57 protein-coding genes and 1 pseudogene are annotated in these 55,564 nt (G+C 72.7%); 42 read left to right on the top strand and 16 right to left on the bottom strand.

All coding sequences use genetic code 11. The features are described from left to right. Positions 1–88 precede the first annotated feature (88 nt). The 11 genes from AB0F04_RS03180 to AB0F04_RS03130 all read left to right on the top strand — a co-directional run bounded on the left by AB0F04_RS03180 (position 89) and on the right by AB0F04_RS03130 (position 15,458). Complete coding sequence (locus AB0F04_RS03180) at positions 89–532, top strand: SRPBCC family protein (protein ID WP_362037124.1); 444 nt, start codon at positions 89–91, stop codon at positions 530–532. Positions 533–688: 156 nt separating this feature from the next. Further along, positions 689–3,073 carry an MFS transporter gene (locus AB0F04_RS03175; RefSeq protein WP_362037121.1) on the top strand — a complete coding sequence of 795 codons (2,385 nt, stop codon included), beginning with the start codon at positions 689–691 and terminating at the stop codon, positions 3,071–3,073. A 166-nt stretch (positions 3,074–3,239) separates the two neighbouring features. Beyond that, complete coding sequence (locus AB0F04_RS03170; protein ID WP_362037118.1) at positions 3,240–5,660, top strand: SpoIIE family protein phosphatase; 2,421 nt, start codon at positions 3,240–3,242, stop codon at positions 5,658–5,660. 205 nt (positions 5,661–5,865) lie between these two features. Next, the gene (locus tag AB0F04_RS03165; RefSeq protein ID WP_362037115.1) at positions 5,866–6,591 is read left to right on the top strand and encodes a methyltransferase domain-containing protein; all 726 of its coding nucleotides are present in this window, start codon (positions 5,866–5,868) and stop codon (positions 6,589–6,591) included. Positions 6,592–6,711: 120 nt separating this feature from the next. Then, on the top strand, positions 6,712–7,803 hold the full coding sequence (locus AB0F04_RS03160) for a GDSL-type esterase/lipase family protein (protein WP_362037112.1): 1,092 nt from the start codon (positions 6,712–6,714) through the stop codon (positions 7,801–7,803). A 74-nt stretch (positions 7,804–7,877) separates the two neighbouring features. Next, complete coding sequence (locus tag AB0F04_RS03155; protein ID WP_362037109.1) at positions 7,878–8,711, top strand: M55 family metallopeptidase; 834 nt, start codon at positions 7,878–7,880, stop codon at positions 8,709–8,711. Further along, on the top strand, positions 8,704–10,017 hold the full coding sequence (locus tag AB0F04_RS03150; protein ID WP_362037106.1) for a M20/M25/M40 family metallo-hydrolase: 1,314 nt from the start codon (positions 8,704–8,706) through the stop codon (positions 10,015–10,017). Before AB0F04_RS03155 ends, AB0F04_RS03150 begins: the two co-directional genes overlap by 8 nt. A gap of 4 nt (positions 10,018–10,021) precedes the next feature. Further along, positions 10,022–11,986, top strand: a complete 1,965-nt coding sequence (locus tag AB0F04_RS03145; protein ID WP_362037103.1) for a prolyl oligopeptidase family serine peptidase — start codon at positions 10,022–10,024, stop codon at positions 11,984–11,986. Beyond that, positions 11,983–12,915 carry an LD-carboxypeptidase gene (locus AB0F04_RS03140; protein WP_362037100.1) on the top strand — a complete coding sequence of 311 codons (933 nt, stop codon included), beginning with the start codon at positions 11,983–11,985 and terminating at the stop codon, positions 12,913–12,915. Before AB0F04_RS03145 ends, AB0F04_RS03140 begins: the two co-directional genes overlap by 4 nt. Before the next feature lie 132 nt (positions 12,916–13,047). After that, positions 13,048–14,829 (top strand): CocE/NonD family hydrolase, encoded by a 1,782-nt coding sequence (locus AB0F04_RS03135; RefSeq protein WP_362037098.1) that lies wholly within the window; start codon positions 13,048–13,050, stop codon positions 14,827–14,829. Positions 14,830–14,873: 44 nt separating this feature from the next. After that, entirely contained in the window at positions 14,874–15,458 is a 585-nt protein-coding gene (locus AB0F04_RS03130) for a GNAT family protein (RefSeq protein ID WP_362037096.1), read from the top strand. Here AB0F04_RS03130 and AB0F04_RS03125 read toward each other — a convergent pair. Further along, a complete protein-coding gene (locus tag AB0F04_RS03125; protein WP_362037094.1) occupies positions 15,449–15,796 on the bottom strand; it encodes a VOC family protein in 348 nt (115 codons plus the stop codon). The two genes, AB0F04_RS03130 and AB0F04_RS03125, sit on opposite strands and share 10 nt — an antisense overlap. 48 nt (positions 15,797–15,844) lie before the next feature. Between AB0F04_RS03125 and AB0F04_RS03120 the strand changes: the two genes are divergently transcribed. After that, positions 15,845–16,324: a phage holin family protein gene (locus AB0F04_RS03120; RefSeq protein ID WP_362037091.1), complete on the top strand. Its 480-nt coding sequence runs from the start codon at positions 15,845–15,847 to the stop codon at positions 16,322–16,324. Between the two features lie 6 nt (positions 16,325–16,330). Then, positions 16,331–17,362 carry an SDR family oxidoreductase gene (locus tag AB0F04_RS03115; RefSeq protein WP_362037088.1) on the top strand — a complete coding sequence of 344 codons (1,032 nt, stop codon included), beginning with the start codon at positions 16,331–16,333 and terminating at the stop codon, positions 17,360–17,362. A 6-nt stretch (positions 17,363–17,368) separates the two neighbouring features. On the opposite strand, the gene AB0F04_RS03110 is transcribed toward AB0F04_RS03115, so the two are convergent. Further along, a complete protein-coding gene (locus AB0F04_RS03110) occupies positions 17,369–17,701 on the bottom strand; it encodes a hypothetical protein (RefSeq protein ID WP_362037344.1) in 333 nt (110 codons plus the stop codon). 82 nt (positions 17,702–17,783) lie between these two features. Continuing rightward, positions 17,784–18,746: a TIGR03557 family F420-dependent LLM class oxidoreductase gene (locus tag AB0F04_RS03105; protein WP_362037085.1), complete on the bottom strand. Its 963-nt coding sequence runs from the start codon at positions 18,744–18,746 to the stop codon at positions 17,784–17,786. Positions 18,747–18,918: 172 nt separating this feature from the next. Between AB0F04_RS03105 and AB0F04_RS03100 the strand changes: the two genes are divergently transcribed. The 13 genes from AB0F04_RS03100 (at position 18,919) to AB0F04_RS03040 (ending at position 28,910) form a co-directional block, all read left to right on the top strand. Next, positions 18,919–20,745: an FAD-dependent oxidoreductase gene (locus tag AB0F04_RS03100; RefSeq protein WP_362037083.1), complete on the top strand. Its 1,827-nt coding sequence runs from the start codon at positions 18,919–18,921 to the stop codon at positions 20,743–20,745. Next, positions 20,742–22,589, top strand: coding sequence for a transketolase (locus tag AB0F04_RS03095; protein WP_362037081.1), 1,848 nt, complete (start codon positions 20,742–20,744; stop codon positions 22,587–22,589). Before AB0F04_RS03100 ends, AB0F04_RS03095 begins: the two co-directional genes overlap by 4 nt. Further along, positions 22,586–23,515 (top strand): non-homologous end-joining DNA ligase, encoded by a 930-nt coding sequence (gene ligD, locus AB0F04_RS03090; protein ID WP_362037078.1) that lies wholly within the window; start codon positions 22,586–22,588, stop codon positions 23,513–23,515. The genes AB0F04_RS03095 and ligD overlap by 4 nt, the downstream gene beginning before the upstream one ends. Positions 23,516–23,618: 103 nt before the next feature. After that, a complete protein-coding gene (locus tag AB0F04_RS03085) occupies positions 23,619–23,990 on the top strand; it encodes a gas vesicle protein (RefSeq protein ID WP_362037076.1) in 372 nt (123 codons plus the stop codon). Positions 23,991–24,036: 46 nt separating this feature from the next. Further along, on the top strand, positions 24,037–24,462 hold the full coding sequence (locus AB0F04_RS03080; RefSeq protein ID WP_053673808.1) for a gas vesicle structural protein GvpA: 426 nt from the start codon (positions 24,037–24,039) through the stop codon (positions 24,460–24,462). After that, positions 24,459–25,232, top strand: a complete 774-nt coding sequence (locus AB0F04_RS03075) for a GvpL/GvpF family gas vesicle protein (RefSeq protein ID WP_362037075.1) — start codon at positions 24,459–24,461, stop codon at positions 25,230–25,232. Before AB0F04_RS03080 ends, AB0F04_RS03075 begins: the two co-directional genes overlap by 4 nt. Before the next feature lie 4 nt (positions 25,233–25,236). After that, positions 25,237–25,500 (top strand): gas vesicle protein GvpG, encoded by a 264-nt coding sequence (locus AB0F04_RS03070; protein WP_362037074.1) that lies wholly within the window; start codon positions 25,237–25,239, stop codon positions 25,498–25,500. Further along, the gene (locus AB0F04_RS03065) at positions 25,497–26,183 is read left to right on the top strand and encodes a DNA primase (RefSeq protein WP_362037072.1); all 687 of its coding nucleotides are present in this window, start codon (positions 25,497–25,499) and stop codon (positions 26,181–26,183) included. The genes AB0F04_RS03070 and AB0F04_RS03065 overlap by 4 nt, the downstream gene beginning before the upstream one ends. Then, positions 26,180–27,322: an SRPBCC family protein gene (locus AB0F04_RS03060; protein ID WP_362037070.1), complete on the top strand. Its 1,143-nt coding sequence runs from the start codon at positions 26,180–26,182 to the stop codon at positions 27,320–27,322. Before AB0F04_RS03065 ends, AB0F04_RS03060 begins: the two co-directional genes overlap by 4 nt. After that, positions 27,319–27,657: a gas vesicle protein gene (locus tag AB0F04_RS03055; RefSeq protein ID WP_053673813.1), complete on the top strand. Its 339-nt coding sequence runs from the start codon at positions 27,319–27,321 to the stop codon at positions 27,655–27,657. Before AB0F04_RS03060 ends, AB0F04_RS03055 begins: the two co-directional genes overlap by 4 nt. Beyond that, the gene (locus tag AB0F04_RS03050; RefSeq protein WP_362037069.1) at positions 27,654–28,409 is read left to right on the top strand and encodes a GvpL/GvpF family gas vesicle protein; all 756 of its coding nucleotides are present in this window, start codon (positions 27,654–27,656) and stop codon (positions 28,407–28,409) included. Before AB0F04_RS03055 ends, AB0F04_RS03050 begins: the two co-directional genes overlap by 4 nt. A 13-nt stretch (positions 28,410–28,422) precedes the next feature. Next, on the top strand, positions 28,423–28,611 hold the full coding sequence (locus tag AB0F04_RS03045; RefSeq protein ID WP_362037067.1) for a gas vesicle protein: 189 nt from the start codon (positions 28,423–28,425) through the stop codon (positions 28,609–28,611). Between the two features lie 35 nt (positions 28,612–28,646). Continuing rightward, a complete protein-coding gene (locus AB0F04_RS03040; RefSeq protein ID WP_031108664.1) occupies positions 28,647–28,910 on the top strand; it encodes a gas vesicle protein K in 264 nt (87 codons plus the stop codon). Positions 28,911–28,964: 54 nt separating this feature from the next. On the opposite strand, the gene AB0F04_RS03035 is transcribed toward AB0F04_RS03040, so the two are convergent. Together AB0F04_RS03035 and AB0F04_RS03030 are read right to left on the bottom strand one after the other, a co-directional pair. Further along, positions 28,965–29,135: a hydrophobic protein gene (locus AB0F04_RS03035; RefSeq protein WP_362037065.1), complete on the bottom strand. Its 171-nt coding sequence runs from the start codon at positions 29,133–29,135 to the stop codon at positions 28,965–28,967. Between the two features lie 42 nt (positions 29,136–29,177). Beyond that, on the bottom strand, positions 29,178–29,999 hold the full coding sequence (locus AB0F04_RS03030; protein WP_362037063.1) for a class I SAM-dependent methyltransferase: 822 nt from the start codon (positions 29,997–29,999) through the stop codon (positions 29,178–29,180). 185 nt (positions 30,000–30,184) lie between these two features. On the opposite strand from AB0F04_RS03030, the gene AB0F04_RS03025 reads away from it, so the two are divergent. Together AB0F04_RS03025 and AB0F04_RS03020 are read left to right on the top strand one after the other, a co-directional pair. Then, entirely contained in the window at positions 30,185–30,727 is a 543-nt protein-coding gene (locus AB0F04_RS03025; RefSeq protein ID WP_362037061.1) for an MOSC domain-containing protein, read from the top strand. Positions 30,728–30,788: 61 nt separating this feature from the next. Further along, complete coding sequence (locus AB0F04_RS03020) at positions 30,789–32,408, top strand: ATP-binding cassette domain-containing protein (protein WP_362037059.1); 1,620 nt, start codon at positions 30,789–30,791, stop codon at positions 32,406–32,408. A gap of 109 nt (positions 32,409–32,517) precedes the next feature. On the opposite strand, the gene AB0F04_RS03015 is transcribed toward AB0F04_RS03020, so the two are convergent. Further along, complete coding sequence (locus AB0F04_RS03015; RefSeq protein WP_362037057.1) at positions 32,518–33,618, bottom strand: Vms1/Ankzf1 family peptidyl-tRNA hydrolase; 1,101 nt, start codon at positions 33,616–33,618, stop codon at positions 32,518–32,520. Positions 33,619–33,712: 94 nt separating this feature from the next. Between AB0F04_RS03015 and AB0F04_RS03010 the strand changes: the two genes are divergently transcribed. After that, the gene (locus AB0F04_RS03010; RefSeq protein WP_362037341.1) at positions 33,713–33,970 is read left to right on the top strand and encodes a DUF6158 family protein; all 258 of its coding nucleotides are present in this window, start codon (positions 33,713–33,715) and stop codon (positions 33,968–33,970) included. A gap of 155 nt (positions 33,971–34,125) precedes the next feature. Here AB0F04_RS03010 and AB0F04_RS03005 read toward each other — a convergent pair. The 4 genes and pseudogenes from AB0F04_RS03005 to AB0F04_RS02990 form a co-directional block, all read right to left on the bottom strand. Further along, positions 34,126–34,326 (bottom strand): annotated as a pseudogene (locus AB0F04_RS03005) (catalase); the annotation flags it as partial. Then, entirely contained in the window at positions 34,326–34,868 is a 543-nt protein-coding gene (locus AB0F04_RS03000; protein ID WP_362037055.1) for a type 1 glutamine amidotransferase domain-containing protein, read from the bottom strand. The pseudogene AB0F04_RS03005 and the gene AB0F04_RS03000, both read right to left, overlap by 1 nt. 122 nt (positions 34,869–34,990) lie before the next feature. Further along, on the bottom strand, positions 34,991–35,422 hold the full coding sequence (locus tag AB0F04_RS02995) for a CBS domain-containing protein (protein ID WP_352101745.1): 432 nt from the start codon (positions 35,420–35,422) through the stop codon (positions 34,991–34,993). 75 nt (positions 35,423–35,497) lie between these two features. Next, the gene (locus tag AB0F04_RS02990) at positions 35,498–35,899 is read right to left on the bottom strand and encodes a DUF2795 domain-containing protein (RefSeq protein WP_362037053.1); all 402 of its coding nucleotides are present in this window, start codon (positions 35,897–35,899) and stop codon (positions 35,498–35,500) included. A gap of 160 nt (positions 35,900–36,059) precedes the next feature. Between AB0F04_RS02990 and AB0F04_RS02985 the strand changes: the two genes are divergently transcribed. The 5 genes from AB0F04_RS02985 to AB0F04_RS02965 all read left to right on the top strand — a co-directional run bounded on the left by AB0F04_RS02985 (position 36,060) and on the right by AB0F04_RS02965 (position 40,732). After that, on the top strand, positions 36,060–36,245 hold the full coding sequence (locus tag AB0F04_RS02985) for a hypothetical protein (RefSeq protein WP_362037051.1): 186 nt from the start codon (positions 36,060–36,062) through the stop codon (positions 36,243–36,245). A gap of 275 nt (positions 36,246–36,520) precedes the next feature. After that, the gene (locus tag AB0F04_RS02980) at positions 36,521–37,315 is read left to right on the top strand and encodes an RNA polymerase sigma factor SigF (protein WP_362037049.1); all 795 of its coding nucleotides are present in this window, start codon (positions 36,521–36,523) and stop codon (positions 37,313–37,315) included. A gap of 217 nt (positions 37,316–37,532) precedes the next feature. Then, positions 37,533–38,210 carry a hypothetical protein gene (locus tag AB0F04_RS02975; protein WP_362037047.1) on the top strand — a complete coding sequence of 226 codons (678 nt, stop codon included), beginning with the start codon at positions 37,533–37,535 and terminating at the stop codon, positions 38,208–38,210. 225 nt (positions 38,211–38,435) lie between these two features. Beyond that, complete coding sequence (locus AB0F04_RS02970) at positions 38,436–39,683, top strand: aminotransferase class I/II-fold pyridoxal phosphate-dependent enzyme (RefSeq protein ID WP_362037045.1); 1,248 nt, start codon at positions 38,436–38,438, stop codon at positions 39,681–39,683. Beyond that, complete coding sequence (locus AB0F04_RS02965) at positions 39,680–40,732, top strand: MBL fold metallo-hydrolase (protein WP_362037043.1); 1,053 nt, start codon at positions 39,680–39,682, stop codon at positions 40,730–40,732. The genes AB0F04_RS02970 and AB0F04_RS02965 overlap by 4 nt, the downstream gene beginning before the upstream one ends. A gap of 79 nt (positions 40,733–40,811) precedes the next feature. On the opposite strand, the gene AB0F04_RS02960 is transcribed toward AB0F04_RS02965, so the two are convergent. Both AB0F04_RS02960 and AB0F04_RS02955 read right to left on the bottom strand, forming a co-directional pair. Continuing rightward, positions 40,812–41,426, bottom strand: coding sequence for a VTT domain-containing protein (locus AB0F04_RS02960; protein ID WP_362037339.1), 615 nt, complete (start codon positions 41,424–41,426; stop codon positions 40,812–40,814). A gap of 29 nt (positions 41,427–41,455) precedes the next feature. Next, positions 41,456–42,229: an MBL fold metallo-hydrolase gene (locus tag AB0F04_RS02955; RefSeq protein WP_362037041.1), complete on the bottom strand. Its 774-nt coding sequence runs from the start codon at positions 42,227–42,229 to the stop codon at positions 41,456–41,458. 84 nt (positions 42,230–42,313) lie between these two features. Here AB0F04_RS02955 and AB0F04_RS02950 point away from each other — a divergent pair, with 84 nt between their 5' ends. The 5 genes from AB0F04_RS02950 (at position 42,314) to dnaK (ending at position 48,221) form a co-directional block, all read left to right on the top strand. After that, entirely contained in the window at positions 42,314–42,715 is a 402-nt protein-coding gene (locus tag AB0F04_RS02950) for a hypothetical protein (protein WP_355847889.1), read from the top strand. Between the two features lie 92 nt (positions 42,716–42,807). Further along, positions 42,808–44,904 (top strand): phage holin family protein, encoded by a 2,097-nt coding sequence (locus AB0F04_RS02945; RefSeq protein WP_362037337.1) that lies wholly within the window; start codon positions 42,808–42,810, stop codon positions 44,902–44,904. 142 nt (positions 44,905–45,046) lie between these two features. Further along, positions 45,047–45,475: an OsmC family peroxiredoxin gene (locus AB0F04_RS02940; RefSeq protein ID WP_362037038.1), complete on the top strand. Its 429-nt coding sequence runs from the start codon at positions 45,047–45,049 to the stop codon at positions 45,473–45,475. Between the two features lie 66 nt (positions 45,476–45,541). Further along, a complete protein-coding gene (locus tag AB0F04_RS02935) occupies positions 45,542–46,282 on the top strand; it encodes a glycerophosphodiester phosphodiesterase family protein (protein ID WP_362037035.1) in 741 nt (246 codons plus the stop codon). Between the two features lie 67 nt (positions 46,283–46,349). Beyond that, positions 46,350–48,221, top strand: coding sequence for a molecular chaperone DnaK (dnaK, locus tag AB0F04_RS02930; RefSeq protein ID WP_362037033.1), 1,872 nt, complete (start codon positions 46,350–46,352; stop codon positions 48,219–48,221). 82 nt (positions 48,222–48,303) lie between these two features. Here dnaK and AB0F04_RS02925 read toward each other — a convergent pair whose 3' ends face one another. Together AB0F04_RS02925 and AB0F04_RS02920 are read right to left on the bottom strand one after the other, a co-directional pair. Further along, positions 48,304–48,771 (bottom strand): molecular chaperone TorD family protein, encoded by a 468-nt coding sequence (locus AB0F04_RS02925; protein WP_362037031.1) that lies wholly within the window; start codon positions 48,769–48,771, stop codon positions 48,304–48,306. Positions 48,772–48,904: 133 nt separating this feature from the next. Then, entirely contained in the window at positions 48,905–49,768 is an 864-nt protein-coding gene (locus AB0F04_RS02920; RefSeq protein WP_362037028.1) for a helix-turn-helix transcriptional regulator, read from the bottom strand. Between the two features lie 241 nt (positions 49,769–50,009). Here AB0F04_RS02920 and AB0F04_RS02915 point away from each other — a divergent pair, with 241 nt between their 5' ends. Then, positions 50,010–50,435, top strand: coding sequence for a hypothetical protein (locus AB0F04_RS02915; protein WP_362037027.1), 426 nt, complete (start codon positions 50,010–50,012; stop codon positions 50,433–50,435). On the opposite strand, the gene AB0F04_RS02910 is transcribed toward AB0F04_RS02915, so the two are convergent. Then, entirely contained in the window at positions 50,417–51,223 is an 807-nt protein-coding gene (locus tag AB0F04_RS02910; protein WP_362037025.1) for a helix-turn-helix transcriptional regulator, read from the bottom strand. The two genes, AB0F04_RS02915 and AB0F04_RS02910, sit on opposite strands and share 19 nt — an antisense overlap. 127 nt (positions 51,224–51,350) lie before the next feature. Between AB0F04_RS02910 and AB0F04_RS02905 the strand changes: the two genes are divergently transcribed. Further along, on the top strand, positions 51,351–51,656 hold the full coding sequence (locus AB0F04_RS02905; protein WP_362037023.1) for a 4a-hydroxytetrahydrobiopterin dehydratase: 306 nt from the start codon (positions 51,351–51,353) through the stop codon (positions 51,654–51,656). Between the two features lie 4 nt (positions 51,657–51,660). Continuing rightward, a complete protein-coding gene (locus AB0F04_RS02900) occupies positions 51,661–52,404 on the top strand; it encodes a class I SAM-dependent methyltransferase (RefSeq protein ID WP_362037021.1) in 744 nt (247 codons plus the stop codon). Positions 52,405–52,769: 365 nt separating this feature from the next. On the opposite strand, the gene AB0F04_RS02895 is transcribed toward AB0F04_RS02900, so the two are convergent. After that, entirely contained in the window at positions 52,770–55,424 is a 2,655-nt protein-coding gene (locus tag AB0F04_RS02895) for a cellulose binding domain-containing protein (protein ID WP_362037019.1), read from the bottom strand. Positions 55,425–55,564 lie beyond the last annotated feature (140 nt).

Below are 55,564 nucleotides of genomic sequence, written 5' to 3'. Positions count from 1 at the left end.
CCGGTTCGGCCACCCCGATTTGGGAGGCCGGGCGGCGGGGTGATTGGCTTGCCCCGACCCTTGAGCAACCAGGTCCTGGAGGAATGCGATGGCGCAGGTCGAGGCCACTACGGAGCGGATCGTCGCGGCGGACGCGGAGACGGTGTTCGACGCCCTCGCCGACTACAGCGGCACGCGCGCGAAGCTGCTGCCCGAGCAGTTCAGCGAGTACGAAGTGCGCGAGGGCGGCGACGGCGAGGGCACCCTCGTCCACTGGAAGCTCCAGGCCACCAGCAAGCGGGTGCGCGACTGCCTCCTGGAGGTCACCGAACCCACCGACGGCGAGCTGGTCGAGAAGGACCGCAACTCCTCCATGGTCACCACCTGGCGGGTCACCCCGGCCGGGGAGGGCAAGTCCCGGGTCGTCGTGACCACCACCTGGACCGGCGCCGGCGGCATCGGTGGCTTCTTCGAGAAGACCTTCGCGCCCAAGGGCCTCGGCCGGATCTACGACGCGATGCTCGCCAGGCTCGCCGCCGAGGTCGAGAAGTAGTCCACCCAAGAGGCGCAAGTCCGAGGGGTGTTGCCGCCCCTCACCGGTTCGGGTGATCTCGGTGCCGTCCGCTCCTGTGCCGTAACTCGTCGCGCTTGCTCGTAGTTGTCGCTTTTACGCGGGAATTGCGCGGCAGCGCGACGAGGGGAGCGGTGAGTGGGCGGGATCACTCTGGCGCAGGACGAACCGGCGGTGGCGCCTCCCGACACCCCCGCACCGCCGCCGGATCAGGACGGCGGACCCAGCCCGCGGCGGGTGCGGCTGATCTTCTTCGCCCTGATGCTCGCCCTGCTCCTGGCCGCCCTGGAGCAGATGATCGTCGCCACCGCGCTCCCGAAGATCGTCGGTGAGCTGCACGGCCTGGACCGGATGTCCTGGGCGATCACCGCCTACCTGCTCACCGCCACCGTCGGCCTGCCGGTCTACGGCAAGCTCGGCGACATCCTCGGCCGCAAGGGCGTCTTCCAGTTCGCGATCGTCGTCTTCGTCGTCGGCTCCGCGCTCGCGGGCCGGGCGCAGACCATGGACCAGCTGATCGCCTTCCGCGCCCTGCAGGGCGTCGGCGCCGGCGGCCTCATGACCGGCGTCCAGGCGATCATCGCGGACATCGTGCCGCCCCGGCGGCGCGGCAGCTACCTGGGCCTGATCGGTGCGGCCTTCGGCCTCGCCTCCGTGGCCGGACCGCTGCTCGGCGGCTACTTCACGGACCACCTCTCCTGGCGCTGGTGCTTCTACGTCAACGTCCCCGTCGGCCTGGTCACCCTCGCCGTCGTCGCCGTCGCGCTGAAGCTCCCCAAGCCGGCCGCGAGGGCCCGTTTCGACGTCCTCGGCGCGCTGCTGCTGACCGCCGCCTCCACCTGCCTGGTCCTGCTGACCGGCTGGGGCGGCACCGAGCACGCCTGGGACTCCCGGATCATCCTCGTTCTCGCGGCCGGAGCGGCGGCGGCCACCGTCCTCTTCCTCGTCGTCGAGCACTTCGCCGTCGGACCCCTCATCCCGCTACGGCTGTTCAAGGACTCCGTCTTCAACGTCACGGGCCTGGTGGGCCTGGTGACCGGGGCCGGTCTGTTCAGCGCCGCCGGCTACCTGCCGACGTACCTGCAGATGGTCGAGGGCGCCTCCGCCACCGAGTCGGGACTGCTCATGCTGCCGATGATGGCCGGCATCGTCGGCGCCTCCGTGGTCGTCGGCCGGCTCATCCGCCACACCGGCCGCTACAGGGCCTATCCGATCCTCGGCGCAGCCCTCTCCGTCGCCGGCACGGTGCTGCTGTCGCGGCTGGAGGTCGGCACGCCCCGGCTGCACTACAGCATCTGGATGGCCGTCCTCGGCGCCGGCTTCGGCATGGTGATGCCGGTACTGATCCTCGCCGTGCAGAACTCCGTGCGCCCCGCCGACCTCGGCACCGCCACGAGCGCCAACAACTACTTCCGGCAGATCGGCGGGAGCGTCGGGGCCGCCGTCTTCGGCACCCTCTTCGCCGGCCGGCTCGCCGACGCCCTCGCCGAGCGCCTCCCCGCGGGCGGAGGCACCGCGCTGCCGGACCCCGAGTCCCTCACCCCGCAGCTCGTGCACGCGCTGCCCCCGGCCCTGCGCGACGACTACATCCGGGCGTACGCCGACGCCATGCCGCGGATCTTCCTCTACCTGGTGCCGGTGCTCGTCCTCGGACTGGTCATCGCCCTCTTCCTCAAGGAGAAACCCCTGGTGTCCCACCACACCTCCGTCACCGATCCGGCGCCGGGCACCGTCCCGGTCCCGCAGGCCCGCGCCGCGTACGCCGCCGGTGTGCCCGTGTGCGGCTCGGTACAGCACCACGACGGAACCGTCGTGCCCCGCGCGGCGCTCACGCTCATCGACGTCACCGGGCAGCAGACCGGGCGCGGCGCGAGCGGCGAGGACGGGCGCTACGCGCTGGCCACCCCGGGCCCGGGCTCGTACGTGCTGATCGCCGCGGCCGGCGGCCACCAGCCGCAGGCGGTCACCGTGACCGTCGGCGAGCGTCCCGTCGAGCTCGACATCGTCCTCGGCGGCGCCGGCAGCCTGATCGGCACCGTGGTCACCGCCGACGGCACGCCCGTACGGGACGCCACCGTCACCCTCACCAACGCGCACGGCGAGGTGGTGGCCACCACCCGCAGCGGCCGGGAGGGCGGCTACGTCATCACCGAGCTCGTCGCCGGCGAGTACACCCTCGCCGCCGGCGCACCCGCCTTCCGTCCGGCCGCGCTCCCCGTCACCGTCCAGGCCGCCCGCGAGACCCGCCGGGACATCGAACTGGCCGGCGGCGCCCTGCTGCGCGGAACCGTCCGGGCGGGCGGCGGCCGGCCCGTGGAGGACGCGCGGGTGACGCTGCTCGACGTGGCGGGCAACGTCGTCGACACCCTCACCACCGGCGCCGACGGCACGTTCCGCTTCGTCGACCTGTCCTCCGGCGAGTACACGGTCATCGCGGCCGGTTACCCGCCCGTCGCCACCGTGCTCCAGGTAGCCGGAGGAGGCCGCAGCGAGCGTGACCTCCAGCTGAGCCACGAGGACTGACCGAGCGCCGGGTTCGAGGAAGGAACGGCACCGGCGCGCGGGGGTCGTACGCCGGTGCGAGCCCCGCGCGGGCAATTCCCGCATTGCCTCACATGGCCGGCGGCGGTCGCCGTACGGTGGTGACGCCGGCACAGATCTTGCGTCCGTGGGGAGAGAGGGCCTGGCCATGGACCGTGGCATCGACAGGGCTGAGCAGGACGCGGGGAGGGAACCCGCCGAGCCCGGCCGCGTGCCCCTGGCCGTCGTCGTGGTCGACCGCGACGGCCTCGTCTCCCACTGGAGCCGCGGCGCGCGGCGCCTGTTCGGCGTCCCCAAGGAAGAGGCGATCGGACGAACCGCCCTCGACCTGCTCCCCGTCTCCGGCGCCCTGCCCGAGCAGCAGGACCCCCTCGGACCCGCGTCCGACGACGGCCTCGGCCCCGGTCTCGCCTCGTCCCTCGACGGTGGGCTCTCCTACCCGGCGGCGGGCCGCGCCCGGCTCACCGCGGCCGGGGACGGCCGGGTCGACGTCCTGTGGTGGGCCTACCCGCTGGTCGGGCCCGGGCCCGAGCGGCTGCTCGTACTGGCCGCCGGCACGGACGGTCTGGGCGCGGACGACGGGACGTGCCGGCGGATCGCGCCCGGCTTCGCCCTGCACACCGACTTCCCCGGGGCGCAGGAGCTCGCCCGCCGGCTCCCCGAGATCATGCCCAGCATGAGCGTCGGGGAGAGCGCCCGGATCGTCGCGCAGGTCCTCGAACTCGGCTACCCGATCCTGGAGTTCAGCCAGAACGACCGGGTGCCCGTCACGCCCGACTGGGGTGTGGCCCGGCGTGCCGAGCGCCGGGCGCGCCGGGAACGGGCCGCGCGGGCCCTGGCCGCCGGTGAACCGCCGCCGCAGGAGCTGCGGGACGAGGGCGAGGACCTCGAGTACGCCGCCGTCCGTGAGCGCCTGGAGTTCCTCAACGAGGTCAGCGGACGCATCGGCTCCTCCCTCGACCTGTCCCGCACCATCGTCGAGGTCAGCCGGGCCGTGGTGCCCCGCTTCACCGACGTCGCCGGGACCTATCTGCGCGAACAGGTCGTCGCCGGCGAGGGGTTCGAGGACGGTGTGCCCGACACGACCACGATGTGGCACCGGGTCGCCCTGGAGCACACCGACGAACCGGGCCGCTGGGACGACGTCGTCCCCGTCGGCGAGGCCATGCCGTTCCCGGCGCACACGCCGTTCTTCCAGTGCATGACCAGCGGCGAACCCGTTCTCGTGCCGCGCATCAGCGAGGAGATGGGGCACGCCATCGCCGCGCAGTTCGACAAGCGCGACATCCGGCCCCTCATCACCGGCCGCTCGATGCTGGTCGTGCCCCTCAAGGCGCGCAACGTCGTGCTCGGCTTCATGATCCTGCTGCGGCACCCCGAGCGGCCCGTCTTCAACGACATGGACCGCGTCACCGGAGCCGAACTCGCCGCCCGCGCGGGCCTGGTGCTGGACAACGCGCGCATGTACACCTTCCAGGAGAACGTCGCCGAGACGCTCCAGGACAGCATGCTGCCGCACATCCCGCCCCGCATGGCCGGCTGCGACATCGCCACCCGCTACCTGCCGGGTACGCTGCTCGGGCGGGTCGGCGGCGACTGGTTCGACGCGGTCAAACTGCACGGCGGACGCACGGCGCTCGTCGTCGGCGACGTCATGGGCCACGGCCTGAACTCGGCCGCGATGATGGGCCAGTTGCGGACGGCCGTGCAGACCATGGCCGCGCTCGACCTGCCGCCCGCGCAGCTGCTGCGCAACCTCGACGACCTCGCCCAGCGCCTGGGCGACGGCTACCTGGCGACCTGCCTCTACGCCGTCTACGACCCCATCGCGGGCGAACTGCACCTCGCCAACGCCGGGCACATCCCGCCCGTCCTGGTCCGGGCCGGCGACGGCCGCAGCGAACTGCTGGACCTCCCCACCGGCGCGCCCATCGGCATCGGGGGAGTGCCCTTCGAGGCGGTACGCGTGCGCGTCGAGCCCGGTGACCGGCTGGTGATGTGCACCGACGGGCTGGTGGAGGTGCGCGGCGAGGACATCGGGGTGGGCCTCGCGACGCTCTGCGAGTCGGCGGCGCACCCGGCCGCGTCCATGGACGACGCCTGCGACACCATCATCCGGGCGCTCAACACGCGGGGTGGCCGCAAGGACGACGTCGCCCTGCTGATGGCCCGCCTGGCCGGCATCGAGCCGGACGACGTGGCGGAATGGCGGCTCGCGCTGGACCCGGCCGAGGTGGGCCGGGCCCGAGCGGCGGTGCGCGAGCAACTGCACGACTGGGGATTGGCGAAGCTGGCCGCACCGGCCGAGCTGATGGCCGGCGAACTCGTGACCAACGCCGTACGGCACTCCCACGCCCGCCCTGTCGCACTGCGGCTGGTGCGCGGCGACACCCTGCTGTGCGAGGTGGACGACGACGACCACGAGCTGCCGACGCTGCTGCACGCGGGCCCGCTCGACGAGGCAGGACGCGGTCTGCGCGTCGTCAGCACGCTGTCCCGTGAGTGGGGGACCAGCCGGACCGAGGCCGGCAAGACGGTCTGGTTCGAGCTGACGCTGCCGCGCCGCTGAGCACCGCCCGTGCCGCTGCCGCAAGCGCCGGGCAGCACGGCGGCCGGGTTTCTTCGGCGCGTGGGCTCGCCGCCGGCCGGCGGTCCGGTTCCGGACGGACAGCGCGTGACGCCGGGCGCCCGTGTTCTTGTGGCCGCGGCCCGGGCGCGGTACACCGTACTCGCCCGTCGCACGGCGGGATCCGTTCGCACCCGGGGAGTGGGCCATGAGCGTGACGCGTAGGTACCGGGAAGCCTGGGAGGGGTTCTGGCGCGAGGTGTCCGCCGAGCCCGGGGCGGTGTTCTGGGACGCGGAACCGGTCCTGACGGTGGGCCCGCACCTCGCGCTGTTCGAACCGTACCTGGCCGATCCCGCGCTGCCGCTGGTGGATCTCGGCTGCGGCAACGGCACGCAGACGCGCTACCTCGCCGACCGTTTCCCCCATGTCCTGGGCGTCGACCTGTCCGCCGCGGCCCTCGACCACGCCCGGCGGGCCGACCCGGCGGGGCAGGCGGTCTACCGCCAACTGGACGCCGCCGCGAAGGAGGAGACGCAGGCGCTGCACGCGGAGCTCGGCGACACCAACGTCTACCTGCGGGGCGTCCTGCACCAGTGCGAGCCGGACGACCGGCAGTCCCTGGCCGACGGGATCGCCACGCTGGTGGGTGACCGCGGCCGCGCCTGTCTGGTGGAGCTCTCGGGCGCCGCCAAGCCGGTGCTGGCGGGCCTGGCGGGCGGTCCCGACGGTCCGCCGCCCAAGCTCGCGCCCGTGTTCCGGCACGGCATCGCGCCCGGAGAGGTGTCGGACGAGGCCGTGCCCGAGTATCTGCGCTCAGCCGGTCTGACCGTGCTGGCGAGTGGTCGACTGCCCTTGACGACCACGGAGTACCGCCCCGACGGCACGCGCGTCGAGCTGCCGTCCACCTGGCTGGTGGCGGGGCGTACGGCCTGAGACGGGCGGTCGGGAGAGCCGGGCGCGGATGCGGTCTTACGGCCGACAGATTTGTCGGTGTACGGTCACCCTGCCCCGGTCCGTGCACCTGCCTCGTCCCCACGGAGGACAGTCATGCCGATGCCCTGGTTACGGATGCTTGCCGCCTCAGCGGTGTCGACGGTACTGATCGGCGCGAGCGCCGTCACGACCGTCGCCGCACCGGACCCTCGCGGAGTACGCGACAGCGTGCACACCGCCGGGCGCGTCAAGGCCGCCGGGGACGTGCTCCAGTACAGCTGGCCCGGCGTCTACTTCGAGGGCCGGATCCGGGGCACCGGCGTGGGCGTCGTGCTCGACGACGCGGCCGCCGACTACGACGTCCAGGTCGACGGGGCCACCGTCGCGACCCTCGTCACGCCGGGCAGGACCACGCACTGGATCAGGGGCCTGCGCGACGCCGTGCACACCGTCCGGCTGGTCAAACGCAACGACACCCCGTGGAGCACCAGCTCCTTCGGTGGCTTCGTCGCCGCACCCGGCGGTGCCGTCCTGGCCCGGCCGGCCGCGCGCAGCCGCCAGATCGAGTTCATCGGCGATTCCCTCACCGTCGGCTACGGCAACCTCTCCACCTCCCGCGACTGCGACGGCGAGCAGCTCAGGCGCACCACCGATGCGGACGTGAGCTACGGCGCCCTCACCGCCCGGGGACTGGGGGCCGACTACCAGATCAACGCCTACTCGGGCCAGGGCATGGTGCGCAACTACAACGGAGGCTCCCCGGAGGTGAACTACCGCAGCTTCTACGACCGTGCGCTGCTGAACACACCCGGCGACGTCTGGCAGAACCCCGGCACCTGGCGGCCGCAGCTCGTCGTGGTCCACCTCGGCACCAACGACTTCTCGACCCCCCTCAACCCGGGCGAGCCGTGGACCGACGAGAGCCTCGCCGCCGCCTACCGCAGCGCCTACGGCGGCTTCCTCGCGAAACTGCGCCAGCGCTACGGGGCAGCCACCACCATCCTGGCCGCGGGGACGGGGCCGTTCGCCGGCCACGTCGAACACGTCGTCCGGGAACGCAACGGCGCGGGCGACCGCCGGGTCCGCTTCTGGGCCCTCGACACCACCGGCCTGGACCACGGGGGCTGCCACTGGCACTACTCGGCCCGCGACCACCGGCTCCTGGCCGGCCGCCTCACCGCGTTCCTCGCCGACCTGCCGATCCGTTGGTGACCGGTTCGTAGCCCGCTCCGCCCGTAGCGCGTAACGTGACGAACCATGAACATCTCCGCCCCGGACGGCTCGTCATGAGAGTCCTCATCAGCGCCGACATGGAGGGCGCCACCGGCGTCACCTGGCCCGACGACGTGGTGCCGGGCGCCTCCCAGTGGGAGCGCTGCCGCTCCCTGTTCACCTCCGACGTCAACGCCGCCGTCCTGGGATTCCACGACGGCGGCGCCGACGAGGTGATCATCAACGAGGCGCACTGGTCGATGCGCAACCTGCTGCTGGAGCAGCTCGACGACCGGGCGCAGCTGCTCACCGGCCGGCACAAGGCGCTGTCCATGGTGGAGGGCGTGCAGCACGGCGACATCGACGGCATCGCGTTCGTCGGCTACCACGCGGGCGCCGGCATGGAGGGCGTCCTCGCGCACACCTACCTCGCCAACTCCATCACCGGCGTGTGGCTGAACGACGTACGGGCCAGCGAAGGCCTCCTCAACGCCCACGTGGCCGCCGAGTACGGCGTACCGGTCGTGCTCGTCACCGGGGACGACGTCGCCTGCGAGGACGCGCTCGGGTACGCGCCCGAGGCGCTGAAGGTCGCGGTCAAGGACCACGTGTCGCGTTACGCGGCGGTGTGCCGGACGCCCGCCAGAACGGCGGCGGACATCCGGGCCGCCGCCAAGGAGGCCGCCGCGCTGGCGATGCGTCACGAACCCGTGCGGGGCGGCCCGTTCACCGTCGCCGTGGAGTTCGACGCCGAGCACCTGGCGATGGCCGCCACCGTCGTCCCGGGGGTGGAGCGGATAGCGGAGCGCAAGGTGGCGTACACGAGCGGGACCATGTACGAGGGCATCCGCGCCTTCAAGGCGGTCACCACGATCGTCTCGGCCGCGGTGGAGGAGCAGTATGGCTGAGCAGGTGGACGCGACCGCGCTGGACGAGGTCGTGACGTTCACGTCCGACCTCATCCGGATCGACACCACCAACCGGGGCGGGGGCGACTGCCGGGAACGGCCCGCCGCCGAGTACGCCGCCGCCCGGCTCGCCGACGCCGGGATCGAGCCGACGCTGCTGGAGCGCACCCGGGGGCGGACCAACGTCGTCGCCCGCGTCGAGGGCACCGACCCCTCGGCCGGTGCCCTGCTGCTCCACGGTCACCTGGACGTCGTGCCCGCGGCGGCCGGCGACTGGAGCGTGCACCCCTTCTCCGGGGAGATCCGCGACGGGGTCGTCTGGGGGCGCGGCGCCGTCGACATGAAGAACATGGACGCGATGATCCTGGCGGTCGTGCGCGGCTGGGCGCGCCAGGGCGTCCGGCCCCGCCGGGACGTCGTCATCGCCTTCACGGCCGACGAGGAGGCCAGCGCCGAGGACGGCTCCGGGTTCCTCGCCGACGAGCACCCCGCGCTGTTCGAGGGCTGCACCGAGGGCGTCAGCGAGTCGGGCGCCTTCACCTTCCACGACGGCGACGGCCGGCAGATCTACCCCATCGCGGCCGGGGAGCGCGGCACCGCGTGGCTGAAGCTCACCGCCCGCGGACGCGCCGGGCACGGCTCCAAGGTCAACCGGGACAACGCCGTGACCCGCCTCGCGGCCGCGATCGCCCGGATCGGCGCGCACGAGTGGCCGCTGCGGCTGACCCCGACCGTGCGCGCCGCGCTCACCGAACTCGCCGCGCTCTACGGCATCGAGACCGACCTCGGCGACGTGGACGCGCTGCTGGAGAAGCTCGGCCCGGCCGCCGCGCTCGTCGAGCCGACCCTGCGCAACAGCGCCAACCCGACCATGCTGAACGCCGGTTACAAGATCAACGTCATTCCGGGCGAGGCCGTGGCCCACGTGGACGGCCGGTACTTGCCCGGGGGCGAGGAGGAGTTCCGCGCCACCCTCGATTGGCTCACCGGGCCGGACGTGGACTGGGAGTTCCACCACCGCGAGGTCGCCCTCGAAGCGCCGGTGGACTCGGCGACGTTCGCGGGCATGCGCGCCGCCGTCGAGGAGTTCGCGCCCGAGGGCCACGTCGTGCCGTTCTGCATGTCCGGCGGCACCGACGCCAAGCAGTTCTCCCGCCTCGGCATCACCGGCTACGGCTTCACCCCGCTGAGGCTGCCGGACGGCTACGACTACGCGGCCATGTTCCACGGGGTCGACGAGCGGGTACCGGTCGAGGCGCTGCACTTCGGTGTCCGCGTACTCGACCGGTTCCTGCGGACGGCCTAGGAGAGTGGGGGAGACGGTGCGGACGCTGGCCTACGGGGCGTGGCCCTCGCCCATCGACGCGGCCATGACCGCCGCGCACGACGGGCACCCGGAGTACGTGGGCTGCGTCGGCGACGAGGTGTGGTGGACCGAGCCGCGCCCCGCCGAGGGCGGCCGGCGCACCCTGGTGAGGCGGCACGCCGACGGCCGGGAGGAGTCCCTGCTGCCCGCGCCGTGGAACGTGCGCAGCCGGGTCATCGAGTACGGCGGGCACCCGTGGGCCGCGCTCCCCGGTGAGGCCGGACCGCTGGTGGTGTTCGTGAACTTCGCCGACCAGCGGCTGTACCGCTGCCAGCCGGGCGGTGAACCCCGCCCGCTCACCCCCGTGTCCCCGGTGGGCGCGGGACTGCGCTGGGCCGAGCCGCTGCCGCTGCCCGAACGGGGTGAGGTGTGGTGCGTGCTGGAGGAGTTCACCGGCGACGGACCCAGCGACGTGCGCCGCGTCCTGGCCGCCGTCCCCCTGGACGGATCGGCGGCCGAGGACCGGGGCGCCGTACGCGAACTCACCGACGGCCGGCACCGGTTCGTGACCGGGCCGAAGCTCTCGCCCGACGGGCTCCGGGCCGCCTGGCTCGCCTGGGACCATCCGCGCATGCCCTGGGACGGCACCGAACTGCTCCTCGCCGACGTCACCCCCGACGGCACCCTGAGCGGCGCCCGGGCCGTGGCCGGCGGCCCCGGCGAGTCCATCGCCCAGGCCGACTGGACCCACGACGGCCGCCTGCTGCACGCGAGCGACCGCACCGGCTGGTGGAACCTCTACCTCGACGGGCAACCGCTGTGCCCGCGCGAGGAGGAGTTCGGCGGCGCGCTGTGGAAGCTGGGTTCGAGATGGTTCACCCCGCTCGACAGCGGTCTGATCGCCGTCGTGCACGGCCGGGGCGCCACCGCCCTCGGCGTGCTCGACCCCGAGACCGGCGAGGTCGTCGACGCCGCCGGACCCTGGACCGAGTTCGCCCCCACCCTCGCCGCCCACGGCGAACGGGTCGTCGCCGTCGGCGCCAGCCCGCGCAGCGCCTACGAGGTCGTCGAGCTGGACGCCCGCACCGGCCGGGCCCGGGTCGTCGGCGCCGAGCACGACGACGCCGTGGATCCCGCGTACTACCCCGAGCCGCAGATCCGCACCTTCACCGGCCCGGACGGGCGCGACATCCACGCCCACATCTACCCGCCGCACCACCCCGGCTGCGTGGCGCCCGGTGACGAACTGCCGCCCTACGTCGTCTGGGCGCACGGCGGGCCCACCGGCCGGGCCCCGCTCGTGCTCGACCTGGAGATCGCCTACTTCACCTCGCGCGGCATCGGCGTCGCCGAGGTCAACTACGGCGGCTCCACGGGGTACGGCCGCCCGTACCGGGAGCGGCTGCGCGAGCAGTGGGGCGTGGTGGACGTCGAGGACTGCGCCGCGGTCGCCCTGGCCCTCGCCGACGAGGGCACCGCCGACCGCCGCCGGCTCGCCGTCCGGGGCGGCAGTGCGGGCGGCTGGACCGCGGCCGCCTCGCTCACCACCACCGACGTCTACGCCTGCGGCACCATCAAGTACCCCATCCTGGATCTGGCCGGCTGGGGGACGGGCGATACCCACGACTTCGAGTCGCGGTACCTGGAGAGCCTGATCGGGCCGCTCGCCGACGTGCCCGCCCGGTACGCGGAGCGCTCGCCCGCCGCCCACGCCGACCGCCTCACCGTGCCGTTCCTGCTGCTCCAGGGCCTGGACGACGTGATCTGCCCGCCCGTGCAGTGCGAGCGGTTCCTGGCCCGGCTGGCGGGCCGGAGGGTGCCGCACGCCTATCTCACCTTCGCGGGGGAGGGGCACGGATTCCGCAGGGCGGAGACCATGGTGCGCGCTCTGGAGGCCGAACTCTCCCTCTACGCGCAGGTGTTCCGCCTGGACCCGCCCGGTGTCCCGACCCTGGGGCTCGCCGGGTGAACCCGCCCGCACGACCGCCCCGGCTCGCCCCCGGCGCCCGCGTCGCCGTCGTCGCGCCGAGCGGGCCCGTGCCCGAGGAGCGGCTCCAGGCCGGGCTCGACATCCTGCGCGGCTGGGACCTCGACCCCGTGGTGGCACCCCATGCGCTCGCCCGGCACGCAGCGCTGGGCTACCTGGCCGGCACGGACGAGCAGCGTGCCGCCGACTTCCAGGAGGCCTGGTGCGATCCGTCCGTGGCGGCCGTGCTGTGTGCCCGCGGCGGATACGGGGCGCAGCGCATGGTCGACCTGCTCGACTGGGAGGCGATGCGGGCGGCGGGCCCGAAGGTGTTCGCCGGGTTCAGTGACATCACCGTCCTGCACCAGGCCTTCGCCGGCCGTCTGGGCCTGGCCACCCTGTACGGGCCCGCGGCCGCCGGCGTGGACTTCCTCAAGAGCGCCCGGGCCCAGGACCACCTGAGGGCCACCCTCTTCGAGCCGGAGTCCGTGCAGGTCATCACGGCCGTCCCCCCGGGCGGCACCGCACTGGTGCCGGGCCGCGCCCGGGGCGTCACGCTCGGCGGCTGTCTCAGCCTGCTCGCGAGCGACCTCGGCACCCCGCACGCCCACCCCGGGGCGCGGGGCGGGCTGGTGCTGCTGGAGGACGTCGGCGAAAGCCCGTACCGCCTGGACCGCTGCCTGACCCAACTCCTGCGCAGCGGCTGGCTCGACGGCGTCGCCGGCATCGTCCTCGGTTCCTGGGCGGGATGCGGACCGTACGGGCAGGTGCGCGCGGTCCTCGCCGACCGGCTCGGCGGTCTGGGTGTCCCTGTCCTGGAGGAGTTCGGGTTCGGGCACGGCGTGGGCGCGCTGACCATGCCCCTCGGGGTGAGGGCCGAACTGGACGCCGCTTCGGGCACGTTGACCCTGGAGGAACCGGCCCTCGGCTGACGGCGGGCGCTGCTGAAATACCGTCAAGAACCCTCGTTTCGGTGATTGACGGCTCCTGACACGTGTCACACCATGACAAGCGGCCGGTACCTACTGGTCGGTATCCGGGTTGCCCTCACCGTGGAGGTCCGAGTGTCCCGACGCGCGCCCAGAACCCGCGCACTCCTCGCTCTCGCTCTGGGCGCCGCCCTGGCCGTGCCCCTCGCCCTCACCCCGCCGTCGGCCGCGGCCGACGCCTACACCGTCACGCCGCTGAAGTTCACCGTGCGGGCGGGCGGCCGCGCCTGCACGATCGACGCCGACCTCTACCGTCCCGCCGGCGTGGACCGCGACCACCCGGCGCCCGCCGTGCTCGGCACGAACGGCTTCGGCGGCGGCAAGACGGACGGCTCGACGGACGCCGTCGGCAAGGCCTTCGCCCGGCGCGGCTACGTCTCGCTCGTCTACTCCGGACTCGGCTTCGGCCGCAGCGGGTGTCTCATCTCCCTCGACGACCCGGACATCGACGGCGCCGCCGCCTCGCGGCTGGTCGACTTCCTGGGCGGCACCCGCGCCGCCGACGACGGCACCACCGCCGACTTCGTCACCCGTGACGCACCCGGCGACCCACGCGTCGGCATGATCGGCGGCTCCTACGGCGGGGCCGTCCAGCTCGCGACGGCCGCCGTCGACCACCGCCTCGACGCGCTCGTCCCGATGATCACCTGGAACGACCTGGCGTACGCGCTCGCTCCCAACAACGCCGTCGGCAGCCGGGACGTCCCCGGGGCCTTCAAGTGGCAGTGGACGAACGGCTTCTACCTCATCGGCGAGGGCCAGCCGCTGCTCCAGCCCGCTCTCGACCCCTCCCGCGTCAACTCCCTGGCCTGCCTGCACTTCGTCACCGAGGCCTGCCGGACCGTCCACACGCTCAACACCGGGCGCTTCCCGGCCGGCCGCACCGCCGAGCTGCTCGCCTACGCGCGCCGTGTGTCCCCGGTGTCCTACCTCGACCGCGTCGACACGCCGACCCTGCTGGTCCAGGGGCAGGCCGACACCCTGTTCAACCTCAACGAGGCGACGGCGACGTACCGGACGCTGAAGGCCCGGGGCACACCCGTCAAGATGATCTGGCAGTCCTGGGGGCACAGCAGCGGCCGCAGCGGCCCGGCCGCCGGAGAGCTCGACCTGACCAAGGGCAACCTGGAGACCAGCTACGTCGGCCGACGCGTCCTCGCCTGGTTCGAGCGGCACCTGCGCAACCGCCCCCACATCGACACGGGGCCGGCGTTCGCCTACCGCCGCGACTGGATCACCGACCCGGACCGCGCCTACGCCACCGCCGAACACCTCCCGCCCCTCAGCAGCACCCTGTACCTCTCCGGCGACGGCAAGCTCGTCGACGACCGCGGCAAGGTGGCCGGCGGCAGCCGCGGCTACACCAACCGGCTGATCCCCACCAGCCATTCGGACAACTCGATCGCCGCGATCATCGGGCTGCCGGACGTACCGCCGAGCGACACCGAAGGCACCTACCTCGGCTGGACGAGCGCGCCGCTGGAACGCCCCCTCGACGTCGTCGGCGCACCCCGGGCCACGCTCAAGGTCCTCTCCCCGAAGGCCGAGCGCACCCAGAACAGCTCCGACGCCGCCGACAAGCTCGTCCTGTTCGCCAAGCTCTACGACGTCGCCCCCGACGGCACCCGGACCCTGGTGCGCCGTCTGGCGGCACCGGTACGCGTCCCGGACGTCACCCGGAGCTTCACCGTCACCCTGCCCGGCATCGTGCACCGGTACGACAGAGGGCACCGGCTGCGGTTCGTGATCGCCGCGAGCGACGACGCGTACTTCGGCAACCGGGGCGTCAAGCCGGTGACCGTGGTCAGCGGGCCGCACGACACCGGGGTGCTGCGGCTTCCGGTCGCCGGCTCCTGACGCCCCGACTGGGGGCGCACGGGCAGCGCGGTTACTGTGGCGGGGTGCCGCACCACGCATCCCGCCACCTCGCCGAAGGCCCCCGGGTGGGCATACGCCCCTTCACCCACGAGGACGGCGCCGAGTTCACCGCCCGCGCCCGGGAGAGCAAGGACCTGCACCACCCGTGGCTCTTCCCGCCCACCACGGCACAGGCGTACACCGCCTACGCGGGCCGGCTGATCGAGGACCCCGCCAAGGCCGGCTTCCTGGTCTGCGCGAAGAACGACGGGGGCATCTGCGGCTTCATCAACATCAACAACATCGTCGAGGGCGGCTTCCAGTCCGGGGCGCTGGGCTACGGCGCCTTCGCGCACGCCGCCGGGCGGGGGCTGATGCGCGAAGGGCTGGACCTCGTCGTGGGCTACGCGTTCGGCCCGATGCGGCTGCACCGGCTGGAGATCAACGTCCAGCCGGGGAACGCCGCCTCGATCGCCCTGGCCCGGGGCTGCGGGTTCCGCCTGGAGGGCTTCTCGCCGAAGATGCTCTTCGTCGACGGGGCCTGGCGCGACCACGAACGCTGGGCGATCACCACCGAGATGATCACCGGGCCGGGGCGGCGCCGAGGCCCCGGCGGCGCTCAGACGTGACGGTCCACGTACTCGTAGACCGAGCCGTCCGGATGCAGGGCGATCAGGTTGCGGCCCGCCGGTGAGGCGATCGGCCCCGCGACGATCTGAGCACCCAGCTCGGTCAGCACCTTGTGGGTCTCGTCCACGTCCGTCACGGCGATCGTCGCGGCGACCTTGCGCAGCACCTCCAGTTCGGCAGGGGGACCGCTCATCAGCAGGAAGCAGCCGATCGCCGCGACCTGGACACCTCCCCGCTCGAAGCGCTGGGCTCTGCCGCCCGCCAGTCGCTCGTAGAAGGGGATCGCGGTCTCGAGGTCGTCGACGCAGACGCGCAGTGTGGCACCCAGAATCTCCATACGGCTGAGCCTAGTTACGCACAGGGGGCCGAGGGTACCCGGCCGGGCATGAAGCCGTTGGATCACCTGGAGCATCTGGACAAGCACCTCGTCGACGAGCTGGCACAGGTGGCGCGCGAGACGGTACGGGAGGAGCTGCGCGAGCAGACGCGCAAGCAGCGCCGCAAGGCCGCCCTGTACGCCGCGTCCGGCACGCTCGCCCTCTACGCGGGCGCGGCCCTCGCGCTCGCCGTGGGGCTGGCCCTCGCCCTCGCCCTGCCCGACTGGGCCGCCGCGCTGATCACCGCCGTGATCCTGGGCGCCCTCGCCTACGTGCTGCGCGGCATGGCGCGGCCGTCCGGCCCGGGTGCCGGGCACGCGGCCGGGACGGCGCCGGACCAGAACAGCGCCCGCCGGAGCGCGGCCGAAGCGGTCGGCGGCATGCCGTATCCGCCGGTGCCGCCCGCCCCGCCCGGCGGGACGGCCGCCCCGGGCCCCGTGCCCCCGCGGCCGGCGGGCGAGCCGGACGTACCCCACCGCGGGGTGTGATGCCGGGTGCGCACACCAGGGACATCGCACCGGCGCGGCCGCGTGGTGGTGGTGACCGGCGCCAGCGGAGGCGTCGGCCGGGCCACGGTCCGGGCCTTCGCCGCCCGCGGCGACAGGGTCGCCCTGCTCGCACGCGGGCGTGAGGGGCTCGCCGCCGCGGCGGACGACGTGGAACGCGCCGGAGGCGAGGCGCTCGTCGTCCCCGTGGACGTCTCCGACGCCAAGGCCGTCGAAGACGCGGCCCAGCAGGTCGTCGACGCGTACGGCCACATCGACGTCTGGGTCAACAACGCCTTCACCGGGGTGTTCGCACCGTTCACCGAGGTCGCCCCGGACGAGTTCCGGCGCGTGACCGAAGTGACGTACCTGGGCTACGTGTTCGGCACCCGGGCCGCCCTGCGCCACATGCTGCCGCGCGACCGCGGCACGATCGTGCAGGTCGGCTCCGCACTCGCCTACCGGGGCATTCCGCTGCAGTCGGCGTACTGCGGGGCCAAGCACGCGATCCAGGGGTTCAACGAGTCGGTGCGCTGCGAACTGCTGCACGCGCGCAGCGGGGTGCGGACCACGATGGTGCAGCTGCCGGGCCTCAACACCCCCCAGTTCGACTGGGTCCTGAACCGGATGCCCGGACGGGCCCGGCCGGTGGCGCCCGTGTACCAGCCGGAGGTCGCGGCCCGTGCCGTCGTGCACGCCTCGTCGCACGCACGGCGCCGCGAGTACTGGGTGGGCGGCTCCACCGCCGCCACGCTCCTCGCCAACGCGGTCGCCCCCGGGCTGCTCGACCGCTACCTCGCCCGCACCAACGTCGACGCGCAGCAGGAGGACGGCCCGCCCGAGGGCCCCGCGAACCTGTGGTCCCCGGCGGACGGGCCGCACGGGCGGGACTTCGGCGCCCACGGCCGCTTCGACGACGAATCCACGGACGACAGCTTCCAGCAGTGGCTGTCGAGGAACCGCGGGTGGATGGGCGCGGCCCTCACCACGGCGGCCGCGGCCCTGACCATGAGGAAGCTGGCAGGAGCAGCCCGGGGCTAGCGCCCTCTACGCGCCTTCCGCTCCGTCCCCGGGTTCGTCGAGGAACCGCAGCAGCACGGCCGCCTCCGCCCGCAGCCGTTCGGCACGATCCGCGTGGGCGGGGGCGGTCAAGTGTGCTGCCGCCTCCAGACGTTCCGCGGCCTCGCCGCGCACGACGTCGATCATCTCGCGCTCGCTGAGCTCGCGCCGGGCCGCCTCGGTGGCACCGGCCCCGACCGGCGAGGCCTCCAGAGCGGCCGCCCGGGGCACGGTGCCGTCCACGGGCACCGCCTCGGCGTTGTCCAGCGCGGCGAGCGTGCCACGCAGGGCACTCACCGCGGCCTTGTCCCGGGCCCGCATCGCTTCCGGCAGGGCGTCACGCATACGTAAACGAACAGACATGCGGGCGACTTTAGACGACACCGGCCCCGCCACACCCGCGTCAGACGGCCTGCTGGAGCTGCGGCAGCACCTTCGTGCGGTAGAAGTCGAAGAAGCCGCGCAGGTCCGGACCGATCTGGTTCACGTAGACCCGGTCGAAGCCCGCGTCGGCGAACTGCTTCAGCTCCGCCACGTGTTCGTCCACGTCGTCACCGCACACGCGGTTCTCCCGCACCATGTCCTCCGTGACGAGCTGCTGCGCCTGCTCGAAGTGCTTGGGGGAGGGCAGCACCTGGCCCAGTTCGCCCGGCAGCTGCTCGTTCGCCCAGAGCCGGTGGACGGTTCGGACGGCCTCTTCCTTGTCCGTGCCGTAGCAGACCTTGGTGCCGCCGCTGACCAGCTTTCCCCCGCCCCCGCCTTTGCGGTACTGCTCCACCATCGCCTCGTCCGGCATGACCGAGATGTAGCCGTCGCCGACGCGGGAGGCGAGCTGGGTCGCGGCGGGCCCGAAGCCGGAGATGTCGATCGGGATCGGCTCGTCCGGGACGGTGTACAGGCGGGCGTTCTCGACCGTGTAGTGCGGACCGTGGTGGTTGACCTCCTCGCCGGTGAACAGCCGGCGCATCACCTGGATGGCCTCCTCCAGCATGTCCAGCCGGACGTGCGCCGGGGGCCAGTGGTCGCCCAGGATGTGCTCGTTGAGCGCCTCACCGGAGCCCACCCCGAGCCGGAAGCGGTTGTTCGTCATCACCGCGCTGGTCGCCGCGGCATGCGCCACCACCGCCGGGTGCATGCGCACGGTCGGGCAGGTCACCGCCGTCTCGATCGGCAGGGACACCGCCTCGGACAGCGCGCCGATCACCGACCACACGAACGGGCTCTGGCCCTGCTCGTCGTTCCAGGGGTGGTAGTGGTCGGAGATCCACAGCGCCTGGAACCCGGCCTGCTCGGCCATCCGCGCCTGCTCGATGAGCTCGGCGGGTCCGTACTGCTCGCACGAGAGGAAGTATCCGTACTCGGGCATGGGGAGGTGCCTCCGCAACGTCGGCGGTCCGTATCCCGCACCGGGTTACCCGAGCCGGGGGCCGGAAACCGGCGTCGTCCGGGCGGGCGGGGCCCCGCCGACGTTTGGGTGCCCTGGCCAGGGGGACGCGGAAGGCTCCCGAGCTACGCGACAGCGCCGGAGGCGAGCGACCGTGAGTCGACCCCGCATCCTGATCGTCGGTGCCGGCTTCGCCGGGTACCGCACGGCCCGTACCCTGTCCCGGCTCACCCGGGGCCGGGCCCACATCACCATGCTCAACCCGACCGACTACTTCCTGTACCTGCCCCTGCTGCCCCAGGTCGCCGCCGGTGTCCTGGAGCCGCGCCGGGTCACGGTCTCCCTGTCCGACTCGCTGCCGCACGTACGGCTGGTGCTGGGCGAGGCCGACCGCATCGACCTCGACGACCGCACGCTGCACTACACCGGCCCCGAAGGGGAGGGCGGCACCCTCGCCTACGACCGGCTGGTGCTCGCCGCGGGCAGTGTCAACAAGCTGCTGCCCATCCCCGGCGTCGCCGAGCACGCGCACGGCTTCCGGGGGCTGCCCGAGGCGCTGTACCTGCGCGACCACGTGACCCGGCAGGTGGAGCTCGCGGCCTCCTCCGACGAACCGGAGACGTGCGCCGCGCGCTGCACCTTCGTCGTGGTCGGAGCGGGGTACACCGGCACCGAGGTCGCCGCGCACGGGCAGATGTTCACCGACGCGCAGGTCCGCAGGCATCCGCTGCGCCACGGCATGCGGCCGCGCTGGATGCTGCTGGACGTGGCGCCGCGGGTGCTGCCCGAGATGGACGAGAGGCTCTCCGCCACCGCCGACCGGGTGCTGCGGCAGCGGGGGGTCGACGTGCGGATGGGGACGTCCGTGAAGGAGGCCACGCACGAGGGGGTCGTGCTGACCGACGGCGAGTTCGTCGCGACCCGGACGCTGGTGTGGTGCGTGGGCGTACGGCCCGACCCGCTGGTCGAGTCCCTGGGGCTGCCCATGGAGAAGGGACGGCTGCTGGTCGACCCGCACCTGCGGGTGCCCGGGCGGCCGGAGCTGTTCGCGTGCGGTGACGTGGCCGCGGTACCCGATCTGGAGAACCCCGGGAGCTACACCCCGATGACCGCGCAGCACGCCTGGCGGCACGGCAAGGTCGCGGCGGAGAACGTCGCCGCGTCGCTCGGCCTCGGCGGTGCGCGCAAGCCCTATCGCCATCGCGACCTGGGGTTCGTCGTCGACCTGGGCGGGGCGAAGGCCGCCGCCAATCCGCTCGGCGTGCCCCTGTCCGGCGTACCGGCGGGCGCGGTGACGCGCGGCTACCATCTCGCCGCGATGCCCGGAAACCGCGTCCGGGTCGCGGCCGACTGGCTGCTGGACGCCGTACTGCCCCGCCAGGCCGTGCAGTTGGGCCTCGTACGGTCCTGGTCGGTGCCGCTCGACACCTCGTCGCCCGAGGTGGCACGGGTGGCGGGCGGGCCCGGGCAGCGGCAGGAGGCGAGCGCCCGGTCCGGGCCGGGAGCGGCGCTCGCGGCCGACACGGACGACGGGGGGACCGGCGAGGGCCGCTACCGGCCCCCCGATGAGCCCGCGAAGGGGCAGCCCGGATCCGGGGCGACGCAGGTGCGGCCCGGATCCGGGGCCGCGCGGCCGAACGCCCAGCCGCGCTCCGAGTCGGAGACGGCGAAGGGCCGCCCGACGGCGGAGGGCCCCGGCCCTGGGCCCGCACGGCCGCTCACCGAACCCGAGACGGCCAAGGGCCGCCCGGCTGCGGAGGCACCACGGGCCGCCGACGAGCCCGCGAGGAACCAGCCGGGTGGTGAGCCGGCCAGGAACCAGCCGGGTGGTGAGCCGGCCAGGAACCAGCCGGGTGGTGAGCCCGCGAAGAACCAGCCCGGACCCGGGCAGCCACCCCCGGCTCCCCACCCCGCGCCCGGCCCGGTCAAGCGAACCGACGTCCCGGACGACCCGGACGACACCACGAAAGGAGACTCATGAACACCGGTGAACTCACCGACCTCGGACAGCAGCTGCGGGTGGACAGTGTCCGTGCCGCCGCCGCGGCGGGCTCCGGGCACCCGACGTCCTCGATGTCCGCGGCCGACCTGATGGCCGTCCTGCTCGCGCACCATCTCCGCTACGACTTCGACCGCCCCGCCCACCCCGGCAACGACCGCTTCGTCCTCTCCAAGGGCCACGCCTCCCCGCTGCTGTACTCCGCGTACAAGGCGGCCGGAGCCATCGACGACGAAGAACTGCTCACCTTCCGCAAGCTGGGCAGCCGCCTCGAAGGGCACCCCACCCCGCAGCGCCTGCCCTGGGTCGAGACGGCCACCGGCTCGCTCGGGCAGGGCCTGCCCGTCGGGGTCGGCATCGCGCTGGCCGGCAAGCGGCTCGACCGCACCGGCTACCGCACCTGGGTGCTGTGCGGTGACAGCGAGCTCGCCGAGGGATCCGTGTGGGAGGCCGCCGAGCACGCCGGGTACGAGCACCTGGACAACCTCACCGTGATCGTCGACGTCAACCGGCTCGGCCAGCGCGGCCCCACCCGGCACGGCCACGACCTGGACGCCTACGCCCGGCGTTTCCAGGCCTTCGACTGGCACACCATCGAGGTCGACGGCCACGACGTCGACGCCGTCGACCGGGCCTACGCCGAAGCCGCCTCCACCAAGGGCCAGCCCACCGCGATCCTCGCCCGCACCCTCAAGGGCAAGGGCGTCGAGGGTGTCCAGGACCGCGAGGGCCTGCACGGCAAGCCGCTCCCCGAGGCCGAGGACGCGATCACCGAGCTCGGCGGCCCGCGCGACATCCGTGTCCGGGTGCAGGAGCCGCCCGCCGCCCGCATGCTGCACTCCGTGCACACCGGCGACTTCGACCTCCCGAGGTGGGACAAGGGCGAGGAGGTCGCCACCCGCAACGCCTTCGGCGAGGCGCTCGCCACCCTCGGCACCGGCCGCGGCGACATCGTCGCCCTGGACGGCGAGGTCGGCGACTCCACCCGCGCCGAGTTCTTCGCCAAGGAGCACCCCGACCGCTACTTCGAGTGCTACATCGCCGAGCAGCAGCTCGTCGCCTCGGCCGTCGGCCTCGCCTCCCGCGGCTGGGTGCCGTACGCCGCCACCTTCGCGGCCTTCCTCACGCGTGCGTACGACTTCATCAGGATGGCGTCCGTCAGCGGCTCCGGCATCAACCTCGTCGGCTCCCACGCGGGCGTCGCCATCGGCCAGGACGGCCCCAGCCAGATGGGCCTGGAGGACCTGGCGATGATGCGGGCGGTGCACGGCTCGACCGTGCTGTACCCGTGCGACGCCAACCAGACCGCGCGGCTCGTCGGGGAGATGGCCGGCCTGGAGGGCGTCCGCTACCTGCGCACCTCGCGCGGCGAGAGCCCGGTGATCTACGGCCCGGACGAGGAGTTCCCGGTCGGCGGCAGCAAGGTGCTGCGTTCCTCCGGCCAGGACCGGCTGACCCTCGTCGCGGCGGGCGTCACCGTGCACGAGGCGCTGGCCGCCGCCGAGGCCCTGGAGCAGGAGGGCATCGCCGTGCGGGTGATCGACCTGTACTCCGTGAAGCCCGTCGACCGGGCCACCCTGCATCAGGCCGCCGACGAGACCGGCTGCCTTGTGACCGTGGAGGACCACCATCCCGAGGGCGGCCTCGGGGACGCCGTCCTGGACGCCTTCACCGACGGGCGCCCCGTGCCGCGCCTGGTGCGGCTCGGCGTACGGACCATGCCCGGCTCGGCCTCCCCGGAGGAGCAGCTGCGGGCCTCGGGCATCGACGCGGAGTCCATCGCGGCGGCCGGACGGCTGCTGGTGGAGGAGGCGGTCGTGCGGTGAGCGGCGACGACGGCACGCGCAGGGTGCGGGCGGGCCGCCGCACGGTGGGGGTGCACCGGCCGGACAAGGTGCTCTTCCCGGGCGGCGGCGACGCCAAGGAGTACACCAAGGGCGACCTGGTGGACTACCACCGGGCCGTCGCGCCCTTCATGCTGCCGCACCTGCGCGGGCGCCCCCTGATGCTGGAGCGGCACCCGGACGGCATCGACGGCCCGACGTTCATGCAGAAGAACACCCCGGAGCACTACCCGGAGTGGATTTCCCGGGTCGAGGTGGCCAAGGAGGGCGGCACCGTCCGCCACGCCGTCTGCGACGACACGGCCACCCTGCTGTACCTGGTCGACCAGGCGAGCATCACCCTGCACCGCTGGCTGTCCCGCGCCGACGCCGTCGACCACCCCGACCGGCTGGTCTTCGACCTCGACCCCTCGGGGGACGACTTCGAGGCCGTGCGCGAGGCCGCCCGGCTCCTCGGGGAGCTGCTGGACGAGCTGGAGCTGCCCGCGGCCCTGATGACCACCGGCTCGCGCGGGCTGCACGTCATCGTGCCTCTGAACGGCCGGCACGACTTCGACGAGGTGCGCGCCTTCGCCCGGGACGTCGCCGAGACCCTCGTGGACGCGCACCCCGACCGGCTCACCACCGCAGCCCGCAAGAAGGAGCGCGGTGACCGGCTCTACCTCGACATCCAGCGCAACGCCTATGCCCAGACCGCCGTCGCGCCCTACACGGTCCGGCCCCGCCCGGGCGCGCCGGTGGCGACCCCCATCACCTGGGACCAGCTGGACGACCCGGAGCTGCACGCCCGCCGCTGGACCGTCGCCGACGCCGTCGAGCAGGCCCGCACCGACCCCTGGTCGGGCCTGTTGCACCGCGGCCGGGCGCTCGGACCGGCCCGACGGCGGCTGGACGCCCTGCGCGGCTGAGACCCCCAGGGAATCTCCCGGCGATCTCCCGGTGGGTGTCAGATGCATGCGCCTGTAGAGGTTTGGCGAACACTCTTGCGGCCACACGGAGGGGGAGGTGGCCATGTCGAACACAAAAAACACGCAAGAGTCACAGAGTTCACAGAAGTCTCAGGACTCGCAGAATTCCGGCAAGACGAACGACAACCACAAGGCCGACAGCCGGCCGAAGCCCATGGAAGTGCTGCGTCAGGCGCGCGGCCAGCTCGCGGAGCTCACCGGCATGGAGGCCGAGTCCGTGTCGTCCTTCGAGCAGACGGAGGACGGGTGGGCGCTGGAGGTCGAGGTCCTCGAACTCGAGCGCGTGCCCGACACGATGAGCCTGATGGCGAGCTACCAGGTGGAGCTCGACGCAGAGGGGCAGCTCACGGGTTACCGGCGTGTCCGCCGCTACGAACGCGGTCGGTCCGACGCGCGCAGGCCCGGCGGCCGCTAGGCCGCCCGACCGGACCCGCACCCATACACAAGGAGGAACATCCGGCATGACTGTCGTACCGGCACAGCAGTCCGGCGGCGGAGGCGGCAGCAGCGGTCTCTACGACGTGCTCGAACTCGTCCTGGACAGGGGGCTCGTGATCGACGCGTTCGTCCGTGTGTCCCTGGTCGGCATCGAGATTCTCAAGATCGACGTACGCGTCGTCGTCGCCAGCGTGGACACCTATCTGCGCTTCGCCGAGGCGTGCAACCGGCTCGACCTGGAGGCCGGGCCCCGCAAGGACCCGGGCCTGCCCGACCTGGTCGGCGAGATCACCGAGTCCGGTGCCCGCGGCAAGTCCAAGGGGGCGCTGTCCGGCGCCGCCGAGACCATTTCCGACGCCTTCAAGCAGGCCCGGAGCGAGAGTGAGACCGAGTCGCGTCCGCGGGCCCGCAAGAGCACGTCGTCCCGCCGTAAGGAGGAGCAGGAGTGAGCACCTACGTCTACGGCATCGCGGCGAGCTCGCACCCCGCCCTGCCCGAGGGCATGGGCGGCGTCGGGGACCCGCCCCGCGAGGTGCGCATTCTGCGGGAGGGCGACCTGGCGGCCGTCGTCAGCGAGGCGCCCGAGGGGCTGCGGCCCAAGCGCAAGGACCTGCTCGCCCACCAGAACGTGCTCAGTGAGGCCGGCGCGGCCGGCTGTGTGCTGCCCATGCGGTTCGGCAGCGTCGCCCCGGACGACAACGCCATCACGGCGGTGCTGGCCGAGCGCGCCGAGCACTACAAGGAGCGGCTGCAGGCCCTGGACAACCGGGTCGAGTACAACGTCAAGGCCAATCACGTAGAAGAGGCCGTCCTGCATCAAGTGATGGCCGAGAGCCCCGACATCCGCGGGCTCGCGGAGGCCAACCGGCAGGCGGGCGGCGGTAGTTACGACGACAAGATCAGGCTCGGCGAGCTGGTCGCGGCGGCGGTCAAGGCCAAGGAGGCCGACGACGGCGCCGCGGTGCAGCGCGCGCTGGAGACGGCCGCCGACGACGTGAGCACGGGCCCCGAGTCGACCGGCTGGCTGGCGAACGTGTCGTTCCTGGTCAACCGGGAGTCGGCGGACGCCTTCCTGGCCGCGGTCGAGCAGCTCCGCAAGGACATGCCGCACCTGGAGGTGCGGGTCAACGGACCGCTGCCGCCGTACAGCTTCGTCGAGCCCGGCCCGGCCGAGCCCGCGGGCACCGCGGTGAGTGGCACGGACACCGGAGCGGGGTGACGACGTGGGCCTGATCTCGGAGGTGCTGCTGCTGCCGTTCGCACCGGTACGCGGCAGCGCCTGGGCCGTCAGACAGGTACTCCAGGAGGCGGAGCGGATCTACTACGACCCCGCCACCGTCAGGGCTGAACTGGGCCGACTGGAGGAGCAGCTGGAGGCCGGAGAGATCACGGAAGAGGAGTTCGACCGCCTCGAGGACGAACTCCTCGACCGGCTGGAGATCGCTTCGCGCAGGAGCGCGGGAACAGGCAACGGGACGACACAATGAACCGAATGGGACTGGGCCTCGCGGTGGGGGCCGGATATCTCCTGGGACGCACCAAGAAGCTGAAGATGGCGGCCGCCGTCGGTGGCCTGGTCGCCGGGAAGAAGCTGAATCTGAGTCCGCGCATGGTCGCCGAGCTTCTCCAGCAGCAGCTGCGGAACAACCCGCAGTTCAAGGAGATCGGGGACCAGTTGCGCGAGGACCTGCGCGGCGTGGGCAAGGCGGCCTCCGGCGCCATGGTCGAGCGGCAGCTCGACGCCCTGTCCGAGCGGCTGCACGGCCGGACCGCCCAGATGCGCGACCAGCTCTCGGGCGCGGTGCCCGGCGGCCGCAAGGACGACGAGGCGGACGACGAGTACGAGGACGAGGAGCCCGAGGGCGACGAGGCGGACGAGTCCGGTGAGCCCAGGGACGAAGAGGAGTCCGAGGACTCCGCACCGCAGGAGGACGAGGAGGAGGACGAGGAGCCGGAGCCGGCGGCGAAGAAGGCACCGGCCAAGCGGCCGTCCGCGAAGAAGACGGCCAAGAAGACCGCGAAGAAGGCCCCCGCCAAGAAGGCCGCCGCGAAGAAGGCGCCGGCGAAGAGGACGGCGGCCAAGAAGAGTACGGCCGCCAAGAAGGCGACCTCCGGGAGCAGGGGCGGCAGCGCCCGGTCCCGGCAGTCGAAGGGAGGCGGTGAGGGATGAGCGAGACACTCGGATCGGCGAAGTCCGCCGCCAACGGAGCGGCGAAGAACCCGCTCACCGACCTGGCCCACAGCGAGGCCGCCGACCGGCTCAAGGCCGAGCTGCAGGAGTACCTCGCCGCCCAGGCCACCCGCATGCTGACGGGTGTCGGCCGCAAGCTCGGCGAGACCACCGGCAAGCTGAACGACATCGCCGAGGGCAACAGTCCCGGCTTCGCCAAACTCGCCCTCGACGGCGGTCGCAAGATAGCCGAGGGCAAGGGGCCGCTGCGCTCCGCACTGGAGATGGGCGGCTCGCACCTCAAGGACAAGGTCACCGGCGCCGTCAAGAACCTGGGCGGCGGCGGCAAGGGCAAGAAGGGCAAGGGCCGTTCCGGCAACAAGCCCACGGTCATCATCGAGCACATCGACGTCGGCGTGCCGCTGCGCACGGCGTACGACCAGTGGACGAAGTACCAGGACTTCAGCACCTTCGCCAAGGGCGTCAAGAGCGCGAGCCGCGACGACGACACCCACTCCGACTGGCAGGCGAAGATCTGGTGGTCCAACCGCAGCTGGAAGGCGAAGACGACCGAGCAGATCCCCGACGACCGCATCGCCTGGACCTCCGAGGGGGCCAAGGGCACCACGAAGGGCGTCGTCTCCTTCCACCGGCTCACCGAGAACCTCACCCGCGTCCTGCTCGTCATCGAGTACTACCCCTCCGGATTCTTCGAGAAGACCGGCAACATCTGGCGTGCCCAGGGCCGCCGGGCCCGGCTCGACCTCAAGAACTTCGTCCGCTTCATCACGATCAAGGGCGAGGCGGAGGACGGCTGGCGCGGTGAGATCCGCGACGGCGAGGTCGTCACCAGCCATGAGGACGCCCTCGCCGAGGAGGAGTCCGAGGAGGGCTCCGAGGAAGAGCGCCCCGAGGGTGAGGGCGAGGACGCCGAGGGCGAGTACGAGGACGAGGACGCCGAGGAGCCGGAAGAAGGGGACGAGGAGGAGCCCGAGGGCGAGTACGAGGACGACTCCGAGGCCGAGTACGACGATGAGGACGAGGAGGAGCCCGAGGACGAGGAGGAACCCGAAGGGGAGTACGAGGACGACGAGTACGAGGACGAGGACGAGGAAGTCGAGGCGGGGAGCCGGCGATGACGACGCCCAGCAGGATGCCCGAGCCCTACGGTCAGGGAAGCAGTGCCAACCTCGCCGACATCCTCGAACGGGTGCTGGACAAGGGCATCGTCATTGCGGGCGACATCCGGATCAATCTGCTCGACATCGAACTCCTCACCATCAAACTGCGGTTGATCGTCGCCTCGGTCGACAAGGCGAAGGAGATGGGAATCGACTGGTGGGAGACCGACCCGGCCCTGAGCTCACGGGCCCGCCGGGACGAACTGACCCGTGAGAACGCCGAGTTGCGCGAGAGGCTGGCCCGGTTGGAGGAACTGGAGCCCGGCCGCGCGGAGAAGAAGGAGGCACCGTGACCGGACTGCGGTACGTCTACGCCGTCTGCCGCCCCTTCGGCACACCCCTCCAGGCCCAGCTGACCGGGGTCGCGGGTGATCCACCCAGAGCACTGACTCACCACGGCCTGGTGGCCGTGGTGAGCCACGTGCCGGAGCGGGACTTCGCCGAAGAGCCGCTCCGGCGCCATCTGGAGGACCTGGACTGGCTGACCGAGACCGCCCGCGCCCACCAGGGCGTCATCGACGCGCTCACCACGGTCACCACCCCGCTGCCGCTGCGTCTCGGCACCGTCTTCCACGACGACAGCGGCGTGCGGATGATGATCGAGGCCCGCGAGGAGGACTTCCGGCGCACCCTGGACCGGCTGGAAGGCCGCGTGGAGTGGGGCGTCAAGGTCTACGCCGAGTCCGAACCGCAGGAGAGCGCCACGTCCGCGCAGAAACCCGCGTCGGGCCGGGACTACCTGCGGCAGCGGCGCATGCAGACCAGGTCCCACGAAGAAATGTGGCAGAAGGCCGAGGCTTTCTCGAACCGGCTGCACGAGGAGCTCTCCGCATTCGCGGAGGATTCCCGGTTGCATCCCCCCCAGAACCCCGCGCTTTCCAAGGCGACGGGGCGGAACGTGCTGAATGCCGCCTATCTCGTCCCGCGTGCGCATTCCGAGGAATTCGTGGAACTGGTGGACCGCACGAAGGGGGAGGCGCCTGGAATGCGCATCGAACTCACCGGCCCCTGGGCGGCCTATTCGTTCGCCGGGGAGGCCACGTGAACGGGGAGAATCCGTGACCATAGTGGAACGCCGTGAGGTCGCCCTCGTGGACCTGCTCGACCGGCTGCTCGCCGGCGGCGTCGTGATCACGGGGGACATCACCCTGCGCATCGCCGACGTCGACCTGGTCCGTATCGACCTCAACGCGCTCATCAGCTCGGTGAACGCCCAGGTGCCCTCACCGTTCGAGGAGTTGCTGTGACCGCCCCGGAGAACCCCCGGCCGCGCTCGAACCACATGGATCTGGAGCCCGACACCGTCGAGCGCGACCTGGTCAAACTCGTGCTGACGGTGGTGGAGCTGCTGCGCCAGCTCATGGAGCGCCAGGCGCTGCGCCGGTTCGACGTGGGGGATTTGAGCGAGGAGCAGGAGGAGCGGATCGGGCTCACGCTCATGCTGCTCGACGAGCGGATGACGGAACTGCGCGAGCGCTACGGACTGCGGCCCGAGGACCTCAACCTGGACCTCGGGCCGCTCGGGCCGCTGCTCCCGCGGGACTGACGCGCGCACCCGTCTCCCCGGGCCTGCCCCAGGCCCGGGGAGACGAGTGCTCATTCACCACCTGTACCAACGGCCCCTGCCGCCGGTTGCCGACGTGCCGCGGACGAAGAATCCCAGCAGCCACAGCACGAGAACCGCGAGTGCGATCCACCAGAGAACCTCTACTGCAAATCCGGCGCCGAACAGAACCAGGGCCAGAAGCAGCACCAGCAGGATGGGAACCATAATTCGAACCTCCTGCTTTCAGGGTGTCCCCGAAACGGTGCTTCAGGCTTCCTTGCGGCAGAGAATTTCTCCGTGCAGCACGCTGAACCATCCGTCCTCCCGCGGGCCCCACTCCCGCCAGGCCTCGGCCACCGCCCGCAGTTGTCCGTCGTCGGCGTGCCCGCCCAGCCGGGCCCGGTCCGCGTACGCGGAGGCCAGTGTGCGGTCCGCCCACAGACCGCTCCACCAGGCCCGCTCCTCGGGCGTGTCGAAGGTCCACGTGCCGGACGTCGCCGTGATGTCCGCGAACCCGGCCCGCAGCGCCCAGGCCTTCAGCCGGCGTCCGGCGTCCGGCTCGCCGCCGTTGGCCCGGGCGACCCGGCGGTAGAGGTCCAGCCAGGCGTCGAGCCCCTCGGACGCCGGGTACCAGGCCATGGCCGCGTAGTCCGCGTCCCGCACGGCGACGATCCCGCCGGGCCTGACGACCCGCTTCATCTCGCGCAGCGCCCGCACCGGGTCGCCCACGTGCTGGAGCACCTGGTGGGCGTGGACCACGCAGAACGTGTCGTCCGGGTAGTCCAGTGCGTGCACGTCGGCGACCGCGAAGTCGATGTTGGTCAGTCCGCGCCCGGCCGCTGTGGCGCGTGCCCGCTCCAGGATCTCCGGGACCCGGTCGACGCCGGTGACCTGTCCGTCGGGCACGAGCTCCGCCAGGTCGGCGGTGATCGTGCCCGGCCCGCAGCCGATGTCGAGGATCTTCATGTGAGGCCTGAGCGAAGGCACCAGATAGGCGGCGGAGTTGGCGGCGGTCCGCCAGGTGTGCGAGCGCAGGACGGACTCGTGGTGCCCGTGGGTGTAGACGGCGGTGTCCCGGGGTTCCGGCATGGCGGATCCCACCCCTTCCGGTCGGGTCGGCAGGAGATCACCGTACGCGGTATGGCCGCATGTTGAGACCAAGCGTCCTGCCATATGGACTGACGGTGTGTCAGTTCAGGAGGGCTGGACACATCGGCTTCCACCGGGCAGGCTCGCGACGATCACCAACGGCGACACAGGGGGGAAACCGACAGATGAACGCGCACGTGACAGCCGTCAGCAGCAACGGGGAGTACTCCTTCACCAAGCCGAACCGCGAGAGCATCACGCTGCTCACCGGGCTCGGGGTGGAAGGGGACGTGCACGCCGGGGTGACGGTCAAGCACCGCTCACGCGTCGCACAGGACCCCACCCTGCCGAACCTGCGCCAGGTCCACCTCATGCACGAAGAACTCTTCGCGGAGGTGGGCGAGGGCGGATTCGACGTGGCGCCCGGCCAACTCGGCGAGAACATCACCACGCGGGGCATCGACCTGCTCGGACTGCCGACCGGCACGCTGCTGCACATCGGCGACGGCGCGGTCCTCGAGGTCACCGGGCTGCGCAACCCCTGCCTGCAGATCGATCATTTCCAGGACGGTCTGCTCAAGCAGGTCGTCGGACGCGACGAGGCGGGGAACATCGTGCGCAAGGCGGGGATCATGAGCGTGGTGCGGGAGGGGGGCGTGGTGCGCCCCGGAGACCCGATCGATGTGGAGCTCCCGAGCGAGCCGCACCGGCCGCTGGAAGCCGTCTGACCGGCACCCCGCGCCGAAACCCGTTTGCCCCCCGGACCCGGGCCCGCCCAGAATCGCGCCCATGGGACACCTCGAAGCCGCGCACCTGGAGTACTACCTGCCCGATGGAAGGGCGCTGCTGGGTGATGTCTCCTTCCGGGTGGGGGAGGGGGCCGTCGTGGCCCTCGTCGGGCCCAACGGCGCCGGGAAGACCACCCTGCTGCGGATGCTCGCCGGTGAGCTCAAGCCGCACGGCGGCTCCGTGGTCGTCGGCGGCGGGCTCGGCGTCATGCGGCAGTTCGTGGGCTCCGTACGCGACGAGACCACCGTGCGGGACCTGCTCGTGTCCGTCGCCACGCCCCGCATCCGCGAGGCGGCGAAGGCCGTCGACAAGGCCGAGCACGCCATCATGACCGTCGACGACGAGGCCGCCCAGCTGGCGTACGCGCAGGCCCTCGCCGACTGGGCGGAGGTCCGCGGCTACGAGGCCGAGACGCTGTGGGACATGTGCACCACGGCCGCGCTCGGGGTGCCCTACGACAAGGCGCAGTTCCGGGAGGTCCGCACCCTCTCCGGCGGCGAGCAGAAGCGGCTCGTCCTGGAGGCGCTGCTGCGCGGCACGGACGAGGTGCTGCTCCTCGACGAGCCCGACAACTACCTCGACGTCCCCGGCAAGCGGTGGCTGGAGGAACGGCTGAAGGAGACCCGCAAGACGGTTCTGTTCGTCTCCCACGACCGAGAACTCCTCGCCCGAGCCGCCCAGCGGATCATCTCCCTGGAACCCGGCCCCGCCGGGGCCGACGCCTGGGTGCACGGCGGCGGTTTCGCCACCTTCCACGAGGCCCGGCGCGAGCGCTTCGCCCGCTTCGAGGAGCTGCGCAGGCGCTGGGACGAGAAGCACGCGCAGCTGAAGAAGCTCGTGCTGACACTGCGTCAGGCCGCCGCGATCAGCCATGAGATGGCCTCCCGCTACGCCGCCGCGCAGACCCGGCTGCGCAAGTTCGAGGAGGCCGGCCCGCCGCCGGAGCCACCGCGCGAGCAGGACATCAGGATGCGCATCAAGGGCGGCCGTACCGGCGTCCGGGCGGTCACCTGCGCGAACCTGGAGCTCACCGGCCTGATGAAACCCTTCGACCTGGAGGTCTTCTACGGCGAACGCGTCGCCGTCCTCGGTTCCAACGGCTCCGGCAAGTCCCACTTCCTGCGCCTGCTGGCCGGTGACGACGTGGCGCACACAGGGCACTGGAAGCTGGGCGCACGCGTCGTGCCCGGCCACTTCGCGCAGACGCACGCACACCCGGAGCTGGAGAGTCGCACGCTCCTCGACATCCTGTGGAAGGAACACGCACAGGACCGCGGCGCCGCGTCCTCGCGACTGCGCCGCTACGAGCTCACCCAGCAGGCGGAGCAGACGTTCGAACGCCTCTCCGGAGGCCAGCAGGCACGCTTCCAGATCCTGCTGCTCGAGCTCCAGGGCGTGACGGCGCTGCTGCTGGACGAGCCGACCGACAACCTGGACCTGGAGTCCGCCGAGGCGCTCCAGGAGGGCCTGGAGGCCTTCGACGGCACGGTTCTCGCCGTCACCCACGACCGCTGGTTCGCCCGCTCCTTCGACCGCTTCCTGGTCTTCGGCAGCGACGGCCGGGTCCGGGAGACCCCGGACCCGGTCTGGGACGAACGACGGGTGGAACGGGCGCGCTAGGGAGCGCGCCCCCTCAGGGGGTGCGGGGAACTGCGCGACCGGCCACGATGTGCCCGCACACGCGACGTGTGCAGCAGCGCCACGGAGGCCGGGCGCACAGCAACCCCGGTCACTTCCAGCGCAGCAGCGCTCCGAGGCCCCCCACCGGGACCTCCTCCTGGGAAACCGCCAGCGCGGGCGCGTCCGTGGCCACCGCGGAGCGGATCAGCGCGTCGTCGGCGCGGGCCGGCCACGAGTGCTGCTCGCCGAGGACCTTCAGGTCCGTGCGGCGCACGGCGAGCTGGTCGGGGTCCTCCCCGATCCACACCTCGCGGTGCGCGTCGGGCCCGTCCACCCTGACCAGCAGCTCGTCGATGCGGTGCTCCCGCGCCGCCTCGACCAGCGCCGGCACGCCTTCGACGGCTCCGGCCCGGCCCTCGTCATCCGGGGTGCGGGAGGCGCGGAAGCGCTCCAGTTCCGCCTCGGCCCGCCGCCCCACGTGCTCCGCCCGGGCCCGCTCCACGTCCTCGTCGAGCAGCCGGCTGCCCGTGCCGTGCGGCGCCTCCACCACCAGGTCGTGCAGCCGCTTGGGCAGCCGCTCGTGCACGGACCGCCGCTCACGGTCGTCGCCGACGAGAATCAGCAGGTCGGCTTTGGTCTCCTCCTGGCACACCGCGAGCGCGTCGGCGATCTCCGCGGCGTTGTGCTCCCAGGTGTTCTCCACCCGCAGCTGGAAGTGCCGCTCGGACCAGTCCGCGGAGCTCGTCCGGTGCACCGGCCACTGCCGCCCGGTGACGCTTCCGGCGTCCTCCCGGCCCAGCGCGTTGCGCAGCTCGAAGTCCGCGCCCTTGCGGTCGACGTACGCCACCACGCACACCGGGTCCTCCCCGGCCAGCTCCAGCAGCGGCGCGACCCGCGGCAGCGGTGCCCATTCGGCCCAGTCACCGCCCCGCGGGGGACGGACCAGCGGCGGGTCGAGGACGACCTCGCCGGCGCGGGCGAAGAAGGCCCGGCCGTGTGGCTCGGAGGAGTGCTTCAGATCCTCGATCGCGCTGCGCACGGCCTGGCACGTCGCCTCGTCCGCTCCCTGTTCGGCCAGCTGCCCGGCCATCGCCTGGGCGGTCAGCTCCCGCTCGTGGGGAGTGCCCTCCGTGTGCCGTGAGGTGTCGACGTACACGGAGGCCCAGGGCCCGGAGTGTTCGTACAGTGGGTGCAGAAAGGCGAGATCCATGGTTCCTCCCGGATGCCGCTCGGGGGTAGTGCTCAGTTGCTCCGGGGGCGGGTACCCGGACGGCGGAGACGAACACGACGAGCGGGGCGAGACGATGACCGGAGTGGATCCTGACCGGCTGGACGACCAGCAGCTCATGAAAGAGCTGGAGACCATCCACCGCACACGCCACGACACACTGCTCTACGGCTCGAACGACGCGCTGCGCGCCCACAACGAGCGCATGGCACAGCTCGAGGGCGAGTACCTGCGCCGCAACCCGAGCCGCCCGGTGGCCGCGGGCCGCACACGCGAAGGGGCCCGGGAGCGGGGGAGCGGGGAGTCGACGACCCCCACGACCCCCGGCACCTGAGCCCCTCCGAGGGAACGACCGGGAACAGCACCGGCACGGACGCCCGGACCGGGGCGGAGACCACCGGCCCGAGCCCGCGGCTCAGCGCCCCATCACCGGCCTCACCCCGTGGCGATGTCCCGCGACCGCCGCCAACGCGTCCCAGAACTCCTCGGGAGGAAAGCCGCGCGGGTGAACTCCGCGCAGGACTCGTACGGTTCGACATAGCCGTACGCACCCGCGCCCCGCGCGTGCACCACCCTGTCGTCGGTTGTGGTCCACCTCGACGCCCTGACCGGTGGTGAACGGACCGGCGGTGGGGGCGTCCGACCGGACGCCTCGCGCTGTGCCTGTCCGCGGTCGGCGGGGGACGCGATCAGGCGGCCTCCTGCGCGAAGACGTCCAGGAAGGTCTCGCAGAACGCCTTCAGATCGTCCGGCTTGCGGCTGGTGATCAGCTTGTTCGCACCGTGGTCGCAGACCTGCACCTGCTGGTCGACCCAGGTGCCGCCCGCGTTGCGGATGTCCGTCCGCAGGCTCGGCCAGGAGGTGAGTACCCGGCCGCGTACCACGTCCGCCTCGACCAGCGTCCACGGCGCGTGGCAGATCGCGGCCACGGGGCGGCCGTGCTCGAAGAAGTCCCGGACGAAGGCGACGGCCTTGTCGTCCATCCGCAGGAAGTCCGGGTTGGCGACACCGCCCGGCAGCACGAGGGCACCGAAGGAGTCCGGTGCGGCGTCGCCCACGACCTCGTCCACGGGGAACGTGTCCGCCTTGTCGAGGTGGTTGAAGGCCTGGATCTCACCCTGCTGCGTGGACACCAGCACGGGCTCGTGGCCGGCGTCCTTCACGGCCTGCCACGGGTCGGTCAGCTCGACCTGCTCGACGCCCTCGGGCGCGACCAGAAACGCGATACGCATGATGTCAGCGTCCTTTCCGGGAGCGGACGGCGCTCCGGCGCGCCGCACGGCTCCCTGCACGGTTCTCGTGGTTCTCGTTCTTCGTGGCGCCGGTGGCACCGTTCCGCCGGGCCGGTCGGGGCTCACGCATCGCCCCGGGCGTCCGGGGCGGCCCGGCTGATGTCGGCGAGTGCCGACGCCGGGTCCTCGGCCTCGGCGACGTCACCGAGGCTCACGATCCCGACCGGCAGGCCGTGCTCCACCACGGGCAGCCGGCGTACCGCGTGCTCGCGCATCAGCTCCACCGCGGTCGCCACCCGGTCGTCCGGCGTCACCGTCACCGGATTCCTGGTGCACACGGTCTGCGCGCTGACCGTCATCGGGTCGGCGCCGTCCGCGACGGCCCGTACGGTGATGTCACGGTCGGTCAGCACGCCGATCACGTCCTGCCCCTCGGCCACCACCACGTCGCCGATGTTCTGCGTCCGCATCAGCTGCGCCGCCTCGACGAGCGAGGCGTCCGGGCGCACGGCGACCACACCCGCTGTCATCACGTCCTTGACGTACTCGGCCATCACTGGGCCTTCCCTCCGTTTCCCAGCCCGGCGGGGGGCACCGCGGCAGGGCCGCGGTGCCCCCCGCCGCGGTCCCTACGCGTACTCCTGCGGACCCGTCTCCCGGGCCCGGACGAGGGCCTGGGCCAGCTCCTGGACATTGCCGTAGCGCTCCTGGCGCGGCAGCCCCTCCAAGGCCTCGACGAGGGCGTCGGGCGCCTGGTGGCCGCGCAGCTCGCGTGCCAGCTCCCGCGGGCTCGCGGGGAACGCCTTGCGGCCCAGCATCCGCGCCAGTTCCAGCCGCACCGACTCCAATGACGTCGGCGCACGGCTCGGCGTCACCGGCCCGCGGGCGACCTCGGGGTCGTCCTCGGCGGCCGGCTCCGGGTCGTGCCACTCCTCACTGCGCGTGGGGTGCCCGGACCTGAGCAGACCCTGCAGTTCGTGTTTCATCTCGTCGTCCCGGTGGACGCTCAGCCGGTCGCTGCCTCGCTGCATGTCTCCCTCCAGACGTTCGGGGGCCCGCACCGCGTACCCGAACACCGGAGGGCGACACGGATTCCGTCGGCCCGATCGCCGCCGTCCGCACCGGTTTGCGCCACGCCTCGCGGGAGACCCGGATCGTCCCCCCCCACACCTCCCTGGGGAAGGACACGCCATGGCGTTGCTCGCTGTGCTCATACCGGTGCTCATGCTCGGAGTCGTGCTGGTGCTGGGCCGTTACGAGGAGCTGCTGCTGCCGCAGGACGACGCCGACCGGCGTGAACCGGCCGCCGCGCCGCCCGCCGCCGCGGCGGTCGTCTCTTCTCCCGCCTCGTCGGGGACTCCCGCACCCGCGCCGTGAAGCCCTGCCTGACCGGCGGCTTCCGGTCCCCGGCACCCTGGGCGAGGAGGCGGCGGACGACGACGGGAGCCGGCGGCGCGAGTCACACTGCGCGACAGCCGAAAAGCTCTCCGGGTTTGCGGGTGGGGGCCGGGGGCAGGCGCCCTTGAGTGCTTCGGACAGGAGGCACGCCCGTGGGAGCGGCGTCGCGCCGCACCCGAGGCCCTGTCCCACAGCGGATGCGCTTCCACGGTGACCGTCCGGCCCACTGCACTTCCAAGGGATTGCGACGCATCATGCCGACCCGAATCCGCGCGCAGAAGCACCCCCACGACGACGCCCCCGACACCGCAGAGGCCTTCCGCAGGCTCACCTCGATGCCCGCCGGCCCGGAGCGCGACGCCCTCCGCGACGAGATCGTCGAAGCCTGGCTGCCCATGGCCGACCGCCTCGCCGGACGCTTCCGCAGCCGCGGCGAGAACTACGAGGATCTGCGCCAGGTCGCGGCCCTCGGCCTGGTCAAGGCCGTCGACCGGTACGACCCCGACCGCGGCCACGCCTTCGAGAGCTACGCCGTACCCACCATCACCGGAGAGATCAAGCGGCACTTCAGGGACCACATGTGGACCCTGCACGTGCCCCGCCGCGTCCAGGATCTGCGCAACCGGGTGCGGGCCGCCGGCCAGGACCTGTCCCAGAGCATCGCCGGCCGGCAGCCCACCGTGGCCGAGCTCGCCGCACACGCCGACATGAGCGAGGAGGACGTCCGGGCCGGCCTGGAGGCGCTGGAGAGCTTCACGGCGCTGTCCCTGGACGCGGAGCTGCCCGGCAGCGAGGACGGGTACTCCCTGGGCAACGCGCTGGGCTCCACCGACCCCGCCCTCGACACGGTCGTCGACCGCGAATCCGTCAAGGCGCGGCTGGCCGCCCTGCCCGAGCGGGAGCGGGCGATCCTGTACATGAGGTTCTTTGACGACATGACGCAGAGCCGGATCGCCGAGGAGCTGGGCATCTCGCAGATGCACGTGTCCCGGCTGATCAGCCGGTGCTGCGGGCGGGTACGGGAGCAGGTCATGCGGGACGTCGCCTAGGGCCGCAGGGGTTGACGTGGTCGTGCGGGTGCGGTGCCGTGATGGCTCGTCACACCGACGCGGCGGAGCCGCACACGCCACCGTCCCGGGTCCCCGGGGCGCTCCGTATTCACCCGTTTGAATGGCACTGTCCCGCCAATGGGGCCTCGCCGCGCGCAACGACACGGAGGCCTGGCTGTCATGGCAGAGGGGTAACACCACCGAAGGAGTCCCCTCGATGCGCCGCAGCCTGTACGCCCTGTCCGTCTCCGTCCTGGCGGGCTCAGCCCTGGTGGGCTTCGCACCGGCCGAGTTCTCCGAACCGGCCGTCGAGGTCAGTCCCGCCGCCGTCCAGCCCGGAGGCACGCTCACCGTCTCGGTCGGCTGCGACCCGACCGAAGGGCCGCCGCCCGACAGCATCGACGCCACCTCGCAGGCCTTCGAGGAGGGCACGGTGCCGCTGCAACTCGTCTCCGGCAACGACGACGAGGTGTCCGGCCCGGCCTACCGCGGCACGGCTCTGATCGCCTCGGCGGAGAGCTTCGAGGGTGATCCGGACGCCCAGGGTGAGGACTCGGCGTGGACCGTCGACGGCACCTGCCCGGCCGCTCCCGGCGGCGAGGGCACACCGTGGAGCGCCACGTTCACCGTGACCCACGACTCCCCGCCCCACAAGCCGTCGCACCGGCCCGCGGACCCACCCGCCCACAAACCCTGCCCCGAGCCCCCGCACCACCACGAACCGCAGCACACCGACTGCGAACCGGCAGCCGTCCAGCGTGGAGTGCGGGCCGGTGACGGCGGCGCCTTCACCGACTCCGTGCCCGCCCTGGTGGCGGGCGGGGTTCTGATCGCGGGCGCGTTCGGCGCCGCCGTGCACCGGCTGCGCAACCGTGGAAGCGACCCCCACCGCTGACCTCCGGGGCCCGGTCCGCCGCCCCGGACGGCAGCGGCTTCCCCGGCCGGGCCCGCTCATGCTGTGACCCTCACGACCCGGCCGGCGCCCATGAGGCGGCGGCACGCGGGGTACTCGGTGGCCGAGGGCACGAGCCGCGCCGTACGGACCACCCGGCAGCGAACGGCGCACGCGCCGGGGCGGCACGACACGGCGGCACCAGGCACTGGCACTGCGGAGGTACGGATGCGGCGGACGGCCCCCGAAGGTCACGGCCCCGTCCGGTTCGGGCCACCGCTCCCCGAGGACGGGCTGCCGGTCCTGCCGGAGCTGTCCGCGGTGCTCGCCGCCGCGGCGTCCCGGGGCGGCCACGAGCCGGTCGGCGGCAACCGGACCCTGCGCGAGGCCGCCTGCGGTTACTGGGACCGGCGCGGACTGCGCTGCGACCCGGACCGGGTGGCGTCCGCACCCGGCGCGCCCGCCCTGCTGCTCGCGCTGACCGCCGCCCTCGGCGGCGACGTCCTCGTACCGAGACCCTGCGCCGCCTGGTGGGCGCCGTACGCGCGTCTGCTGGGGCGCCCCGCCTTCCATGTGCCGACCCCGCCCGAGAGCGGCGGGGTTCCCGACCCGTACGCCCTGCTGGAGACCGTGCGCCGGGTCCGTGCCGAGGGCGGCGACCCACGACTGCTCGTGCTGTCCGTCGCCGACGACCCCACCGCGACCGTCGCCCCTCCCGAACTGCTCCACGAGACCGTCGAGGCCGCACAGGGGGAGGGCCTGCACCTGGTCAGCGACGAGACCTGGCGCGACACCCTGCACGATCCGCACGAAACGGTGCTGCTCAGTCCCGCCGAGATGATGCCCGACCGGGTCACCGTCGTCACCGACCTGGCCGGAGCCCTGCTCCCGGCCGGCTGGCCCGCCGCCGTGGCCCGTTTCCCGGCCGGGGAGGACGGGGCCGCCCTCCACGCGCGCGTCCTCGACGTGCTCACCGCCCTCGACGCCCGCGTGGCCGCGCCCGTCGCCGCGGCGGCCGGGTACGCCCTCGGGGAGCCGGACGCCGTCACCGCGCGCGTGGCGGCCGCCGTGCGCCTGCACGCGCTCCTGGCCGCCGCGGCGCACACCGCCGTCGTCGCGGCGGGCGCCCTCGCCCGGCCCCCGCGGTCGGGCCGCCACCTGTACGTGGACCTGGCCCCGCTGAGCCCCGCGCTGGCCGCGCACGGCATCGGCGACGCACAGGAACTGGAAGACTTCCTCACCGCACGCCTCGGCATGTCCGCGCCGGGCGGGCACCGCTTCGGCGACGACCTCGAAGCCCCGCGCGTGCGGCTTTCCACCGGCGCACTGGTGGCCGGTTCCGAGGCGGAACGCGCGGAATGCCTCACCTCACCCACACCGTTGGAACTGCCGCACGTGCACCACGCGTTGATCCAGCTGAAGTCGGTCTTCGACGATCTCCGCGACGACGCTGAGCGATGGGAGTCTCCTCGATGACGCAGCAGTCAGAGTCGATCACCGGCGCGGTCCCTCGGGCAGTCGACGAGCCCGTGCTCCCCTCGCCCCTCGCACCCCCGTCTCCGCCCCTGGCCGAACCCCGGCCCCTGGCCGAGCGGCGGGTGTGGCCACGCACCTTCCACGACCGGCTGACCGCGCCGCTCCCGGGGTTGAAGGCCATGGCCCGCTTCGCCCGCGAGGGAGCGGTGAGACCCGACCCGCAGGGCCTGGCCGACATCCCCCGGCTGCCCTACGCCCCGGCCCCGCTGCCCCGTGTCGACGCCCGCACCGTCGCCGTCACCTGGGCGGGCCACGCCAGTTGGGTGCTGAGCATCGGCGGACTGACGGTCCTCACCGACCCGGTCTGGTCCCGCCGCATCCTCGGCACGCCCGCGCGCATCACCCCCGTCGGCGTCCCCTGGGAGGACCTGCCGCGCGTCGACGCCGTCGTCATCAGCCACAACCACTACGACCACCTCGACGCCCCCACCCTGCGCCGACTCCCGCGCGACACCCCGGTGTTCGTCCCGGCCGGGCTCGCCCGCTGGTTCCACCGCCGCCGCTTCACGCGCGTGACGGAGCTCGACTGGTGGGAGGCGGCCGAACTGGACGGCGTCCGCTTCGACTTCGTCCCGTCCCACCACTGGTCCAAGCGCAGCCTCACCGACACCTGCCACAGCCTGTGGGGCGGTTGGGTCCTCACCGACCGGGACGGACAACGCGTCTACTTCGCCGGCGACACGGGCTACGGCCACTGGTTCTCCCGCATCGGCCGCCGCTACCCGGGAATCGACCTGGCCCTCCTGCCCATCGGCGCCTACGACCCCCGCTGGTGGCTCCGTGACGTCCACTGCGACCCCGAAGAAGCGGTCCTCGCGGCCCAGGACCTGGGCGCGGCCAGGATGGCCCCCATGCACTGGGCGACGTTCGTCCTGTCGGCCGAGCCGGTCATGGAGCCCCTGACGCGGGTGCGGGCGGCCTGGGAGAAGGCGGGCCTGCCCCGGGAAGACCTGTGGGACATGCCCATCGGCGCGTCAAAGGTGCTGTAGGTGTCCAAGGGGCGCGGGGAACTGCGCGATCAACCCCGCACCACCCGCACCCCGAGGACAACCGCGAACCACCACGGCGCTACCGGACCCGCCGCACCACCGCCGGCACCGCACTGACCAGCACGGTCAGCGCGATCGCCGCCAGCACGCCCTGCCACGGCTCGTCGAACAGCGACCCCCCGAGAATCCCGATCAACTGATACGTCACGGTCCACGCCAGACACGCCGGGAAATTCCCCCGGGCGAACCTCCGCATCGGCCACTGGGCCAGCAGACACGCCAGCATCACCGGAATCCGCCCGGCCGGCACCAGCCGGGACAACACCAGCACGGCGACCCCGTGCGCGGCGAGCTTCTCCTGCGCCTGCTCCAGCCGGTCCTCCGGCGCCCGCGACCGGATCGCCTCCAGCCACCGCGACCCGTTCTTCGACTTCAGTCCGCGCCGCCCCAGCCAGTACAGCGCCGCATCACCCAGGAACGCCGCCAGCGACGCCGTCACGAACACCATCGCCAGCGAGAACGGCGCCGTCCGGTGCACGGCGACCACCGCCGCCGAACTCACCAGCGCGCCGGTCGGAATCACCGGCACCAGCGCCCCGGCCAGCACCAGCACGAAGAGCGTCGGATAGCCGATCGCCTGCTGCGTGGACGCCGGCACCACGGACGCCGGGGTGACGGCCGATGCCGCGAGCAGGGGCGTGAGCGCGGCAGGCGCGGACCAGTTCACCGCGCGGCCTCCAGGCGCACGCTCTCCCCGTGCCCGAGCCGGTGCACCGAAACCGCGGGCGCGTGCCGGGCCGCGAGCCGGACGAACTCGTCCCCGGGCGCGTGGAACTCGTGGGGGCGCACGGCGTCCATGCCGATCGGCCAGTACGTGCCGTAGTGCACCGGCACCGCACTGCGCGGCGCCAGCCGCGCCAGCGCCTGCGCCGCCCGGCCCGCGTCCAGGTGCCCCTCGCCCAGGTACGGTCCCCAGCCGCCCACCGGCAGCAACGCCACCTCGACCGGCCCGACCTCCTTGGCCATGTCGTCGAACAGGCCCGTGTCCCCGGCGAAGTAGGTCCGGGCCTCGCCGGATATGACATAGCCGAGCGCGGGGGAACGGTGCGGCCCGAACGGGAGCCGCCGCCCGTCGTGCCGCGCGGGCACGGCCCGTACGACGATGTCGCCGACCGGCGTCTCGTCGCCTGGCGCCACCTCGCGCACCCGCAGGTGCGTGAGCCGGCGCAGACCCGGCACAGCCCGGCGCGCACCCCGGGGCACGAGCAGGCGCGTGCCCTCGGCGAGCCGCATCAGCGACGGCACGTGCAGGTGGTCGGCGTGCAGATGCGACACCAGCGCCACGTCCGCGTGCGGGGCGCCCGGGGGCGGCAGCGCGCCGCGCCGGCGCCGCAGGTGTGCGAGCCGGCGTGCGAACAGGGGATCCGTGAGCACGCGCACGTTCGAATCCTCGACGGTGCAAGTGGCGTGACCCCACCAGGTGATCTCCACCGGCACTTCTTTGCCTCCTTCGCGCGACTCCCCCGAAGCCTACGTGCAGGAGTAGGGTCGGCGGCGAAACCGGAGGTGAGGGGGGACGCCATGGTGCCGGTGCGGGTCACGGCGATCGCGAGTCTGACGCCGCTGGAGGAACTGGACGACGATCCGTTCCTCGTCGACTCCCGCAGTCAGCACGCCATGTGCGCCCGCTGGGCCGCCGAGCGGGGCTACGTGATCAGCCGGGAGTTATTGGTCCGGGGGCTGCGGCCCGACCACGGCGCCCTGTGGGACGGCGTCCGGCCCGGCCTCGACCTCTTCGTGGCGCCCAGCCGGCGGGTCCTGGAGAGCGCGCTCGCCTCCGTCGAGGAGTTCACCGCCGAATGCGCCCGGCGCGGTGTACGGGTGGAGACGGTGGGGCATGCGGAGCCTGCGTACGACGCGGCGATGAAGGCGTGCGTGCACCGGCGGCTGTCGATGCCGACGGCCGGCTACGACGGGCGCTGACGCCGTCCCCTCACCGGTGTGCGGCCCGGGGACGAAACCGCCCGGCCGGACGTTGAGACACTGTGGGGGAGGGCTCGCCGCGGCTGCGGGCCATGGACGTGAGGTGGCTGGGCGTGCGGGGCGTGCGATGGCGGCGGGCCGCCAGTCAGGTGGGGCGGAGCGTCGCCGTGTGGGCGGTTTCCACCGTCACCATGCTCGTACTCGCCGGGATCCTCCCCGACTTCCGGCTCCGCGCGGAGAACGGCGACAGCGCGACGGACATAGCCGTCACGGCGGCCTTCGGGGCCGGTGCCTTCGGTCTGCTGTCGGCCCTGGTGTGGCCGCTGCTCGTCCGGCTGCTGCTGCTCGTACCGGCACTGGTGCTGGGACTGCTGGTCTTCTTCCTCAACGGCGCCCTGCTGCTGCTCGCCCTGCACCTGAACCCGGCCGAGCGCGGTGCCGCGGCGCCGGAGACCGCCGTCGTGGTCGCCGCCGTGATGTCCGCGGTGGCGTCCGCGACCGGCGCGGCCCTGGCCGTGCGGGACGACGACGCCTACCGCCGCAGGCTCTACCGCCTCTCCGACCGCCGCCGCCGGTCCGGACCGCCCGCACCGGCCGGCCCCGGCACGGTCTTCGTGCAGCTCGACGGCGTCGGCCACGACACCCTGCTCGACGCCGTCGGCAGGGGCCTGATGCCCACCGTCGCCCGCTGGCTCGACATCGGCGACGGCGGCCGCCCCACCCACCGGCTCACCCCCTGGCGCACCGACTGGTCCAGCCAGACCGGCGCCAGCCAGCTCGGCATCCTGCACGGCAGCAACCACGACGTCCCCGCCTTCCGCTGGTACGAGAAGGACACCCGGGAGGTGGTCGTCTGCAACCGTCCGACCAGCGCCGCCGAACTCCAGCGCCGCGCCGTCGAGCACGCGGGGCACGGCGGGCTGCTCGCCGTCGACGGTGCCAGCCGCGGCAACCTGTTCAGCGGCGGTGCCGAACAGCAGGCCCTCGTGCTGTCCATAGCGGCCCGCCGCCGCAGCCGGGAGAACCGTTCCCGCGCGGGCTACTTCGCCTACTTCTCCGACCCGGCCAACGCCGTGCGCACGGCGCTGTCCTTCATCGCCGAGGTGGGCCGCGAGATCGGCCAGTCCACCCGCGCGAGCCTGCGCAAGCAACGCCCGCGCGTCTCCCGCGGCGGCCTCTACCCCCTCGTCCGGGCCTTCGCGACGGTCGTCGAGCGGGACGTCGTCGTGGCCGCCGTGACCGGCGACATGCTCGTCGGCCGCACGGCCGTCTTCGCCGACCTGGTGGCCTACGACGAGGTCGCCCACCACTCCGGCCCGGCGAGCCGGGACGCGCAGAAGGTCCTCGAACGCCTCGACCGCTCGCTCGCCCTGATCGAGAACGTGGCCGAGCACGCCCCGCGCCCGTACCGGATCGTCGTGCTGTCCGACCACGGCCAGAGCCCGGGCGAGACCTTCCGCTCCCGCTACGGCCTCACGCTCGGCGACCTGGTGCGGGCCGGCTGCGGCATGCCCGTACCGCGCAAGGCCGAGCGCACCCGCAGCGGCGCGGAGGCCCGCGCCGCCGTGCGCGCCGCGCTGCGCTTCCCCGTCGCGGAGACCGGCGAGCAGCACCGGCCCGCCCGTGACTCCGAGCCGATCGTGCTGGCCTCCGGCAACCTCGGCCTGGTCTCCTTCCCGGACGTCCCGCACCGGATGAGCAAGGAGGAGATCGACGCCCGCCACCCCGCGCTGCTGCCGACCCTCGCCAACCACCCCGGCATCGGCTTCCTGCTGGTCCGCAGCGAGGAGCACGGCGGTGTCGTCCTCGGCGCGTACGGCGCCGAGATCCCGCTGGCCGCCCTCGACGACGACCCGGGGCCGCTCGCCCCCTTCGGTCCGGGCGCGGCCGACGCGATACGCCGCACGCACTCCTTCCCGCACACCGCCGACATCATGGTCAATTCCTTCCACGACCCGGCCGACGGCGAAGTCCTCGCCTTCGAGGAGCAGATCGGCTCCCACGGCGGCCTCGGCGGCGCCCAGGGCAGACCCTTCCTGATGTCCCCGCTCGGCGTCTCCGCACCGGTCGGCGAGGGCGAGGAACTCGTCGGCGCCGAGCACGTGCACCGGGTCCTGCGGCGCTGGCTGCGCGAGGCGAACGGACCGCAGGTGCCGCTGGAGGCCACCGAGGAGGAGCACGCCGCCTGACGTCCGGCAGCGCACCCCTGGCCGCACGCACACCCCCAGAGGGCAGGTCCTCCGCGTGAGTTGAGCCGTAGTGTGATCGGATGGGGGACACGGGGCCCGGCGACGGGCCCGCACGCGAGTCCGCACGCGAAAGGAAGAACTCGTGGCTACCACGCGCTCCGCACACACCGTCTGGGAAGGCAACCTGCTCGAGGGCAGCGGTGTCGTCACCTTCGACTCCTCCGGTGCCATCGGCGAGCAGCCGGTCACGTGGGCCTCGCGCGCCCAGGAGGCGAACGGCAGGACCAGCCCCGAGGAGCTGATCGCGGCCGCCCACTCCAGCTGCTTCTCCATGGCCTTCTCCAACATCCTCAACAAGGCCGGGACGCCGCCCACCAAGCTCATCACCTCGGCCGACGTCTCCTTCCAGCCCGGTGAGGGCATCACCGGCATCCACCTCACCGTCGAGGGCACCGTCCCCGGCATCGACGAGGCGGCCTTCCAGGCCGCCGCCGACGAGGCCAAGGTCGGCTGCCCGGTCAGCCAGGCCCTCAAGGCGACGCCCATCACGCTGACCGCCAAGCTCGCCTGAGCTGTCGCATCCCCGCCGCGCGGGCCCGCCCACCGGGGCGGCCCGCGCGACGTCGAAACGACGACCATGACGCCACACCCCGCCGTCTGCGCCCACCGGGGCGGCAGCGAGCGAGCCGGTCCCGCCACCTGGGGGGCGTACGAGGACGCCATCGCGTCCGGTGCGGAGTACGCCGAGTTCGACGTCCGCCGCACCGGGGACGGAGTCCTCGTCGTCCACCACGACCCCCGGGTCGGCCCCGCCGGGCCGCCGCTGTCCGCGCTCACGTACGCCGAGCTGTGCGAGCGGGCCGGATACGCCGTGCCCGTGGTGGACGACGTCATGGCGCTGATCGCGGGAAGACTCGTGGCCCACCTCGACCTCAAGGAGGCCGGCTACGAGCAGGAGGTGATGGACCGGGCGGTCGCCCTGCTCGGCGTGGACGGGCTCGTCGTGACCACGCTGCAGGACCGTTCCGTCGCCGCCGTCACCCAGGGCTTCCCCGGCGTGCGAACCGCCCTGTCCCTGGGGCGGGACCGCCGGGAACTCGCCCTGTCGCGGCTGCCCGGCACCCGGCTGAGCGAGCTGTTCCCGGCCCGCCGCATCCGGGCCTGCGGGGCGCACGGCGTCGCCGTGCACCAGCGGCTCGCCAGGACCAACGTGCTGCGCGAGGCGACCCGGCACGGCCTGTTCACCATGGTCTGGACCGTCAACGACGACACCCTCATGCGGGCCTTCCTCGCTCACCCGCGCGTCGACGTGCTCGTCACCGACCGGCCCCGGCGGGCCGTGACGCTGCGCGGCCCGATCACCCCATCGCGGCATTGACAACAGCGCACTCAAGTTTTGTGCTGGAGTGTGTGGAGAGTCGTCGCCCTGGCGGAAGGGGACAGCGATGGGACGAGCGGTCGGAGTCGACCTCGGAACCACGAACTCGGTGGTCGCCGTACTGGAAGGCGGCGAGTCCACCGTCATCGCCAACGCGGAGGGGGCGCGCACCACACCCTCGGTCGTGGCGTTCGCCAAGAACGGCGAGGTGCTGGTCGGAGAGGTGGCCAAACGGCAGGCCGTGACGAACGTGGAGCGCACCGCCCGCTCGGTGAAGCGGCACATGGGCGACGCGCACTGGCGCTTCCCCGCCGAGGGCGATGTGGACGGCACCCGCTACCGGGCGCAGGAGCTGTCCGCGCGGGTGCTGCAGAAGCTCAAGCGGGACGCGGAGTCCTACCTCGGCGAGGACGTCACCGACGCCGTGATCACCGTCCCCGCCTACTTCGACGACACCCAGCGGCAGGCCACCAAGGAGGCCGGTGAGATCGCGGGCCTGAAGGTGCTGCGCATCATCAACGAGCCGACGGCCGCGGCCCTCGCCTACGGCCTGGACAAGGAGAACGACCAGACGGTCCTCGTCTTCGACCTCGGCGGCGGCACCTTCGACGTGTCGCTGCTGGAGATGGGCGAGGGCGTCATCGAGGTGAAGGCCACCAACGGTGACACGCATCTCGGCGGCGACGACTGGGACCAGCGGATCGTCGAGTACCTGATCAAGCGCTTCAAGGGCCAGAACGGCGTCGACCTCGCGGGCGACAAGATGGCGGTGCAGCGGCTGCGCGAGGGCGCCGAGCGGGCCAAGATCGAACTGTCCAGCTCGACCGAGACGACGATCAACCTGCCCTACATCACGGCCTCCGCCGAGGGGCCCCTGCATCTCGACGAGAAGCTGACCCGGGCCCAGTTCCAGGAGCTCACCGCCGATCTGCTCGACCGCTGCAAGGCCCCGTTCCACCAGGCGGTCAAGGACGCCGGGGTGAAGCTCTCGGCGATCGACCACGTGATCCTCGTCGGCGGCTCGACCCGGATGCCCGCGGTGACCGACCTGGTCAAGGAACTGACCGGGAAGGACCCGCACAAGGGCGTCAACCCCGACGAGGTCGTGGCCGTGGGGGCGGCGCTCCAGGCGGGCGTCATCCGCGGCGACGTCAAGGACGTGCTGCTGCTCGACGTCACCCCGCTGTCCCTGGGCATCGAGACCAAGGGCGGCATCATGACCAAGCTCATCGAGCGCAACACGACCATCCCGACCCGGCGTTCGGAGATCTTCACGACGGCCGCCGACAACCAGCCCTCGGTCGGCATCCAGGTCTACCAGGGCGAACGGGAGATCGCGGCGTACAACAAGAAGCTCGGTGTCTTCGACCTGACGGGCCTGCCGCCGGCGCCGCGCGGGGTACCGCAGATCGAGGTGGCGTTCGACATCGACGCCAACGGCATCATGCACGTCTCCGCCAAGGACATGGCGACCGGCCGCGAGCAGAAGATGACCGTCACCGGCGGCTCGGCCCTGCCCAAGGACGACATCGACCGCATGATGCGCGAGGCCGAGCAGTACGCCGAGGAGGACCGGGAGCGCCGTGAGGCCGCCGAGACCCGCAACCAGGCCGAGCAACTCGTCTACCAGACCGAGAACTTCCTCCGCGAGAACGGCGACCGGGTCCCGGACGGCACGAAGTCGGAGGTCGAGTCGGCCGTCACCGGGGTGAAGGAGCGCCTGGAACAACAGGCGGACACCGCCGCCCTGCGTGCCGCCGTCGAGCAACTCGCCTCCGTCAGCCAGAAGATGGGCCAGGCCATGTACGCCCAGGCCCAGCAGGCCCCCGCCGAGGAACCCTCCGGCACCTCGCGCGACGAGGAGGGCGTGGTCGACGCGGAGATCGTGGACGAGGAGAAGCACGACCGCGACGAGAAGGGGGGCGCGGCCCAAGGCTGAACCGCTGGTGGGGAGTGCCCCTGGCGGAACGGCGACCCGGGCGGCACCGCTCGAGGGCCGAAAAGCCGCGGGCGACGGCCCTCTAGCGCCCCATGGCCACCGGCGGCAGCGTCGCGCACACCGCGTCCAGGACCGTCGCGTACGGCGTGCCGAAGTCGGTGAGCCTGGACCGGAGCCGTTCCAGGCCGTCCCGGTGCTCCGCAAGCAGCTCGGTGTCGCCGGTGCGGGCCGCGCACTCCAGGACCGCCGGCAGGAAGTCCGGCGGCTCCTCGCCGGTGGTCTCCAGGCCGTGCGCGCGGTACAGCTCCTCCGACGGCGCCGGGGCGTCCTCGCGCCAGACGCTCAGATACAGGCTGTGGTCCTGCCCGGCCTCGAAGACCTCGACGTAGTGGGCGGCCAGTTCCATCGGCGGGGTGAGCGCCGCGTGGTCGGCGAACGCCCGCAACTGCGGGGCGGCTTCGCGCAACAGCGGCAGCCGGGTGCGGAAGTCGTCGTCGGGGTACATCAGGCACAGTGCGGCCGCCTGGTACAGCACCTCGAATCCGGGCATCGGACCTCCTCCGCGAGCGCTTGCCTGCCCGCCCCGTCCTCCCGACGCTAGGGGCGGGCCGTGAGGCGCACCTGCCGACGGCGCCCGTACGGGTCAGGACCCGTCCCCTGACGTCGGGCGGGAGCCGAGCGGCTCAGTAGCGCTCGCGGTACTCCCGCAGCAGTTCCTCCGTGCGCTGAGCGGAGCCGGCCCGGGCCGTCATGTGGTCCAGCACCTCCAGATGCGCGGAGACCTCCTTGCGGGAGTCCAGGTACAGCGCACCGGTCAGATACTCGGTGAAGACCATGTCGGGCAGCTCGGGCTCGGCGAAGCGGAACAGCGAGAACGGCGCGTACGTGCCCGGATGGGGACCGTCCGCGAACTCGGCGATCTGGAGGGTGACCCGGTCGCGCCCGGCGTACTCCAGCAGCTTGTCCAGCTGGTCGCGCATCACCCGGCCGTCCGCGCTCACCGGGCGGCGCAGCACGGTCTCGTCCATGATGACCCACAGGTGCGGCGGGTTCGGGCGGTCCAGGAGCCGCTGCCGCTCCATGCGCAGCGACACATGCCGGTCCACGGCGTCCGGCCCGGCGTTGGCGATGGTGCCGGTCTGCAGGACGGCCCGCGCGTACCCCTCGGTCTGCAGCAGCCCCGGCACGAAGTGCGGCTCGTACGACCGGATGATCCGGGCCGCGCCCTCCAGGCTCACGTACAGGCTGAACCACTCCGGCAGCACGTCGTGGAACCGCTGCCACCAGCCCGGCCGGTTCGCCTCCTCCGCGAGGTCGACGAAGGCGGTGATCTCGTCCTCGGCCACCCCGTACGCCGTCAGCAGGATCTGCACGTACGGGATCTTCAGCGCGACGTCGGCGGTCTCCATCCGCCGGACCGTCGCCGGGGCGACCCGCAGCACCTTCGCGGCCTCGTCACGACCGAGGCCCGCGGCCTCCCGCAGCTCCTGCAACCGCTTGCCCAGGACCACCTGGCCCACGGTGGGTGCGGCCCGCCGTTCACTCACGCCACGCCTCCCCAACGTGCCCAAGCCTGCGATCAGTCTGTCACGGTCGGTCGCCGGCACGACAGGTCCGGGAGCGAGAAGATCGCCGGAAGCGGAGGGGCGGCGCGGGCATTACCCGGCGGGTAATCGACCGGACGCCACCCGAAAGGGATCGTGGACGTACCGGTTCCCGGGCCGGCGCACTCCGGCCCGGGAACCGGACCCAGTCGCCGCACCACGACCCGACGGAGGGTGATTCCCCATGTCCGCGATCCAGCTCGCCGCACTCGCCCGGACCTCGGAGCCGCACTCGGTGCTGCGCCGCTTCCTCGCCCTGGACGCCGCCGTGACCGGCGCCAACGCGCTCGCCTACCTGGCCTTCTCCGGCCCGCTCGGACGGTTCCTCGGGGCCGACGCCGCGCTGCTCCTCGCCGTGGGGGCGTTCCTCGCCGGCTACGCGGCGGCCGTGGGCCTGCTGGCCGCGCGCAGGCAGCCGCCGGCACTCGGGGTGCGGGCCGTCGTCGAGGCCAACCTCGCCTGGGCGGCGGTGAGCCTCGCCGCCCTGGCGCTGTGGCTCACACCGAGCACGGCGGGCGCCGTGTGGACCGTGCTCCAGGCCCTGGCCGTGGCCGGTTTCGCCGTCCTCCAGCACATGGCTCTGAAAATCCGTCAGGACACGGTCGCCTGAAGGTACTTGACCGTCGCCGGGTCGGCCGGGAGCAGCGTCTCGATGGCCAGCTCGGCGACCGTCACGTCCATCGGCGTGTTGAACGTGGAGATCGACGAGATGAACGACAGCGTCCGTCCCTCGTGCTCGATCCGCAGTGGCAGCGCGAAGTACGGAACCGGCTCCGACGGCTCGTCCACCGGATCCGCCTCGGGCGCCGGATACGCCGCCACCTCCTCGTACAGCGCCCGCAGCGGCTCCGAGCGGTGCAGCGCGATCTGCCGCTCCATCTGCTCCAGCAGATGCCCGCGCCAGGCGCGCAGATTGCGGATGCGGGGCGCGAGGCCCCGCGGGTGCAGGGCGAGCCGCATCGCGTTCAGCGGGGGTTCGAGCAGCGACTCGCAGACTCCGTCGACCAGCGTCATGACCCCCCGGTTGGCGGCCACCACGTTGTACAGCGCGTCCACCACCAGCGCCGGATACGGCTCGTAGCCGCTGATCAGCCGTTCGATGCCGGCTCGCAGCGCGCCCAGCGCCGGGTCGTCCAGCGGGGTCTCCGGGTAGCGGGGGGCGTAACCGGCCGCCAGCAGCAGCGCGTTGCGCTCCCGCACGGGCACGTCCAGATGCTCGGCCAGCCGCAGCACCATCTCCTCACTGGGCCGGGAGCGGCCCGTCTCGACGAAGCTGATGTGCCGGGCCGAGGAGTCCGCGCGCAGGGCCAGCTCCAGCTGGCTGACCCGCCGCTGCTCCCGCCAGGCCCGCAGCAGCGGGCCCACGCCCTGCTCGGCGGTGGACGGGTGAGTGGTCATGCCGGGACCGTAGTCGAGAACAGGTCGCACCGGACAGACGCCCCCTGGTGACCAGGGCCCGGACCGCCCCGCTGTGGCAGGCTGAGAGGACACCGACGACACCGCAGCCCGGGAAGGAGCGCAGCCCATGCCCGTCGAACCGCTGTCGCAGAAGGAGGTCGAGGACCGGCTGGCGGAGCTGCCGGGCTGGTCGCTCGACAGGGACCGCCTCTTCCGCTCCTACCGGCTCGGCTCGCACTTCGCGGCGACGGCGATGGTCGTGCACATCGCCCAGGTCCAGGAGGAACTGAACCACCACTCCGACCTGACGCTCGGCTACGACACCGTCTCCCTGGCCGTGCACACGCACAGCGCGGGCGGCGCCGTCACCGAGAAGGACTTCGAGCTCGCCCGCAGGGTGGAGGACCTGGCCCCGGGGCACGGGGCACACTGACCCGGTGCTCGACTACGACAAGGAAGCGGAGCGCTACGACGCCTCGCGCGGCGGCGAGCCCCGGGCGGCCGCCGCCGCGCAGGCCGTGCTGAGCCTGCTGCCGCAGGACACCCGGAGTCTGCTCGACGCCGCCTGTGGCACCGGCATCGTGACCCGCCGGATCGCCGCCGCCCGCGATCGCATGCGGGTGACGGGCGTCGATCTCGCCGCCGCCATGGCCCGGCAGGCCTCCACCCGCCTCCCCGGGGCCGTCGTACGCGCCGACAGCCGTCGGCTCCCCTTCCGGGACGGCCAGTTCGACGCCGTGTGCACCGTGTGGCTGCTGCACCTGGCCGCCGGGCCCGCCGAGGTGCGGACCATCGTCGGCGAGTGCGCCCGGGTGCTGCGCCCCGGCGGCGTCTACGTCACCACGGTCGACAAGGCCGCCTCGCACAACGTGGGGAGCGACATCGATGTCGTGCTGTCCTCCCGTCCGCCCAGCCCGGTCCGGGACGCGGCGGCGGACATCGAGGCCTGCGCCGCCGCCCACGGCCTGGTCCCGGCCGGGCAGGCCCGCTTCACCGGTCACGGCCAGGGCCGCAGCCCCCGGCGGACCATCGCCGACCTGCGCCGGGGCTGGTTCGTCACCCTGCCGCCGGGACACCCGCTCGCCGACGGATTCGCCACCCGGCTGGCGCAACTCCCCGACCAGGACCGGCCGCGCCCCGACCCGGTGTTCGGCCTGCGGTCGTTCTGCAGGACCGGGTGACCCCGGCGGCAAACCCTTGCCCTGGAGGTTGGTGCCGTCGCTGCCGTAGGTGATGTCGACACCGGACGGGGCCGAGCCCCACACCTTGAACACCGCCGTGCCCTCGGCGGCGGTGCCGGCGGCCTCGGCGTCGTCCGCGGTGGCCGCCTTGGGCTTCGGCTCGGGCTTGGCTTTGGCGGTGGCCGTCTTGGTGACGGTCACCGTCGGGGCCGGTTCCGCCTCCTCGGCCACCCGCGCCTTCTCGGTGACGGTGACGGTGACGGCCGGGCGGGGCGAGGCGGCGGTCTTCTCCCCGCCGCCGCCGTTCCCGTCCGGGCGGTGGAGAGGGCGCGTACCGTGCCCGGTACGCGCCCCCGGATGCCCGCTCAGGCGACCGTGCAGACTTGCTCACCCAGCTTGAACACCGCCGGTTTCGTGTTCGCCCCCGACCGGTTCGCCGTAAAGCCGAAGCTCACCGACGACCCCGCCGCCACGTTCGTGTTCCAGCCGACGTTCTTCGCCGTCACCGCCGGACCCGACTGTGCCGTCTCGGCGTTCCACGCCTGCGTCAGCTTCTGGCCGTCGGCGAAGGTCCAGCCGAGCGACCAGCCGTTCCAGGCGCTCGTACCGGTGTTGGTGAGCTGGACGTCGGCCTGGAAACCGTCCGACCACTGGCTCGTGACCTTGTACGTCACCTTGCAGGCACCGGTCGGCGTCGGGTCGGGGCCGGGCCCCGGATCCGTCGGTCCGGCGCCGGAGCTGTCGCCGTAGAGGACGCCGCGGCCGTTCGTGGAGACGTAGACGCGGCCGTACACGCGCGGGTCGCCGGTGATCGCCGCGCCCGTCCAACCCCACTGGTGCGCATCGTCGTTGATGCGCGTCCAGCTCACGCCCTGGTCCGTGGAGCGGAAGACGCCGCGCACTCCGCCGATCTTCGCGCTGGTGTAGAGGGTCTGGTAGGAGGCGCCGGGTGCCGCCTTGCCGAAGCCGATGGTGTCGGCCTGCTCGACGTGCGCGAGCTTGGTGAAGCTCGCTCCGCCGTCCGTGGAGTGCCACAAGCCGTACGCCCCGCCTGCCGCGCCGCCAGCCAGCCAGACGTCGCCCTTCTTGCCGGGCAGTGCCTTGAAGCGGACGCTGTCGCCGCCCGGCAGCCCGTCGGCCGGGGACTCGACGAAGGACGCTCCGCCGTCCGTACTGACGTAGAACGTGCCGGACTTGAATCCGTAAAAGGTCTTCGGGTCGGCCCGGTCCGACTCCACGATCGCCCCGGCGGGGATCCCCGTGGACGCCCGCCACGACGTCCCGAAGCCGGTCGTGTGGTGCACGCCCGCACCCTCGGGGCTCCACACGAACCGGCTGCCGTCGGCCGCCGACGCGACGGTGCCGCCGCCGCTCACGCCCGAAGGGTCGGTCCCGGCGAACCAGTTCGCTCCGTTGTCCGTCGAGAACGCGATGTGCGGCCCCGAGTCCAGGTTGCCCGCCCGCACCACCGTGTCCGGATTCGACTCGGCGAAGTCCAGGCTCGTGGTCGTCGTGAAGTTCGGCTGGGTGAACATCATCGACGGCACCTTCGTCAGGTCCGTGTGCCGGAAGCCGCCGATGTCGCCGAGCGCGCTCAGCAGCGGGGCGCCGGACGGGGGAGAGGCGAGGTCGTTGACCGCCGTCTCCTCCAGGCCACGCACCATCGGTCTGATGGCGAACTTGCTTCCGCTGTCCCAGTTCGTGAGGTTCTCCGTGCCGTAGATCGTCGCGCCCGTCCCGTACATCATCCGGTTCGAGTCGAACGGGTCGATCTCCAGAGCCTCGGTCATCCATCCCAGCTTCGGCGTCTGCTCGGGCGGTTGCGGGTTCGCGCCCCAGGTCAGCCACGGTGAGGAGGAGACGTCCATCGTGTAGCGGTTCTCACGGTTCGGGTACGACGTGTAGTCCCACGCCTTGGTCCAGCTCATACCGCTGTCCGTGGAGCGGAAGATCTGGGTGTCCGGCCACCAGGCGCTGTACGCGGTCGCCATGACCGTGCCCGGCCGCCGGCGGTCCACGGTCAGCCCGCTGAAGCCGTAGAAGGTGTCCGCCTCCGCCACCGGGCTGATGTCCGTCCAGGTCGCCGTGCCGGTCGCGTACCGCCACAGCCGGCCCTTGCCGCCGTCGTACGGGCCGCCCTTGTCGCTGTAGGAGAGATAGAGGTAACCGTTCTTCGCGTCCAGGACGCCCTTGTGGGCGAGGTAGCCGGTGGGCTGCCCGGCCAGCCGCTGCCAGGTGGCGCCCGCGTCCGTCGACCGGTACACCGCGTTGTCCTTGTCGGCGACCCCGACGTAGATCGTCTTCGTGGCGCTCCCGGCGGTGCCGGTGGACTCGTCGAAGGTGACCCAGACGATGCCCTGGTTGTCGCTGGAATAACCGGACGTGTCGCTCGGGTCCGCCACGTAGTTGCCCACGTTGGGGAAGTTCGTCACCTGCGACCAGGTCACGCCCGCGTCCGTCGACCGCCACAGCCCCTTGCCGCTGGGCGCGCCCAGGTACAGCACGCTGTTCCGGTTCGGGTCGATCGCCAGCCGCTCGCCCATGCCCCGCCCCGGCATGTTGCCGCCCAGCTTGAACGGCAGGTCGGCCTTCCGCCAGCTCGCGCCCCGGTCCGAGGAGCGCATCACCGCACCGTTCTTCGGATCCCAGCTGTTCGTGTACGTCCCGACCGCCGCGTACACCCGGTTCGGGTCGACGGAGTCGGACGCGATGCTGACGACGCCCGTGTGGCCCCAGTCGTCCCACCCGACCGAGTCCAGCAGCGGCGTCCAGGTCTTGGAGGCCTCCTGCCAGCGGTACGCACCGCCGATGTCCGTGCGGGCGTAGGCCAGGTTCTTCTCCGAGCGGTTGAAGACGATTCCGGGGACGAACCCGCCCCCGTCGATCCGGGCGTTCCTCCAGGTGTACGTGTCGGCGGCGAGCTTCGGCGCCGGGGGATCGGCGGCCAGGGCGGTGGGGGCGCCCGACAGCAGTCCGGCCGCCAGCGCCAGCACGGCCGTGAGGATGCGGGTTCTTCGCACGGTGGGGTTCCTTCCTCGAGGGGAACGTGCGAGGGCCGGGCGGCCCCCGTGCAAGGAAGCCGCCCGGCCGTGGTGACCCTGCGTCAGGTGCAGGGCCGTGTACGCAGAGCTTCGGACACTGTCAGGGGTGCGGGGCACCG

Origin of the sequence: Streptomyces sp. NPDC029041 (assembly GCF_040637515.1) — a bacterium.
Taxonomy (GTDB): domain Bacteria; phylum Actinomycetota; class Actinomycetes; order Streptomycetales; family Streptomycetaceae; genus Streptomyces.
The sequence above is the reverse complement of the archived record's forward strand: the minus strand, read 5'-3'. Positions and strand labels throughout refer to the sequence as shown.

What these genes read in the sequence shown, in the direction of transcription:
- dnaK (WP_362037033.1), top strand. Translation starts at nt 46,350, where the DNA reads ATGGGACGAGCGGTCGGAGTCGACCTCGGAACCACGAACTCGGTGGTC.
- AB0F04_RS02935 (WP_362037035.1), top strand. Translation starts at nt 45,542, where the DNA reads ATGACGCCACACCCCGCCGTCTGCGCCCACCGGGGCGGCAGCGAGCGA.
- AB0F04_RS03150 (WP_362037106.1), top strand. Translation starts at nt 8,704, where the DNA reads ATGGCTGAGCAGGTGGACGCGACCGCGCTGGACGAGGTCGTGACGTTC.
- AB0F04_RS02990 (WP_362037053.1), bottom strand. Translation starts at nt 35,899, where the DNA reads ATGCAGCGAGGCAGCGACCGGCTGAGCGTCCACCGGGACGACGAGATG.
- AB0F04_RS03155 (WP_362037109.1), top strand. Translation starts at nt 7,878, where the DNA reads ATGAGAGTCCTCATCAGCGCCGACATGGAGGGCGCCACCGGCGTCACC.
- AB0F04_RS03035 (WP_362037065.1), bottom strand. Translation starts at nt 29,135, where the DNA reads ATGGTTCCCATCCTGCTGGTGCTGCTTCTGGCCCTGGTTCTGTTCGGC.
- AB0F04_RS03010 (WP_362037341.1), top strand. Translation starts at nt 33,713, where the DNA reads ATGACCGGAGTGGATCCTGACCGGCTGGACGACCAGCAGCTCATGAAA.
- AB0F04_RS02965 (WP_362037043.1), top strand. Translation starts at nt 39,680, where the DNA reads ATGACGCAGCAGTCAGAGTCGATCACCGGCGCGGTCCCTCGGGCAGTC.
- AB0F04_RS02995 (WP_352101745.1), bottom strand. Translation starts at nt 35,422, where the DNA reads ATGGCCGAGTACGTCAAGGACGTGATGACAGCGGGTGTGGTCGCCGTG.
- AB0F04_RS03000 (WP_362037055.1), bottom strand. Translation starts at nt 34,868, where the DNA reads ATGCGTATCGCGTTTCTGGTCGCGCCCGAGGGCGTCGAGCAGGTCGAG.
- AB0F04_RS02970 (WP_362037045.1), top strand. Translation starts at nt 38,436, where the DNA reads ATGCGGCGGACGGCCCCCGAAGGTCACGGCCCCGTCCGGTTCGGGCCA.
- AB0F04_RS03105 (WP_362037085.1), bottom strand. Translation starts at nt 18,746, where the DNA reads ATGCCCGAGTACGGATACTTCCTCTCGTGCGAGCAGTACGGACCCGCC.
- AB0F04_RS03110 (WP_362037344.1), bottom strand. Translation starts at nt 17,701, where the DNA reads ATGCGGGCCCGGGACAAGGCCGCGGTGAGTGCCCTGCGTGGCACGCTC.
- AB0F04_RS03125 (WP_362037094.1), bottom strand. Translation starts at nt 15,796, where the DNA reads ATGGAGATTCTGGGTGCCACACTGCGCGTCTGCGTCGACGACCTCGAG.
- AB0F04_RS02980 (WP_362037049.1), top strand. Translation starts at nt 36,521, where the DNA reads ATGCCGACCCGAATCCGCGCGCAGAAGCACCCCCACGACGACGCCCCC.
- AB0F04_RS02950 (WP_355847889.1), top strand. Translation starts at nt 42,314, where the DNA reads ATGGTGCCGGTGCGGGTCACGGCGATCGCGAGTCTGACGCCGCTGGAG.
- AB0F04_RS02915 (WP_362037027.1), top strand. Translation starts at nt 50,010, where the DNA reads ATGTCCGCGATCCAGCTCGCCGCACTCGCCCGGACCTCGGAGCCGCAC.
- AB0F04_RS03180 (WP_362037124.1), top strand. Translation starts at nt 89, where the DNA reads ATGGCGCAGGTCGAGGCCACTACGGAGCGGATCGTCGCGGCGGACGCG.
- AB0F04_RS03095 (WP_362037081.1), top strand. Translation starts at nt 20,742, where the DNA reads ATGAACACCGGTGAACTCACCGACCTCGGACAGCAGCTGCGGGTGGAC.
- AB0F04_RS03085 (WP_362037076.1), top strand. Translation starts at nt 23,619, where the DNA reads ATGTCGAACACAAAAAACACGCAAGAGTCACAGAGTTCACAGAAGTCT.
- AB0F04_RS02905 (WP_362037023.1), top strand. Translation starts at nt 51,351, where the DNA reads ATGCCCGTCGAACCGCTGTCGCAGAAGGAGGTCGAGGACCGGCTGGCG.
- AB0F04_RS02945 (WP_362037337.1), top strand. Translation starts at nt 42,808, where the DNA reads ATGGACGTGAGGTGGCTGGGCGTGCGGGGCGTGCGATGGCGGCGGGCC.
- AB0F04_RS02985 (WP_362037051.1), top strand. Translation starts at nt 36,060, where the DNA reads ATGGCGTTGCTCGCTGTGCTCATACCGGTGCTCATGCTCGGAGTCGTG.
- AB0F04_RS03025 (WP_362037061.1), top strand. Translation starts at nt 30,185, where the DNA reads ATGAACGCGCACGTGACAGCCGTCAGCAGCAACGGGGAGTACTCCTTC.
- AB0F04_RS02975 (WP_362037047.1), top strand. Translation starts at nt 37,533, where the DNA reads ATGCGCCGCAGCCTGTACGCCCTGTCCGTCTCCGTCCTGGCGGGCTCA.
- AB0F04_RS03020 (WP_362037059.1), top strand. Translation starts at nt 30,789, where the DNA reads ATGGGACACCTCGAAGCCGCGCACCTGGAGTACTACCTGCCCGATGGA.
- AB0F04_RS03120 (WP_362037091.1), top strand. Translation starts at nt 15,845, where the DNA reads ATGAAGCCGTTGGATCACCTGGAGCATCTGGACAAGCACCTCGTCGAC.
- AB0F04_RS03060 (WP_362037070.1), top strand. Translation starts at nt 26,180, where the DNA reads ATGAGCGAGACACTCGGATCGGCGAAGTCCGCCGCCAACGGAGCGGCG.
- AB0F04_RS03040 (WP_031108664.1), top strand. Translation starts at nt 28,647, where the DNA reads ATGGATCTGGAGCCCGACACCGTCGAGCGCGACCTGGTCAAACTCGTG.
- AB0F04_RS02925 (WP_362037031.1), bottom strand. Translation starts at nt 48,771, where the DNA reads ATGCCCGGATTCGAGGTGCTGTACCAGGCGGCCGCACTGTGCCTGATG.
- AB0F04_RS03080 (WP_053673808.1), top strand. Translation starts at nt 24,037, where the DNA reads ATGACTGTCGTACCGGCACAGCAGTCCGGCGGCGGAGGCGGCAGCAGC.
- AB0F04_RS03015 (WP_362037057.1), bottom strand. Translation starts at nt 33,618, where the DNA reads ATGGATCTCGCCTTTCTGCACCCACTGTACGAACACTCCGGGCCCTGG.
- AB0F04_RS03030 (WP_362037063.1), bottom strand. Translation starts at nt 29,999, where the DNA reads ATGCCGGAACCCCGGGACACCGCCGTCTACACCCACGGGCACCACGAG.
- AB0F04_RS02910 (WP_362037025.1), bottom strand. Translation starts at nt 51,223, where the DNA reads ATGACCACTCACCCGTCCACCGCCGAGCAGGGCGTGGGCCCGCTGCTG.
- AB0F04_RS03165 (WP_362037115.1), top strand. Translation starts at nt 5,866, where the DNA reads ATGAGCGTGACGCGTAGGTACCGGGAAGCCTGGGAGGGGTTCTGGCGC.
- AB0F04_RS03160 (WP_362037112.1), top strand. Translation starts at nt 6,712, where the DNA reads ATGCCCTGGTTACGGATGCTTGCCGCCTCAGCGGTGTCGACGGTACTG.
- AB0F04_RS03170 (WP_362037118.1), top strand. Translation starts at nt 3,240, where the DNA reads ATGGACCGTGGCATCGACAGGGCTGAGCAGGACGCGGGGAGGGAACCC.
- AB0F04_RS03055 (WP_053673813.1), top strand. Translation starts at nt 27,319, where the DNA reads ATGACGACGCCCAGCAGGATGCCCGAGCCCTACGGTCAGGGAAGCAGT.
- AB0F04_RS03065 (WP_362037072.1), top strand. Translation starts at nt 25,497, where the DNA reads ATGAACCGAATGGGACTGGGCCTCGCGGTGGGGGCCGGATATCTCCTG.